This window comes from Streptomyces sp. JN8 (genome assembly GCF_055808075.1).
This window is the reverse complement of record NZ_CM147852.1, coordinates 7,776,082-7,832,540: the sequence shown is the minus strand read 5'-3', so window position 1 is coordinate 7,832,540 and position 56,459 is coordinate 7,776,082. Positions and strand designations below refer to the sequence as shown.

Here is a 56,459-nt window from a genome sequence, read left to right as displayed (position 1 = left end):
ACGGCCACGCCCCCGAGCAGCAGCAGCGTCGCCACCAGGGCGAAGGCCATGGTGATCCGCGTCCGCCGGACGGCCGACCGGTACGCGCTGTCGTCGTCCCACTCCCGCTGGTCCATACCCGCCCCCTCGACGAGCACCCTACAAGGCGCAGCGGCGCGCGCCCGGTGCGCCGTGGCATCGTGGTCCCATGACGATCTCGGTTCGCCCGGCCTCCGACTTCGAGGACGTCCGCGCCCTCGTCGGCCCGAAGTCGCCCGGGGCCACGGTCTGCTGGTGTCTCAGCTACCGGATCCCGTCCAAGCTCAACAACGAGCTGCGTGGGCCGGCCCGCGGGGAGTACGTCGCCGACCTCTGCCGCAAGGAGCCCCCGCCGGGTGTGCTCGCCTACGACGGTGACGAGCCGGTCGGCTGGGCCGCCGTGGCACCCCGGTCCGATACGTCCTTCGCCCGCAGCCGGAAGATCCCGTACGTGGACGACCTGCCGGTCTGGTCCCTGTGGTGCGTCCGCGTGCGCCCCGGCCATCGCAAGCAGGGGATCTCGCACGTCCTGATCGACGGCGCGGTCGAGTTCGCCCGCGCCCACGGTGCGCCGGCCGTCGAGGCGTACCCGCTCGACAGCGGCGACGCCAAGGTCGATCTGACGATGGCGTACCCGGGGCTCCGCAAGAACTTCGAACGGGCCGGATTCGTCCACGCGGCCGACACGACCTCGGTGCTGGCCGGACACCCCCGGGTGCTGATGCGGCTCGACCTGCGCTGACCCGCCGCCCGGAGACGCCCGCGGCCGTGCGGGGCCGCCGGCCGACCCGCTCCGCGCGGCGCGCCCCGGATCGGGGGGCGGCCCGCCCGGCGTAACGTGGCGGCCCGCGGGCGGTCCCGGGCCGCCGGCGGCAAGTCCGGTACGAGGGACGAGGAGTGACGGTCTGCATGGGGACGACGGACGACGAGCGGTACGACGTGACGGTGGTCGGGGCCGGGGCCGCCGGGCTCGCCTGCGCGGCGGACCTCGGGGCCGGCGGGCTGCGGGTGCGGCTGCTGGAGGCCGACGAGACCGTGGGCGGGCGCATGCGCACGGACCGGGTCGCGGGTTTCACCGTCGACCGGGGGTTCCAGGTCTTCAACACGTCCTATCCGCAGGTGAAGAGGCGCCTCGACCTGCGGGCACTGCGGCTGCGGCCGTTCACGCCCGGAGTCCTGGTGCAGACCGAGGACGGGATGCGCCGGTTCACCGACCCCAGTCGCCGCTTCCGCGAGAGCGCCGACCTGCTGCCCGGGCGGCTGGCGTCCGGGCGCGACCTGCTCGCCCTGAGCGCGCTGACGGCGCGCGACGTGCTCGCCCCGGCCGGACGGCTGCGGGCCCGGCCCGACACCACGACCCTCACGGCGCTCGCCGCCGCGGGCGTCTCCCCCGAACTCGTGGAGACGTTCTTCCGGCCCTTCCTGTCCGGGGTGTTCCTGGAGGACGACCTGGAGACGTCGGCCCGGTTCTTCCACTTCGTGTGGCGGAGCATGCTGCGCGGCACGCTGTGCCTCCCCGCGGACGGCATCGGAGCCGTACCCGCCCAGCTGGCCTCCCGCCTGCGCCCCGGCGTGCTGCGCACCGGGACCCCGGTCGCGGCCCTCACTCCGCAGGGCGTCGCACTCGCCGACGGGGAGGAGGTCCGCTCCCCCACCGTCGTCGTGGCGACCGGCCAGCGGGCGGCCGGCGAGCTGCTGCCGGGGTTCGACGTCCCGCGCGGCCGGACCGTCACCACGCTCTACCACGCGGCGGCACAGCCGCCGCTGGCCGAACCCGTCCTCGTGGTCGACTCGCGGCGCCGGTTCCTGAACAGCTGCGTCCTCACCGCCGTCCACCCCGGGTACTCCACCGACGGCAGGGCGCTGGTCTCCACCTCGGTCCTCGGCGCGCCCGACACCGCGGCCGTGGACGCCGTGGTCCGCGCCCTGGGCGAGGTGTACGGGACGGACACGGGGGCGTGGGAGCTCGTCCACCGCGTCACCGTCCACGACGCCCTGCCCGCCATGCCCGCGCCCCACCCGCTGTCCCGGACCAGCCGGGTCGGGCCGGGCCGGTACGTGTGCGGTGACCACCGGGCCACCGGTTCGCTCCAGGGAGCCCTCGCCTCGGGCACCCGGGCGGCGCGGGAGGTGCTGGCCGACCTGAGGCGCGGAGGGGCGCGGTAGCGCCCGGCCGGGACCCCCGCGGGGTGCATCCGTACCGGGGCCGGACGGGGAAGCGGTTCGGGGCAGGCGTCGGGGGCAGGCGCCCGTCCGGGACGGTCACGGTCGCGAGAAGGCGGAGGTCATACGGTGATCACGGTGGAACGGAGCTTCGTGGTGGGGCTCCCGCTGGACGAGCTCGTCGCCTATCTGGAGGACTTCAGCCGCACGGAGGAGTGGGATCCCGGGACCGTACGGTGCGTGCGACTGGACGAGGGACCCGTACGGCCCGGTGCCCGCTGGCGCAACACCTCCCGGTTCCGCGGCCGCACCACGGAGCTGGAGTACCGGCTCGTGGAGCGGGAGCCGTCGCGCCTCATGTTCGTCGGCGAGAACAAGACGGTGACCGCCACCGACGACCTCTCCTTCGAGGCCGCGTCCCCGTCGGTCACCCGCCTGAACTACCGGGCGTCGCTGCGGTTCAAGGGCCTGGCCCGGCTCGCCGGCCCCTTCCTGAGGTCCGAGTTCGAACGCCTGGGCGACGAGGTCGCCGAACGCCTCCCGACGGCGGCCACACAGCACCGCGCGTGACGGCGGAGCCGGTCGCGTGAGCCGCGAGGCCGGTGAGGAGGTCCGTCGGCGATGAGCGGTGGGCACGTACGCCGGGGCGTTGTCAGTGGGTCTCTCTATCCTGACGGTGGAACAGCTTCAGGGGGAGGCACACATGACGCTCGACGGTGGCCGGGTCGCTGCTCGCGGGTTTCAGTACCAGTACTTGCGCACGGTGGAGGCGCTCCTCACCGGGCTCGCCACGGGGGACGTGGCGGCGTGCCGGGTGGAGGGCCCGGCCGGGGCGACGTCCGTGCGACAGGTCGACTGCGTCGACTTCGATCTGATCGACGCCGAGGGGCGTTCTCTGGTGGCGGTGCAGGTCAAGAGCGCCGGGCCGACGCGTGTGGTCCGGGCGCGGGACGCCCTGGCGGTGCTGCTGCATCTGATCACCGGGTTCGACTCCGTCGCCTACCGCCTGATCACGTCCGCCTCCCCCAACGAGAGCTGTCTGAGACTGGCCGAGCTGCTCCGGCTCCACCGCGGTGACGTACCGGCTCTGCGAGGGGAGCTGGAGGACCTCCTCCGGCGCGCCCCGGCCACCTGGGCCCTGTGCGAGGCGCTGACGCCCGGGCAGTGGGAGCGGTTGGGGCGCGCGATGGTCGAGTTCGACGCGCGCAGCGAGGCGCAGCTGCGCCAGGACCTCAACGACGCGCTGCGCGTCCGGCGCGAGCGGAGCGGGCGCGGGCTGTCCGCCCGGGTGGGCGGCTTCGTGCTGGGGTACCTGGTGGCCGAGGTCATGCGGCGCGCGACCGATCCGGGCCTGGCCGAGTGGGACGTCGAGGACTTCCGGAGTCTGGCGCTCGCCGAGGACGAGCAGCTGATCGCCGCAGTGGGCCGTCAGGACTTCGGTCTCGTGTACGGCCCGATGCCGCGGATCCCCGAGGTGTCGAGGGCGGATCTGGTCGCCGAGATCGACGCGGTCGTCTCCGGCGGTACGGACGGCTCCAGCGGCGTTCCGGTGTGTGTGGTCACCGGCTTGTCGGGCCTGGGCAAGTCGAGTCTGGCCGCGGCCTACGTGGCGGAGCACGCCTATCGTTACGACACGGTCTTCTGGGTCGAGGCGGAGACGGAGGAGGCGCTCACCGCGTCCTTCGCCCGGATCCTCGGTCATCTGACGGGGATCGCGGGGCCGGTCGAGGTGACCGATCCCCGGCTGGTCCGCGAGCGGGTGCACGCCCTGCTGCAGGCCCTGCCGGGGCCTTGGCTGATGGTGTTCGACGACGCGACGGCGAAGTCCACCCGCCCGTGGCTGCCGGGACTGGGCCGGGGCGCGGTCGTCGTCACCTCGCTCGGAGGCAACTGGCGTCATGCGCGGGGACGCGTCGAGATCGGTGCGCTGAGCGACGACCAGGCGGTCGAGTTGCTGCGGCTGCGTCTCGAGCTGACGGAGGACGACGCGGCCCGGCATGCGGAGGTGGTGTCCCGTCTGGCGGAGGCACTGGAGCGGTGGCCGCTGGCCATCGAGGTGGCGTGCGGTTACCTGCTGGGCTGCGGAATCGGCGTGCAGCGGCTCGACGCCTATGCGGACACGCTCCTGCAGCGGGCGGCGGACGACGAGGACTCCGTGCCGTACGGCTATCCCCGCACCCTTGCCGCCGCGGTGGCCCTGAGCGTCGAGCGTCTGGTCGCGAGCGCGCGGACCAAGGGGCTTGTGGAACCCACCCTGTCCACCCTCGCTGCCCTGTGCTGGCTGGCTCCGCGCCGGATCCCCGTGCATCTCGCCCTCGCCTCCGCGGTCGTCGGCGTCGAGCAGCTGCCGCCGTCTCCCGGCAGGCTGTTCCTGGACGAGGCCGAGCATCCCGTCCGCGAGGTCTTCCGCGAGCTCACGAACGTATCCCTGGTGCGCTACGACGATCCGCTGCCGGTGCGCACGGAGGCCTTCCCGGGGAGCGAGGACACCGTGTCGATGAACTCGGTGCTGCAGGTCGTCCTCGCGCGGCACCTGGACCTGTCGGGGATCGCCGCGACGGCGCTGCCGCAGGTCGCCGCCCACACCGACAAGTGGCTGCTGGGCGCGATCGAGACGGGCGAGGCCGAGCGCTCCTGGGAACTCGCCCAGCATGTGACCGCCCTGGTCGGGCACGTCGAGGACGCCGGGATCGCCGACCTGCACACGTGTCTGCTCATGGGTAACCTGGCGGCCTTCCACCTCTCCCACGGACGGTACGAGCCCGCGCAGCGGCTGCTGGAGGAGGAGCTGGTCCGGCTGGAGCAGGCGGGCCGTCCCGATGACGGCGTGGCCGCGCAGGTCGACGTCCTGCTGGCCCACATCGTGCAGCTGCGTGAGCCCGTCGACGCGGCCGATCTCATCGAGGAACGGCTCGACCGCGTGCTGTCCTACCTCCTCACCCTGCCGGTCCCGCTCGATCCGCACGCGGTCGACCTCGCCGCCAACGCGGTCCTGGTCCTCCAGACGCAGCTCCACGCGGCCCCGCACGACGGGCTCGCCCAGCTGCTCCAGGGCTTCGTCCCGGTGACCGACACCGCTCCGGGAACCGAGGTCACCCGGGCGCTGCGCGATCTCACCGACATCTCGGACCTTCTGAGCGCGGGCGAGGACGAGCTCGCCGAACAGGCCGCGTCCGCCGCCCTCGCCGCCGTGTCCGAGCCCTGGACCAAGTCGGCGGCAGAGTTGCGGCGCCTGCTCGTCGAGTCCCTCGTCCAGCAGGAGAAATGGCAGGCCGCCGATGCGGCGCTCACCGACTTCCTCCCCTACTGCGGTCCCCGGACCCTGCACGGCTTCTCCGTCCAGCACCTCGTGCACAACGCCGGCCTGGCCGCCGCGTGGAAGTGGGTCACGACCGGGAACGAGCGAGCGGTCGCATTCCTGGGGCGGCTGCTGGAAGAGACGGGGGTCGACGAGAACCCGGCGCCTGAGGTCCCCACGGATCAGGCACGCCTCGTCCTGCTGCGGGTGGTGCATGGAATGTGGCGGGCCTTCAGCACCGACTCCGTGTCCTCCGCGCCCATGGACCTGATGAGGCATCTGACCGACAAGACGTTCACCGAGCCCCATGATCCGGACAACGTGTGGGAGCGGCTCTACCAAGGACTTGCCCCGCGGCTCGCGGTGCTCGGCGGGGCAGTCGTGCACCGCAGGCACCAGGCGGAGAGCGAGGAGATCGTCTCCGCCGCCGGCGCCGACCTCCTCGCCGATCCGGCGGTGCGCGCCGTGTACGAGGCGGCCCCCTGCCACGGGCAGGCGGCGGTGTCCACCGATCCCGCCTACGCGCCGCTGGGCATCACCTCCAACCTCGACGTCCTGCTCCCCGAGCTCCGCCATGTCCTCCCTGGCCCCCGCGCGCTGCTCTTCCTCGAACCCACCACCATGCTCGGGGTGACCGCCCTCGCGTCCGGGCTGTCGACCGAGCTGCAGATCCATCGGGCCTGTGACAAGGGGTTCAGGCGTCTGATGGACCGGGCCGCCAGCGTTCCGTCGGCCGACGGCATCACGCTCACCCTCACGGGCCGGGACCTCGTGCTGGAGCACGAGGACGGGACGGTCGTCGCCCGCGCCCGTGTGGACGTCTCCGGTCAATGGCTCAAGGCGGCCCGTACCCGGCGGACCGTGGTGGTCTACTACGGCTACGGCCTCGATCTGGCCGAGACCGCGACGCACCGACGGCTGCTGGCATCCCCGACGACGCTTCACGAACGACTGACCGAGGTCAGCAGCCAGGGCCTGCTCGCCACCGCGCTCGTGTCCGTGAACCTGGGGCCTGCCCCCGTCACCGCGTCCCCGGAGAGCGCGGCCCCACCCCGGCGGACCCAGCCGAAGAGGGGGAGCAAGCGGTCGCGGGTCCGGCGCGGTAGGTGACACGGGGCCGCGGGCAAGCTGAGACGCGGTGGGGACCGGCCTGACCCGGCTGCCCCCTCCTGCCCGGGCCGCTCCGTCCGCGGACCGGGGTTCCGTCCGCGGACCAGGGGCCCGGCCCCGTGGTGTTGCGGGGGTGTGGCGGCCGGATGGCGGGCTCGTGGCAGTGGGGGCGTCGTCCCCTTTTGGAGGGGGCGGACGTCTAGTGTCCCGGACACGGACCCCGCCGTTCCCGGTGCGGGGTCGTCCCCGGTCACTGCCAGAGCAGGTTCGTCATGAGCGCATCCCCCTCCCTCACCGTCGGCGAAGCAGAGGCGCGGCTGCCCGAGTTGAGCGTCGTCGACGTCCGTACGCCGGGCGAGTTCGCGTCCGGGCGGCTGCCCGGCGCCGTCAACGTCCCCCTCGAGCGCATCGAGGAACGGCTGCCGGAGCTGCGGGACTCCACCGGGGGCCGGCCGCTGCTGCTGGTCTGTGCGTCCGGCGCCCGGTCCGAGAAGGCCGTCGCGGCCCTGGCCTCCCACGGACTCGTGGCGGCGAGCCTCTCCGGCGGCACGCGGGGATGGGCCTCGGCCGGTCACCCTCTGGAGTATCCGCCGGGGGCCGTGCGCCGGGTCTGGGGGATGGAGCGCCAAGTGCGCTTCGCCGCGGGCACCCTGGTCCTGGTGGGCCTGGTGCTCGGGCTGCTGGTCCATCCCGCGTTCCAGGTGCTGTCGGCGGGAGTCGCCGGGGGCCTGGTGTTCTCGGCGGTCACGGACACCTGCGGCATGGCGGTCGTGCTGGGCCGCCTTCCCTTCAACCGGCGCGGCACGGCCTCGAACGGCTGACGCGCTCCCCCGCGTCCGGGAGTTCACTCCCGTGCGTGGGGGTGCGGCGGCGCGGGCTCCCGGTTTCCGGGGGCGAAGCGGCCGAGCAGCAGGGTGAGGAGGACGGCGGTCAGGGTGCCCGCGACGACGCCGCTGCCCAGGATGGTGCGCGCCCAGCCCGGGAATCCCGCGTACAGGTCGGGGGTGAGCAGCGGGAGCAGTCCCACGGTGAGTGCGAGCGCGGCGGTCAGCGAGCCCGTGCCGCTGCCGGACAGGTCGGCGCGGCGGAGCATCTCGACGCCCATGACGGCGATCACGGCGTAGACGACGAGTGCGGAGCCCCCGACGACGGCCTCGGGTATGCCGGCCAGGGCCCGGGACACGGGGGTGGCCAGGCCGAGGACGACGAGGAGCGCTCCGGCTCCGGCGGTGACGAAGCGGCTGCGGACCCCGGTGAGCCGTCCGATGCCGATGTTCTCGGCGCTGGTGACCATGAGGGACGTGCCGAACAGTCCGCCGGCCAGGGAGACGACGGCGTCGGCCCGGGCGACGCGGGGGACGTCCCGTTCCGGGGCGGGGGCGCGGCCGACGGTCTCGCTGTTGAGCACGGTCTGTCCGGTGATCTCGGCCAGGGTGGTGAGGCTGAACACGAGGAGCGGGAGGGCGGCCAGCAGGTCGAACCGCGGTGTCCCGAAGGGCAGGAGGGCGGGGAGTGCGAAGCCGCTGCCGACGGCGGGGACGAAGGAGCCCAGACCGGTGGTCACGGCCACCACGGTGCCCGCGGCCATGCCGATGAGGACGGAGGTCTGGCGCCAGACGCCGCGCAGGAACACGTACGCGGCGACGGTGGCCGCGACCGTGAGCGCGGCGAGGAGTACGGCGCGGGGCTCGCCGGTGCCGTCGGGGCCCGTGACGAGCCGGGCCGCGACCCGGATCATCGCGATCCCGATGAGGAGCACGGTGACGCCCATGACCAGGGGCGGGAAGAGCCGTACGACACGGGCGTACAGGGGCAGGACGGCCAGCAGCAGTGCGGCGGCCAGGAGGACGGCTCCGGTGGCGGTCGCCGCCCCGTGCTCCTGGGCGATCTGGAGGAAGAGCGCGGTCGCCGCGCCGCCGGGCAGCATGACGAACGGGAGGCGTCCGCCGATCCGCCACACGCCGAGAGACTGGAGCAGGGCACCCGCGCCGCACAACAGCAGGACCGCGCTGAGCAGGGAGGCCGTCGCGGCGGGCGGCATCTTCAGGGTGCCGGCGACGAGGAAGACGGTGGAGACGGGGGCGGCGATCATCGCCAGCACGTGCTGGGCGGAGAGCGGCACCAGTCTCCGCCAGGGGACCGGCGCGTCGACGGCTTCGACCGCGGCCCCGGGGGCGGCGGCCGGCGCGGGCTTCCGGGTGGAGGCGGACGGGGGTTCCGGGGTGCTCGTCACGACGTCGCCTCCAGCCAGGGGATGTCCGCCGCCGTGTACCGGTAGGCGCGGAAGACGGCGTTGGGCTCGGACGGGAAGAGGCCCCGCACCTCCTGTTCGCCGTAGCCGGCGAAGTGCGGGACGACGTACTCCCAGCAGAGGTAGCCGTCCTTGGTCACTTCGAAGAGCCGTCCCGACGGCGAGTCGGTGACGAGGGTGTTGCCGTTCGGCAGGCGCTGCGCCGACCCCATGAAGGGCGCGAAGAAGAACTCGCGCGCGGGGTCGTGGTACTCCCACTCGATCTCGCCGCTGGTCCGGTCGATCTCGATCACGCGGGAGTAGGGGACGTCGTTTCCCGGTCGGAAGACGCCGTTGTCGAAGACGAGCAGCCGGCCGTCCTCCAGCTCGGTGGGGGCGTGCTGCTGGCTGACCGCGCCGGGACGGCTGCGCCAGAGGATCTCCCCTGTCTCGCGGCTGATGACGACGACCGCCGAGACGCTGCGGAGGCTGGCCAGGATGTTGCCGTCCCGCAGGGGTGTGACGCTGTTGATCAGGGGCCAGTGCTCGCGGGCGTAGGCCTCGTGCAGCGGGTAGGACGCGCGGTCGAGGTGCTCCGAGGCCCGCCAGGACCAGAGGAGTTCGCCGTCCGGTCCGACCTCCTTGATGGTGTCGGCCCAGACGGTGTCGCCCCCGGCCTCGGAGCCGGGCACACCGCCCCGCACGCCGGCGGCCTCGGCGCCGGTCAGGGGCTCCAGGGCGGTGTAGAGGACGCGTCCGTCGTCGAGGTGGTGGGCGTCGTGGTGCTGGAGCGGGTCGCGGTGCTCCCGCAGGACGGTGCCGTCGGGCGCGGCGCGGAGCATGACGCCGCCGCGGTACTTGTGCCACATGGGGAAGAGGGCGCGCTCGCCCGGAAGGACGCCGTTGTAGGCGAGGGTGCCGTCGGCGAGCAGGCGGGCGTGGCGGCCGGGACGGTACGGCAGGTCCCAGCGGTGGACGACATGGCCGTGGAGGTCGATCAGGTAGACCTCGCCGGTTCCGGTGAGCGGGGCGTAGAGGGTGTAGCCGTCGGACACGGCCGTCTCGTCGAGGGCGATGAGGCCGACGGGACGACGGCGGCGTGAGTTCTGGTCGATGGTGGGCACGTGCGCACTCCTCGCTTCAAACTTTCTTTGATGAGAACAACTGACTTTGACACTAGGAGCGTTTTGTGACGGGCGTGTGTCGGGAGTACGAAACCGTTCCCGAGTTCTCGCGGTGCGCCGCGTAGGGTGCCTTCAGGCGCCGTCGACCAGGGAGAACGGCGCCGCGGGGCGGGGGAAGGACGGGAGCACCATGGAGGCCCAGAGCACGGACGCCCCGCGGGTGGGGGCTGCGGTTCGCCGCCGGCGCAGGGCGCTCGACCTGACGCTCGCCGATGTGGCGGGGCTCAGCGGCCTCTCGTCGCCGTTCCTCAGTCAGATCGAGAACGACCGGGCGCGCCCGAGCATGCGGTCGCTGCAACGGATCGCGGACGCGCTCGGCACGACGGCGGTGCGGTTGCTGGCGGCGTCGGACGAGACCCGCGCGGTCGACGTGGTGCGCGCCGGCGACGAGAGCGGCCTCGACCGGGAGGCACGCGTCCGGCCGCTGGTGCGGGGACGCCATCAGATCCACGCGCTGGAGTTCGTCGGCGCGCACGAGGCGGACCGCGAGTTCCGGCACCGCAACGACGAGTTGATGTACGTGGCGGACGGCTCGGTGGAGGTGGAGGCCGACGGCCGGATCCACCGGCTGGGGCGCGGGGACACGCTCCTGGTGTCCGGGGGCGTGCGGCACCGCTGGCGTACGACCGAGCCGGGTTCGCGGGTCCTCGTGGTCGCGGTCGGCGACCACGTGGAGGTACTGGAGCCCTGACGGCGACAGGACCCCGACGGCGGCGCGTCGGGGCCCGTACTGAGCCCGGCTCCCGAAGTCCGCGTGGGCCGGGGCGTCAGGGCCCGGGCGTCAGGGCCGGTGCGGTCGGGAGTCAGGGCCCGAACGTCAGGGCCCCGGCGTCAGGGCCGGTGCGGTCGGGCGTCGTTCAGGACGCCGGGACGTCCGGCGGGGAGGATGCGCGGTCGCGGGACCGGCGGACGAGATGCCGGGCCAGCAGGCCCGCCCACGCGACCAGCAGGAGCGCCGCGGCGATGCGCACCGGGAACGGGGTGCCGTCGCTCGCGGCGGCCCAGCCGAAGACCAGGATGCTCAGACACATCCACGCCGGGCTGTCGACGAACCCGCGCTTCCCGCCGCCCGACGCCCCGCCCCTCTCGGCTCCGTGCGCCCTCATGCTTCCCGCCGCGAGGGGAGCGCGGCGCGGTGCCCGCTCAGGACGCGTCGCGCCTGGGCAGGCGCCAGTTCGCGCGCGGGAAGTGGCAGGTGTAGCCGTCCGGGTAGCGCAGGAGGTAGTCCTGGTGCTCCGGCTCGGCCTCCCAGAACGCACCGGCCGGCTCGACCTCGGTGACCACCGGTCCGGGCCACAGCCCGGAGGCGTCGACGTCGGCGATGGTGTCCTCGGCGATGGACCGCTGCCGGTCGTCGGCGTAGTAGATGGCGGAGCGGTAGCTGAGCCCCACGTCGTTGCCCTGCCGGTTCATGGTGCTGGGGTCGTGGATCTGGAAGAAGTACTCCAGGATCGTCCGGTAGTCGGTGACCGAGGGGTCGAAGAAGACCTCGATCGCCTCCGCGTGCCGGCCGTGGTCGCGGTAGGTCGCGTGGGGCTTGTCCTCGTCCCCGGTGTAACCCACCCGGGTGCGCAGCACTCCGGGCAGCGACCGGATCAGGTCCTGCATGCCCCAGAAGCACCCGCCGGCCAGCAGGGCCCTCTCCTCGGAGACGTCGCTCATGCCGCTCACCTTTCCGTCCGTGGGTCCGCCGACACCCGGCGCACCGCGCGTGTGCGGCCGGGTCCTCTCTCATCATAATCACCCCCTTGACCGTCACCGAAGGGCTCTCCTTGCCCGTTTCCGCAGGCCGCGGCCATGAAGGTCGGGGTGACGCCGGCGGCGTCGGGACCGCTTCGCCGCCGCCCGGCGAACGCCTGCGGACGGCGGTCACCGACGACGTCCCGAAGCAGGTGCGGCGGCACTCGGACGCGTCCTCACGAGGTGTGTCGCCGCCCGCGGGAGAAGACACGTGTGACGGCTGTCCCCGTCCCCGCACCGGGAGGGCCGCGCGCACGCGGAATCCCCGGGCGTCGCGGCGGCCGGCTGCTAGGCTTTCGCGTCACGTGGACCGTGTATCCGTGCATCGAGGAGTCACAGACGTGGTGGGTGAGGACGACATCTCCGGGTGAGACCCGGTTCTGACGGCCACCGGCCGGCGCTCGGGAGCGCTGCCGAGGTGGTCCGTCCCGTCGTACCCCCTTCCCCCCGTCTGCCCTGGGCAGAGCTCTGCCCTCCGTACCTCCGAGGTCTCCCCCATGTCCGACGCCGCAGTCGTCTGCTCGAACCTCTCCTTCTCGTGGCCCGACGACACCCCCGTCTTCCACGACCTGTCCTTCAGCCTCCCCCAGGGCCGTACCGGGCTGGTCGCCCCCAACGGCTCGGGGAAGTCCACCCTGCTCCGGCTCGTCGCGGGCGAGCTCACACCCGCGGCCGGCTCCGTGCGGGCCGACGGCATCGTCGGCTACCTGCCGCAGAGCCTTCCCCTCACCAGTGACCTCACCGTCGCCGAGGTGCTCGGCGTCGCCGAGGTGATCCGCGCTCTGGACGCCGTCGAGTCCGGCGACGTCGCGGACGAGCACTTCGCCACGATCGGCGACGACTGGGACATCGAGGAACGCACCCGCGCCCAGCTCGACCGCCTCGGCCTCGCCGATCTGGCACTGGACCGCACCCTGCGCACGCTCAGCGGCGGTCAGGTGGTCTCCCTCGGCCTCGCGGCCCAGCTGCTCAAGCGCCCCGACGTGCTCCTGCTCGACGAACCGACCAACAACCTCGACCTGGAGGCCCGGCACCAGCTGTACGACGAGCTCTCGGACTTCGCCGGCTGCCTGCTGCTGGTCAGCCACGACCGGGCGCTCCTCGACCGCATGGACCGCATCGCCGAACTCGGCGCCTCGGAACTGCGGCTGCACGGCGGCGACTTCTCCTCCTACGAGGACGCCGTGCGGGCCGAGCGGGAGGTTGCGGAGAAGAACGTCCGCAACGCCGAGCAGGACCTCAAGCGGGAGAAGCGGGAGATGCAGCAGGCCCGCGAGCGCGCCGACCGACGCATGAGCAACGCCTCGCGGAACCTCAAGAACGCCGGCCTGCCCCGTATCTTCGCGGGCACCATGAAGCGAGGCGCCCAGGAGTCCGCGGGCCGCTCCGGGCAGGTGCACTCCTCCCGGGTGAGCGAGGCCAGGTCCCGTCTCGACGAGGCCGGGCGCGCGCTCCGCGACGAACAGCTCCTCACCCTGGAACTGCCCGACACCCACGTGCCCGCGGGCCGCAACCTGTTCCTGGGCCAGGGCATGCAGGTGCGGCTCGGCGGCCGGGACGTCTTCGCCGCCGGCGGCGTCGACCTGACCGTCCGCGGCCCGGAGCGCATCGCCCTGACCGGCCCCAACGGCGCGGGAAAGACGACTCTGATGCGCCTCGTGACCGGCGACCTCGCCCCGGACGCCGGGGAGGTCAGGCGCAACGACGGCCGGGTCGCCTATCTGTCGCAGCGGCTGGACCTCCTCGACCCGGACCGGACGGTGGCCGAGAACTTCGCCGCGTCCGCACCCGAGCGCCCGGACGCGGAGCGGATGAACCTCCTCGCCCGCTTCCTCTTCCGGGGCAGGCGGGCACACCTGCCGGTCGGCGTGCTCTCCGGCGGGGAGCGACTGCGCGCCACTCTGGCCTGTGTCCTGTACGCGGAACCGGCGCCGCACCTCCTGCTGCTCGACGAGCCGACGAACAACCTGGACCTGCTCAGCGTCGGCCAGTTGGAGGGAGCCTTGAACTCGTACGAGGGGGCGTTCCTCGTGGTCAGCCACGACGAGCGGTTCCTCGCCGGGATCGGTGTCGACCGCCGGCTGCGGCTGGCGGACGGCACGCTCACGGAGACGGGAGGCCCCGTGGGGTGAGCGGACGACGCTCGCGTCGTCGACGGTGGACGTCGGCCCGGACGGACGAACACGTGAGCACAGGGGCACGTCGAGGCATGTGCTCACGTGGAGGGGATCCCGTGGAGGTGGTCACGCCGGGCCCGCCGTCCGGCGCCGAGGTACCCGCACCGGGCCCCGGGCGTGGGTACCATGCGCAGCACCACGCGTCCCGAGGGAGTGAGTGCACCGTGACCAACCAGTCGACCGCCACCCGTCTGGTGGAACAGGCCGGGTCGGATCTGGCGGAGAATCGCCGTCTGCAGCAGGAGCTCGCCGAGCGGCTCACGTCGTTGCGGCACGAGGAGGCCCTCCTCACCGACATCCTCAAGCTCGCCCAGCAGTACGAGGGGTCCGCCGTCCCGTCCCGGCTCCCCCAGCAGTCGCAGGCCGAGCCGGTCGTGGCCCGGGCCGAGCGACCGGCGGCCGGCTCCGGCGGGCGCCGCTCCACCGCGCCCAAGCGTGCCCGGGCGGCCGGCACCCCCGAGGCCGCCGCGAAGAAGCCGTCCCGTCAGCCCCTGCTCGGGGGGCTCCTGCTTGAGCTGCTCGGCAGGTACGAGGAGCCGCGGCTGGCCAAGGAGCTGCGGGACGAACTCCTGACGCGGCACCCGGACCGCACCCCGACTCCGCAGGTCGTACGGAACACCCTGGAGTCCCTCGTCGCCAAGGGACGCATCCAGCGTCACAAGCAGCAGCGGTCCGTCATGTACACCCTCGTCCAGCCGGAGCAGGCCGGCTGAGACGCCCGTCCGCCGTCCCTACCGGGATGCCAGGGCGTCCCGTACGCGTCGCCCGGCGGGCCCGTTCAGCCCTTCAGCGCGAAGAAGCGCATCGGCGAATTCGGCCGGAAACCGATGCGCGGGTACACCGGCGCCCCCGCGACGGTCGCGTGCAGGGTGGCACGCGTCAGACCCGTGGCTCGGGCACCCTCGTACAGCGCCTTCCTCGTCACGGCCTCGCCGTACCCTCGTCGTTCCCACTCCGGGTCCGTGGCGACGAGGACGACGAAGAGTCGGCCGTCCGCCTCCACCGTCGCCGCGCAGGTGACGGGCACGCCGTCCCTCAGGCCGAGGTAGGCGTGCACCTGCTGCTTCCACAGCGCGGAGCCGGCGATGCCGTCGCGGCCGTCCTCCAAGGAGAAGCCGTACGCCCGCGAGTTGATGTCGGCGTACGCCTCCAGGTGTTCGTCGGTCGACACGCGCACGAACGTCAGGTCCGGATGGGCGGGCTCCGGGAGGGGTGCCAGGTCCCCGGCCATGCCCGTGCCCGGGAAGGCGTGCACCAGGCCGGCCCGGTCGGCCGCCGCCTCCAGGCCCGCACGGGCCTCCTCCGCGATCAGGTCCTCGAACACCCACAGGAAGCCCTGCCGCCTCTTCGCCCGCATGACGTCGGCGGCCTCCCGCACGCGCCGCTCCAGAAGCGCCGCGTCGGCTCCCACGTCGGTCAGGGTGACGCAGTTCCAGAAGGCGAAGCGGCAGTCGGCCCAGCGCACGGCGATGCCCGGTAGGTCGCGGACGTCCGCGGCACCGTCCCGGTCGAGCACCATGGTCCGCCAGGCCACGGTCAGTTGTTCCATCGATTCGATCGAATCCCCGCGGACGGTCAACGTGGCCCTCATTTCGCCGAAGGTGTGCGGAACGTGTGACGAGTGAACCACGGACGCACGTGTGCCCGTGCCGGCGAGGCGGGTTGTCGCCGTCGGGTGCGACGAGCTCGCTCCGGTGGTTGGGTTGGGGGCGCTGCCGTCCTGAACGGTGGGCGGGTGGCCGGTGGACGTCGGGTCAGCGCAGGGTGACGCGGCCGGCCACCGGCAGGTGGTCGCTCCCGGTCGCCGGCAGCGTGCGCAGGTGGCGGACGGTCGCCGAGCGGGTCATGACCTGGTCGATCCGGGCCACCGGGAAGGCGGCGGGGAAGCTGAAGGCGAAGCCGCGCTCCGCCGTGTCCAGCCGTGAGGTCAGCGGTGCGAGCCCGCGGTCGTCGGCCGTGCCGTTGAGGTCGCCGAGCAGGACGAGCCGCTCCGTCCGCTCCCTCGCGACGGCCCTGCCCAGCAGCACGGCGCTCTCGTCGCGCGAGGCGGACGCCAGGCCCGTCGCCCGTACCCGTACCGAGGGCAGGTGTGCGACGTAGGCCGCGATCTCGCCCCGGGGAGTGCGGACCACGGCCCGCAGCCCGCGGCTCCAAGGGCCCGCGACTCCCTGCGGCTTGATGTCGAGCGACCCGGCGTCGGTGAGCGGATGCCGTGACCACAGCCCGACGGTGCCGCGCACCTCGTGGTACGGGTAGGCCGGGGCGAGGACCTCCTCGTAGACCGCCAGCGCCGGCGGTACCAGTTCCTGCAGGGCGATGAGGTCGGGGGCGGCGGCGGCCAGGGCGCGAGCCGTGCCCGCCGGGTCGGGATTCTCGTCGCTGACGTTGTGCTGCACCACGAGCAGGTCGTCCGGACCGGGCTCCCCGCCGGGCAGCAGCAGACCCCCGAAGAGATACGTCCAGACGGCGGTGGGCAGCATCAGGGCCGCCAGGGCGACGGCCGAGCGGCGGAGCAGCGCCGCGGCGAGCAGGGCGACGACCGGCAGGCCGAGCCAGGGCAGGAACGATTCGACCAGGCTGCCCACGCGGCCCGCGGAGTTCGGTACCGCGCCGTGGAACACCATCGCTCCGGCCGTCAGCACCGCGAGCACGGCCGTCAGCCGCCCCTGCGCCCGCCAGGTCGGCCGGGCCTTCGCCGTCGCCCTCGCGTCCCGGCCCGCGTCTCTCCCCGCGCCCGCCACCGTGTCCGGGGCTGCGCCCGTCCCCGCACCCGTGTCCGTGTCCGTGTCCGTGTCCACCGTGTCCTCCGGCCGCTCGTGCGGTCCGTTCCGTCCGCCCCGTTCCCAAGACGACGCGCCCGGTGATTCGGTTTCCGGTCTCGTCCCCCCACGCGACGTCACTGCTGCTCCGGGCGGTGGGAGCAGGAGTGACCCGTTCGGTCGCGCGGGGCGGGCGGTCCCGTGACAGCACCGGCTCGTGGTCGTTGTGCCGGTGCGTCCGTCCACGGCACGGGCGGACGGGCGCCTCACCGGGTGCCGTGGGGCGAGGGCCGCCGCGCCCGCCCGCCACCCGTCACCGCCGCACGTACCGCCGCACAGGGGGCCACATGTCCAAGGAGCGCCTCGATCCCGCCCTGCTGCGGCTCTGCGGCGTGCTCGCCGTCGGTGCCTTCGCGCCGCTGCTCGACACCACGATCGTCTCCGTGGCGGTCGACGTCCTCGGGCGGGACCTGGGCGTGTCCACGGCGACCGTGCAGTGGGTGAGCACCGCGTACCTGCTGGCCTTCGCCATGGTCATGCCGGTGAGTGGATGGGCGGGTGAGCGGTTCGGGACGCGGCGGGTCTGGCTGGGGGCGCTCGTCCTGTTCCTCGTCGGGTCGTGGCTCTGCGGGCTCGCCGGGAGCATCGAGTCGCTGGTCCTGTCCAGGGTCGTGCAGGGTGCGGGCGGCGGGCTGATGCTGCCCGTCCTGCAGACCGTCGTCATCCGGGCGTCCGGCGGACGGCAGGTGGGGCGGCTGACGGCCGTCGTGTCGTTGCCCGCCCTGCTGGGTCCGGTCCTGGGGCCGGTGCTGGGCGGGCTGATCCTCGGGCACGTCGGATGGCGGTGGATCTTCTACGTCAACCTGCCCGTCTGCCTGCTCGCGCTGGCCCTCGCATGGCGCGGGGTCCCCCGGGACCCCCGGCGTGTGCCCGGCACCACCCCGCGGCGGGGGTCCCGCCTCGACGTCGTGGGGCTGGCGTTGGTCTGCCCGGGCCTCACCGCCCTCGTGTACGGCCTCACACAGGTCGACGGGCGGGCGGGCGTCCTCGTGCCGGTGGACGGGCTCGTCCCGACGGACGTCCTGGTCCCGACGGCGGCCGGGGTCGTCCTCGTCGCGGCGTTCGTCGGGCGGAGCCTGCGGAGCACCGCGCCCCTCGTCGACGTCCGGCTGTTCCGGGTGCCCTCCTTCGCGGCGAGCTCGGTGCTGATGTTCGTCGGCGGTCTGACCACGTACGGCGGGATGTTCCTGCTGCCGCTGTACTGCCAGGTGGTGCTCGACGAAGGGGTGGTGGCCACCGGTCTGCTGCTCGTTCCGCAGGGGATGGGTGCGCTGGCGGCCCGGGGGGCAGGCATGCTCACCGACCGGGTCGGGGCGCGTCCGGTGGTGGTGGCCGGGCTGCTGCTGAGCTCGGCCGCGACCGTGCCCTTCGTGCTCTCCGCGGGCGACAGCCCGCTGGTCTGCGTCGCCCTGTTCCTGCGCGGGTTCGGCCTGAGTGCGGTGAACATCGCGGTCATGGTCGGCGCCTATCAGGGGCTGGAGGATTCCCGGGTGCCGGATGCCAGTACCGCGACGCGGATCGTCCAGCTGGTCGGCGGATGCGTCGGCACCGCCGCGTTCGCCGTCCTCCTGGGCCGAGGCGGGCAGTCCGCCGCCGCGTTCGCCCACGCCTTCGGCTGGACGGTCGGGCTGACGGTCTGCGCCGTCGCCGTGGCGGCCCTGCTGCCGGGGCGCCGCACCCTGACCGCCGCTCCGCCCGTGGCGGCCGGCAGCCGGACCTGACGGCGGGGCCGGTCGGTCCTCGGCCCGTCACCCGGTCGCCCGCCACGTGACCTTTGCGTGCACGCCCCAGTTGACCAGGCATGAACGCTGAGAGGGTCCGCCACTTCACCTTCGACGGATTCGGCTACCGGTGCCGGGTCGTGGAGAACGCCGCCGCCGTCACCGAGCCCGTCGTCGTGGTCGGTGGCGCGTTCCAGGACATGTACGCCTACCAACGCCTGGAGGCACGCTGGGCGGCCTCGGCCACGGTGATCAGTGTGGACCTTCCGGGATCCGGCGCCGCCGATCCGCTGCCGGCCTCGTACGGTTTCGACTTCCTCGTCGGTGCGCTGGCCGACCTGCTCGACCGGCTCGGGCTGGGCCGGGTCAACCTCTTCGGGGCCTCCTACGCGGTGCCGATCGCGTACGGACTGGCCCAGAAGCGCCCGGAGCGGGTGGCACGCCTGGCACTGGTGGGCGCGGCCCCCCTGTATCCGTCGGCGGAACGTGCCGCGTTGCGGACCATGGCCGACGCCCTGGAACGCGGTGACGTCGGCGCGTACGCGCGGATGAGCGTCGCCGCGCTGCTGTCCCACGGAGAGCGCGAGGTCCACAAGAGGGCGGTCGTCACGCGGGTCCTCGCCCGCACGATGGGGTCGGTCGCGGGCGCCGACATCCCCCGGCACCTCGCCTCCACCCGTCGTGTCATCGAGTGGGAGGGCCTGCGGCCGGGCGGCGTCCGGGACGTACCGGCGCTGGTCTTCACCGGCGAACACGACAGCCTCACCCGTCCCGCCCTCGGGCGCGAGGTGGCCGCCACGATCGCGGGCAGCGTCTTCACCCTGATCCGGGGCGCCGACCACCTCTCCCACCTGGAACGCCCGAGCGAGATGTCCGAGTTGCTCGACCGGTTCTTCACCGACCGGCCCCTCGCGGACCTGCCGTACCTCACTCCGCTCGAACACCCCGTCCTGCCGGCCGTTCTCGTCCCCTGACGACCCGGTGGCGACCGGTCCACCCGTCCGCGGCCGCCTCCCGCGGACCCCACCCCGAGGGGGAGCACCATGTCCGATCCGACGCCCACGCCACCCGACGACGCCTTCGTCCCGTACACGCGGGCCGTTCTCGACGCGGTGGCGCGCCGCCCCACCGCCCCCGTGCTCACCGCCCACGACGGCCGGCGGATCATCGGCGGCGAACTCGTCGACGGCGTCCACCGGCTCGCCCGCGAGCTGGCGGCCCGCGGCATCCGGCGCGGACGGACCGTGTCCCTGCTCACCGGCAACACCCCCGAGGCCCTGGTCGCGCGCTACGCGGCCAACCTGGCCGGTGCGCGGGTCACGCCGTTGTACGACGGGCCGCCCGCCGAGGTCCTCGCGCACCTCGTGGAGCACGTGGAGACCGAGCTGCTCCTCGTGGACCCCATCCGCTATGCCGACCTGGACCGGCTCGAACCCCTCCTGCACGGGCCGGCGGTGGCGACGCTGGGTCCGGGCCGGGACGCCGAGGACCTCTGCGCGGCCGCGGCCCGCCGGTCTTCGGAGCCCCTCGCCGTGTCCGTGCGCGCCGACGACGACTGGTGCATCCGGCACACCGGCGGCACCACCACGGGGCTGCCCAAGAGCCTCCAGATGAAGCACGGCGCGTACCGGCGCACCCTCGACAACCTGTGCGCCCCGACGGACGCGCCACCTCGCTACCTGGCCTGTACGCCCCTCACGCACGTCGCGGGGCTCTGCGCCGACCTGGCGCTGCTCCAGGGGGGCGAGGTCGTCCTGCAGACCGCGTTCGACCCCGGCGAGGTGCTCGCCGCGATCGAACGGGAGCGGATCACCCGGCTGTGGCTGCTCCCGCCGCTCCTCCACCGGCTTCTCGACCACCCCGCGCTGCCCGCCACCGACACGTCCAGCATCCGGCGGATCACCTACGGCGGCAGCACCGCGTCCCCGGCCGGGCTCCGGCGGACGGAGGAGGTCTTCGGGCCGGTCCTGCACAGCTGGTACGGGCAGACGGAGACGCTCGGGCTCACCGAAGTGCACCCCCACGAACACGGGGTGATCGGACGTCACGGGCAGATCACCGTCGGCCGGGCCCTGCCGGGGGTCGAGCTCGGCATCCGCGACCGCCGCGGCACCCCGGTGCCGGCCGGCGTCGAGGGAGAGATCCACGCCCGCGCCCACAGCATGATGGACGGCTACTGGAAGCGGCCCGAGCTGACCGCCCGGGTGCTGCGGGACGGCTGGGTGCACACCGGCGACGTCGGCTACCTGGACGAGGACGGGTACCTGTTCCTCGTCGACCGCGGCCAGGACACCATCACCGTCGACGGCGCCGCCGTGTACCCCAGCGAGATCGAGAACGTGCTGACGGAGCATCCCGCCGTCGCCCAGTGCGTCGTCTTCGGGGTCCGCCGGGAGGACGCGACCGAACAGGTCCATGCCGCGATCGTGCCCGCCGCCGACCGCACCGCCGACGCGGACGAACTCCGCGAGTTCGTCACCGCCCGCAGGACCGGCGCGCACGCTCCTCACACGTTCCACGTCGTGACCGCGATCCCGTTGACCAGCATCGGCAAACCCGACCGGCACGCGCTCCGGAGGGCGTTCGACTGAGGAAGGGCTCAAGCTCCCTCGTGCCCCCGCACGTTCACTCGTTCCCCCGCGCAGGGGTTGATCCTCGGGGACCGAGGCTGCGAGGCTCAGCGGCATGACCTTGGTTCTGGGAGACCGGTCCAGGTTCGCCGCGGAGGTCGGCGAGCCCGGACCGCTGTGCCGCGTCGACCTCTGGGCAGCGGACAGGTGGCTGACGTGCGACGACAACGCGGCGTACGTGCCGCAGTTCCGCCGCGACGTGGGAGACACCCTCACGCGGCTGGTGTCCGGCGGGGGTTCGCCCCTGCCGTTCCCGGGCCTCTCCGCCGAGGCCACCCACCGCCGTCTCGTGCGGACGACGGACGACGGGGCGGACGGGGAGCTGCGCGGCCGGTTCCACGCCCTGCGCTGGGGTCCCACCACCGACAACGTGACGGCACACCTGTTCCGCGAGAAGGAACGGCTGCTGATCACCCTGGAGTTCTGGCGCGAGGAGCACCTGTACCGGCACCCCGACGACGTCGGCGCGGTGTACGTGGTCGAGATCGCGGTGGACGAGTTCGCCGGGATCCTCGAAGGCATCCTGGCGGCACTCGGCCCCGCGCACGCCTGACACCTTCCTCAGGGCGGCGGCCGGATCGGACTCACGCCGGAGGCGGATCGGGCCACGGGCCGGGCTCACGCCGGTGGCGGGTCGGGCCGCGGGCCGGGCTCACGCCGGCGGCGGGTCCGGCAGCCAGTCCCGTTCCGGGTCGTACTCCAGCCACCGGCTGCGCCCCGCCTCCTCCGCGCACGCCGCGGCGAGTCCGTCCAGTCCCGCGTGGCCGCTCCCCGAGCGCCACACCAGCGACCACGCGTACAGCGGAGTCGGATCGACCAGGGGAACGGACCGCAGCCCCGGGACCTCCGGCAGCGGCACGTCGGCGGGCAGCAGGGAGAAGCCGCGGGGTGCGGCCGCCACCTCGGCGAGGAAGTGCGCGAGCCCGAGGTTGACGCCCTCGGTCGTCCTGCGGATCCCGAACCGTTCGACGAAGCGCCGGAGGAAGTCCAGCCGGTCCAGGGTGCCCGGCGCCCACAGCGTGCTGTCGCGCAACTGCTCCGGCCGCAGGGCCGGTTCCGCGGCCAGCGGATGGTCCGCGCTCAGGACGGCGTCCACCGGTTCGAGGCGGACGAGGCGGTGGGTCAGCCCCTCGGGCAGGGGAGGATGGACGCGGCCGAACGCCGCGTCGATGTCGCCCCGCAGGAGCGCCGTCGCCACGGAGGGCAGGTCGCGGCCGTGCCCCAGGGCCGGTCCGCCGGAGCGTCCCGCGATCCGCGCCAGGCTCCGCAGCGGGGCGTAGAGGTGGCCCCAGACGTCGACGCGCAGGGGTTGCTCCGTCCCGGACACCGCCGCGACCGCCGCGTCGGCGGCGGCCACGACCTGCCGCGCGGGCGCCAGGAAGCGCTGCCCGGCCGCGGTGAGATGCACGCCGCTGCCGCCCCGGTGGAGAAGCGTGGTGCCGAGCAGGGACTCCAGCCGCGCGATCCGCTTCGACAGCGCCTGCTGGGAGATCGCGAGCGTCCCCGCCGCCCGGCCGAAGTGGAGTTCCTCGGCGGTGCGCACGAAGGCGCGCACCTGGGCGACGTCGAGATCCATGGCCACCACCTTAGGTGACAACCTCTGGTTGTCGATCATGCCGGTTCGTTGTTGGATCGCCGGGCCGTGGGCGAGGTTCGATCGTGCCCATGCGAGAACCGACTCCCGTGGGACGTGGCAGGGCCGTACCGACGACCGGAGGAACCCGATGAGCGCCGCCGGGTTCGCCGCCGATCAGTGGACCCGTGTCCTCGGCGCGGGCGTGGACCCCCATGAGTACCAGCGCCTGGTGGCGGGGCTCGGCTCCCTCGCCGACTGGGGCCCCGCCTGCGCGGGCGCCGGAGACGGCCACCTCCGGCGCGCGGCGGACGCGTGCTCGGCACGCTCGGCGGGCGAGCACCTGCTGGCGGCGGCGCGATGGTTCCACGTGGCCACGCTGGCGCCCTACCCGGACGCCCACCGGGCCGCCCGTGCGGCGGACGAGGCGGCGGGCAGGGCTCTCGCACTGCTGGAGCCGGGCGCGCGGCGGGTGAGCGGGGACGGGTTCACCGGCTGGCTGCGCGGACCGGCCGACGCGCCGGGCACCGTGATCGTGGTGCCGGGTCTGAACTCGGCGAAGGAGGAGTTCCTCGATCTCGCGTCCGCGCTGCTGGCCCGAGGCCTGGCGGTGTTCGCCCTGGACGGTCCGGGCCAAGGGGTGCTGGCGGCCACCAGCACCTTCACGGCGGCCTACGAGCGGGTCGTGAGCCGGGTGGCCGACGCGCTGGGGGCCGCGCGCGTCGGGCTCGTGGGGATGAGCCTGGGGGGCTACTTCGCCGCCCGGGCCGCCGCGTTCGAGCCGCGCGTGGCGGCCGTCGCGACCGTGAGCGGCCCCTTCCGGCTCGACTGGGACCGGCTGTCCCCGGGGATTCGGGAGCTCCTGGCCGGGCGTACCGGCGGGACCGAGGGGGCCCGGGACTTCGCCCGGTGCGTGGACCTCACCGACCTGGCGCCCCGTATCGCGGCGCCGCTCCTCGTCGTGGACGGCGGCGAGGACGTCATGCCCGGTGTCGCGAACGGCGAGTCTCTGGCCCGGCTGGCACCGCGGGCCTCGTACCTGACCGTCCCGCACGGCGACCACCTCCTCGGGAACGCGCGCCCGGACTGGCTGCCCGTCCTCTGCGACCACCTCGCGCACGCCCTGCGGGAGGCTTCGGAGGGCGGGTCGGACCGGAGACCGGGCGGGTGTCCGGAGCAGGTCGGGGGCGCGTCCGGTTCCACTCGGGGATGATGGGGGGTGGACGACGGAACACGAGGTCAGGAGTGTCATGGCGAAGCGGATGCATCAGCCGCGTGAGGATGCGGAGTTCGACTTCATCCTCGGCGTGAGTGGTGTCCCGGTGCTCGCGTACTTCATCGGGACGTGGCCCAAGGCACTGGACGCCTGCCGGACGATGGACCTCGTCGTGGGCGGGATCGCCGACGCGTACGCGGGGCGCGTGACCGCCGTGCGCATCGACATGACGCGCTGCCCGGCGGCGACGAAGCGGTACGGGATCACCTCGGCGCCCTCCCTGGCCCTGGTCGAGGACGGGGAGGCGGTGGCGCACCGCGCGGGCCCCATGAGCACCGGCGAGGTCGGGGAGTTCCTCGACCAGCACCTCTGAGCGTGGAAGACCGGCGGTCGGACGCCGTCGGCCTGATGTCGCCGCACCGGCGGGGTCGAACCAGCCCCGTACCACCCGAAGCCCCAGGAGTTCGCCCATGCGCCCCTTCGACATCGAGACGCTGACGCCCGGTCGGTGGCGCAACGGCGGTGGCGTGACCCGGGAGATCGTCTCCCGGCCGGCGGGGGCCGAGGAGTTCCAGTGGCGGGCGAGCATCGCCGACATCGACCGGGACGGACCGTTCTCGGCGTTCGGCGGGGTCGACCGCACGCTCACCCTGCTGTCGGGCCGAGGAGTCCGGCTGAGCTGTCCGGGGGTGCTCGACCGTCTCCTGGAGCGCGCGGGCGAGCCGTTCGCCTTCTCCGGCGACCTCGAACTCTCCGCCGAACTCTCCGGCGGGAGCTGCCGGGTGCTGAACGTCATGGTGCGGCGCGGCCGGTGGGCGGCTCGGGTGGAACGCGTGACCGACCGGGTCGTCCCGCGGTCCGGACACGCCGGAGTCCTCCTCGCGCTCCGCGGCAGCTGGCAGGCCGGCCGCGACGCGGTGGGGCCGGGCGGAGGCGTGTGGTGGGACGCGGGCGACGACGCGGTGCGGGCGGGGCTCACGCCCCTCTCCCCCGACGCCTCGGCGCTCTGGGCGGATCTCGCGCCGACGGGATGACTCCGGGCGGGCCCTGGGCGGCCGGTCCCGCGACCCCGTGCGCGGCCGGGGCCGGCCGCCTCGTGGAGGTGGCAGGATGACGCGGTGTCCGACTCACTGCACGCGTCCTGGCTGCGCGGCGTCGCCTTCAACACGGCGGCGCCCTCCGACGTCCTGATACGCCTGGTGGACGAGGCCGCCGGCGAGACCGGGCTCCTCATGTGCGAGGGGCGTGATCTGCCGGACCCCGTCGTCGACGCGATCCTTCGCCACCCGGCCGCGAGGATCCGGCGTGCGCTCGCCCGCAACCGGTACGTCGACCCGGCGCGGCTCACCCCCCTGGCGACGGACCCTTCGGGAATCGTCCGCGGCTGGCTCGCCGGCGGCCCCCGGCCGCGTCCGCGCAAGGTCCGGCCGCTCCCCGACGACATCATCGTCAGCCTCCTGACCGCGGAGGACGGCGGCGAGGACCGCATGCTCACCGCGGGCGAGATCGCCGCCGAGCTCGACTCGTCCCGGCAGATCCCGGCGTCCTTCCACCGCTCCATGGCGGGCCGTGAGCACCCGGCCCTGCGGATACGGGCCACGCGGAGGTGGCAGTCGCTGACTCCGGCGGAGCGCGCGAGGCTGCTGGAGGACCCCGATCCCGAGGTGAGGAAGGAGGCGCAGGGCAGTACGTGGGTGCTGGATCCGGCCGGGGTGGAGGCGAGGCTGCCGTCGGTCGGCTCGCTCAGCAGGCCGTACGTGCTCGGAACGTGCGCGCTGTCCCCCGCCCTCGTCGAGCAGTGCTTCGCCGACGGCCCGGTGTACCCGCTCACCTGGAACCGGCACACGCCCGCCGACGCCGTGGCCCGGCTCGCCCGCCACCCCGACGCGAAGGTGCGGGCGTCGGTCGCCGCCCGCCCCGACCTGACGCCGGACCTGGCGGCGGAGTTGGGGGACGACCCGGACGAGGACGTGCGGACGGCCGCACGCCTGCATCCGTTCCCGCGCACCTGGGCCGAGTACTGGGCCGTCCGACGGGTCGACCAGCACGGCTCCGACTGCACCTGCCCGATCATCGAACCGGGCGTCGGAGCGAACCCCGTGCCGGATCCCGAGGCGGACACCGGGTGGGACACCGAGCCGTCGTCCGACTGGCTCGCCGCCTGCGCGGGGTCCGAGGAGCCGGTGCTCCGCCGCGTCGCCGCGAGCCGGCCCGGTCTGCCCGCGGAACTCGTCGCGGTACTCGCCCTGGACGACGACGAGGCGGTACGGATCCAACTGGCCTGCAACCACCCGCTGGCCCCGCCGCGCCTCCTCCTGGACGTCTTCGTCGCCCGCCCGGCGCACCGGCCTCACCTGCTGGCCCTGCCCGCGTTCCCCCGCACCGGCGTGTCCCACCTCGTCGACCACCCCGATCCCGAGGTCCGGGCCCTGGCGGCGGCCGACCCCGCGCTCGCCCACCCCCCGGTACGGGACCTCGACCCCGCGGTACGCCGAGCCGCCGCCGCGAACCCCGGCCTCGCGGCCGAGGCCCTTGAGGCCCTTCTCGCCGACCCCGGCACCGCGGAGGGCGCCGCAGCCAACCCGTCCCTCCCCGTCCCCCGCATGCACGCGCTCCTCGACCGCGGCCTCCGCGGTGCCGGCGCCGTCTGAGCGGCGAGGAACGCGCCGGGGCCGTGCCCGCGGGCCTTGGCGGTCGCGGGCGGTGGACGGCGGGCGGCGGGTGACGGCGGGCGGGCGGCGATGGCGGGCGGCGGGCCTCCGGCCTCGGACGGGTCAGTCCCGGTCGAGTCGCGGAAGCGACGCGCAGAGGCGGTCGGGCAGTTCCGGCAGGGTGCGGTGGACGCCCGCACAGCCCGCGTCGCGGTTCATGGTGACCGGTCGCCAGCCCGCGGGCTCGGCCCGGTAGAACCAGCGCTGGGAGATCGCCGAGGACGGGCAGCCGTCGCCGGGGTCACCGCAGGCCGGTCCCATCCGGGTCGACAGGTCCAGCACGAGCCATGTGTCGTCGCATCCGCGTTCGTCCCAGCTCGTGTGCGCGGGGATGTCGGTGTCGTCGACGGCCTGCCGGTAGGAGGACGAGGTGCAGCGCGGAGGTGTGGGGTCGCAGCCGTTCTCGCCGCAGGGGCGCAGCGCGGGCGGAGTGGCGCCGTCGGGGGTGTACACGTCCCGGCTGTTGACCATGACCGTGCGGGAGCCCAGCGGCTCGTCCATGGTCACCTTCGCCTGGACCCGCCGCGTGCCGGTGCAGCCGGAGTCCCGGTCCTGGGAAGGGGACTCGAACGTGACCGCGACGTAGACGGTGCCGTTCTCGACGGTGTCCACCCGCCCGCTCAGGTCGCGCACGCAGGGGCCTGCCCCGTCGGGCACGTCGGCGTCGACGACCAGCGACCGGCCGCCGTCGGCGGTGGACACGCCGTCGATGCGCATCGGAGCGGCGCGCGTCCAGGCCGTTCCGGCGGCGGTCGCCGTGCCGGCGGTCCCGGTCGCCCCGGCGGTCCCGGCTGTCCCGACCGTCCCGGCCGTTCCTGCGGTCTCGGAACCGCAACCGGCGAGGGCCGCCACCAGGACCGCGCCGAGCGCGACCGCCCGTATGCCTCGCTGCCACATGTCATGCCCCCGTTCACCGACTGGCGGCAGCCTAACGCGCCGTCGGCCGCTGCCAGCGGCGGCTCCGGTCGAGCGCTCTCAGGGCACGACGGGGACGGCGAGCGGGAACGTCGCCCGCACCCGCCACTCCACACCGTCGTGGGCGATGAAGTCGACCGCCGAGACGTGCGACGAGAAGGGGAGTCCTGGGGCGAAGTCGGCCTCGCTCGCCGCCAGGAGGGCGTCGTCCTCGCTCTGGGCGACGGTCAGATGCGGCACGACCTCGCCGAACCGACCGCCGTACGGCGGCGCCTCGGGCCAGCGGGTAACGATCGCCTCCGTGAGCCGCCGGAACGGCGCGTCGGGCTCGGGGACGAGGTGGAGGACGCCCGGGAACCGGCCGCACCGCTCGAACCGCACGTCGAACGCGGGGTGGCCGCCGAGCACGTCCGCCAGAGCGGCGTGGACGTCGGTGTCGACGCGGCTCGCCTCAAGGAACGGGAACAGCACGGTGACGTGAGCGGGTACCTCGACCCGGGCCGAGGTGCCGAAGCGGTCACGCCACGCCCGGACAGCCGGCTCCGCCTCGGGAATCCGCACGATGAGGGCGGTCTGCCCCGCCTGGAACCCACTGGGGGTGTCGTCTGCCATGACACCGCATGGTGTCAGCTCCGCCGGGGGCTCGCGGCCCGTTTCCTGGTCGCTGCGGCGGTACCGCGGCTCTTAGGATCCCGGGCATGGCAACACGACTCGTGCAGATCAACATGAAGGCCCAGGACGACGCCGCGCTCGGGCGGTTCTGGGCGGAGGCCCTCGGTTGGGGTGTCGACAGCGAGGGGCCCGGTGTCACCAACCTCGAACCCCCGGGGTTCGCCTACCCCGATCCCGCTGCCGTCTGCATCGACGTCATCGCCCGCCCCGAGGTCAAGACGGTGAAGAACCGGGTGCACATCGACCTCGCCACCACCTCGCCGGATCATCAGGCCGAGCTGGTCGCCCGGTTGAAGGACCTCGGCGCGACGCTCGCCGACGTGGGGCAGGGCGACGTCCCCTGGGTGGTGATGGCCGACCCCGAGGGCAACGAGTTCTGCGTCCTGGAGCCCCGGTCGGTCTACCGGGACACCGGGCCGATCGCCGCCGTGGTCGTCGACTGCGCCGACCCGCGCGCGCTGGCCCTGTTCTGGGACGGTGCGATGGACTGGACCCTGCACGAGGCGGCGGACGACCGCGCGTCCCTCCGGTCCGCCCGGGGCGTCGGACCGTACCTGGAACTCGTGCGCACTCCCGACAGCAAGTCCGTGTGGAACCGCGTCCACCTCGACGTCGCGCCCTACCCCGGTGAGGACCTGGCGGCGGAGGCGGCCCGGCTGCGCGCCCTGGGGGCCACCGACCCCGGCATCGACCAGTCCGAGATCCACTGGACGATCCTGGCGGACCCGGAGGGCAACGAGTTCTGCCTTCTCACGCCCCGCTGAGCGCGAGTGGGCCGGCGGGAGCGGGTACGGCCGAACCGGGCCGGGCGGGACGCGGGAGGGCTCGGCCCGTGTGCCGGCACCGGCCCACTCGTGGAACCTCCCACCGGCTTCGGCCTCGTCACCAGTCGCGTCCGGCGGTCAGCTGTTCCGCATCCGCGCCGGGGAACCCGTAGGCCGACGCCACGAAGGAGAACTCCTCACAGATCCACTCGCGGGCGACCGTCTCGATCTCGCTCCCGGCCGCGACGAACTCCTCCTCCAGCACGTTGAACTCCTCCGTCGCCGCCTGGGTGAGCGCGTACAGGCCCGGGAGGTCGGAAGGGCGCTCGGCCTCGACGCGTGCGCAGAGGCGCAGCAGGATCGCCTCGCCCAGGGCGACCACGCGGTCGGGGAAGTACGCGTCGTCGTACAACGGTCGCAGGAACGCGTGACCCGCCACCCGCTGGTTCATGATCGGCATGGTGCATCCCCACCCTCTGCGACGGCTGAATGCACCGATCATGCAGGGCCCCACTGACAACGACGCCCCCGAAAGCAGGCCGGTCAGTCGAGGCGCTCGCTGTTCGGGGGCATCGGGCCCATCGCGAACAGGCCGACCGTGTTCGTGCTCTCCATGAGACGCACCAACTGGTGGGAGGGCGCCCCGAGGCGGAGACGGCGTCCCGATCGCAGGGCCTGCCGGTGCGCTGTCAGGAGCGTGTTGAGGCCGGACGAGTCGCAGAAGGACGAGTACGTGAGGTCGATGACCACGTCCGCCTCTTGGGGGGCTTCCGAGAGGGCTTTCGCCAGCGCGGCGCCCACCTCCTCCGCGTGATGCATGTCCAGATCTCCGGATACGCGCACCACGCTTGACCTCGCAGGTGCTCCGACCGGGTCGGGGTCCGTCGCTTCGTCTTCCGTTCTCGTCGTCACGGCTGTTCACCTCTTCACAGCCGCCACTGCCCGTAGTCGGGCCCGTGTATGCGCCGCTGAGGTGATCGCTCGCGGGGGCGGGTGTGCCGAGGGAGGCACGGAGACGCCCAGATCTCGCCCTAGCGGGGGTGCTGCCCGCGTTCTCGCCGTTCCCGCTCAGCGGCTGCTGCGGCTTTGCCGTCCTCCTGCAGTCGGCGCCCCTCCGCGCGAAGGTCCGGATTCTGCAGCGCCTTCCCGTCGGACTCCTTCATGAGCCCGCTGATCCGCGTGAGTGCGGCCTTCACGATCCCCATGGCTTCCACCTCCCGTTTCCCGGAGTGCGCCCCCTCGTGGGGGCAGGGGCGGGTGTGATCGGCGGCGTGCCGCCGACACGCCCCATGCCTGGCGGCTTGCCGCCCGCGCGGTGTCCGAAACGGTGTTTCGCGGCTTTCCTCGGAAAGACGGCCCCCGTGCGGGCCCCGGCCGGGCCGCACCCGGATCCCGCACGCGACGGGGCCCCGCAGACCCGTCGCGTGGGCCCCCTACGCCGGCGTCGACCGCCGCGGCGAGCGGAGGACGAGGAGGGTGATCTCGCTCGGGGCGAAGACGCGGAAGGGCGGGCCCCAGAAGCCGGTACCGCGGCTGGTGTAGAGGAGGGTGCGGGTGCCGTGGCGGCTGAGGCCGGCGAGGGCGGGCTGGTCCAGGCCGACCAGGTAGTGGAAGGGCCAGATCTGGCCGCCGTGGGTGTGGCCGGAGAGCTGGAGGTCGACGCCGTGCGCCGCCGCGCGGTCGATGAACTTGGGCTGGTGCGCGAGGAGGAGGACGGGCAGGTCGGGGTCGGCTCCGTCGAGGGCCCCCGCGAGGTGGGCGCGGTGACCGGCCAGGCCGGAGGCCTCGGCGGTGACGTCGTCGACGCCGGCGACCACGAGGGTGTCCCCGCCCCGTTCCAGCAGCAGGTGTCGGTTGCGCAGCGGCTCCCAGCCCAGCTCGTCCATCAGGTCGACCCAGCCCTGGGCCTCGCTGTAGTACTCGTGGTTGCCGGTGACGTACACCCGCCCCCAGGTCGCCCGCACGGTGCCCAGCGGAGCGGCCTGGGCGCGACGGCGTGCGGCCGTTCCGTCGGCGATGTCGCCGGTGTGGCAGACGACGTCGGCTTCCAGGCCGTTGACCGTCTCGCAGACGCGTGCCGACCAGCGCGCCCGGTCGAGCGGGCCGTAGTGGGTATCGGTGATCAGGGCGACCCTGGTGCCGTCCAGTCCGGCTCCGAGCCGCGGGAGTTCCACGTCGAGCCGGCGCACGCGGGGCACGCGCCGGGCCTCGACGGATCCCCAGGCGAGCAGCACGGCCGTCACCCCGAGGACCGCCCAGGTGACGATGCGTGCCCGGTCCTGCCCGTCGCCGACGTCGGCCAGGGACAGCGCGCCCCGCAGGAGGACGCCGAACAGGGCGGACCAGGTGAACAGGACCCAGATGCCGCCGAGGAGCGAGTCACCGACGATCGCCGCCCCGTCCTGCTGGCGTCGGCCGTGGCCGCGCGCCATCGCGAGCGGCATCCCGACCAGGCCGAGGACGAACAGGGCGGTGGCGGCCAGGGTGACGGGGAGCGGCCAGTGCTGGCCCGTGTGGACGAGGACCCAGCAGGGCACGGCCCACAGCAGGACCGGCGCGACGAGGGGGAGGTAGCGCATCACGCGCTGCAACAGGCTCCGTGGCGGCGCCTCCTCGGTGGCGGATCGCGTGTCGCTGGTCTCGGTCACGGTGCCCCTCCTGGGGTTCTCCACGGCGGTCGCGCCCGTGGCGGAACAGGACGACGGCCGCGGCGGCGGTCACCGTGCCGGCCGGCCGCCGCCGGGCCTCGACAGGATCCGCCACCCGTGGCCTGATCCTGCTCCGGCCACAGCGGTCTGCATGTCTTGGACGACCCATTGTCCGCCGTCGGGCGGGGAGCGGGCCAGCGGGCTCCCCCCGAGCCGTTCGGCGGGAGCAGGTGGGCCCGGATCAGTCGAGCGGAAGCCCCTGCATCTGGGCCTGGGTGCGGGCTCCCGAGCCGTGGAGCAGGGCTCCGTCGCAGACGGGCACGTCGGCCCGCACCTTGGCCAGGCGCCGGGCGTCCACGTACCCCACGGGGATGTCGCCCTTGTCGGTGAAGTCGGAGGTGTACGTGCGGTCGTGGTCCGTCCCCATGGCCAGGAGGCGCTTGCTGTCGAGGAGGACGCCGTAGTACAGCCGGTCGGAGTTCAGCTTGTCCACGGCCGAGCAGAGGACGGGCACCTCCTCGCCGCGCCGTGGATGGCAGTCGGGCTTCGCCTGGTTGCACAGTGCGGTGTCGGCCACCTTGATCACCCGGCAGCTCTCCTCGGACTCGTCCGTGCAGGAGACCGGCATGATGTTGAGGGGCGGGCTGACGGAGGGGCGGCTGTAGACGGCGGCCCAGTCCGCGCTGACGGCCGTCCGGTGCACTGCGGGGCGCGCGCAGAGGTCGATCTCCGCGGTTCCTCCGTACTTGTCGTCGGGCACGTCGGCGGTGTGCTTGTCGGGACAGTCCGAGGGAGCGCCCGCACCGGAGCCGGACGGCCCACCGGCGTCAGCGGTACGTCCCGCGGACGGCGAGCTCCGTGCGCCCGGGTCCTGGTCCGCCGCGGATCCGCAGGCGGTGAGGGACAACGCCAGGAGCACTCCGAGGACGGAGGAGACGAGAGCACGCTGGGACACGGAAGCACCTCTTGTTCGACGGGGGGGTGCCGACTGCCGGATGCGGCGGGCACAGGGCTGCGCCGCAGCTCACGGGGCGATGCTCGCAGGGCGCGCGGCCCCGGGCGTCGGGGGAACCACGTACATCGCCACGTAACGGCGGGCGAGGGGGCGTGCGGGAGGGCTCGCCGGTGAGGGCGCGGGTGAGGCGCGGCGCGGGTCGCGCGGATCGCGCGCGTCGAACTGCGTAGTGCCGTCAGGGAAACCACGGACGTGCGGAGCCTCGGTGGGCGGCAGAGTCGTCACCGGCGGGTGACGTGAGGTGCGGTGCCCGGAGGGGGGCGGGGTGGGGCGCGAAGCGGGGACGTGGGCGCGGAGAGTCGGGTGGACCGGAGCGGTGGCGAGTCTGGCCGTCGCCGGGTGGCTGATCTGGCTGCTGCCCGCACCCCATCTGGCCGCCGTCCTGGGCGTCGGGCCCGTGGACGGGGTCATCACCGTCCACACCTGCTACGACGCCACCGACGCACTGGGCTACCAGGACGGCACGGACTGCACGGGGACGTACACACCCCGTGCGGCGGGCGAGCCCCGACGGGAGGTGACGCTCGACAAGGCCGCCTCGCGGCACCGGCCGGGCAGCACCGTGGAGGTACGGATGGCACGCGGGCGGGCCCACGAGATGTCGGGGTACGCGCTCGGTCGCTGGACCACCGCGACCGGGCTGATCCTCGGACCGTTCCTCGCCCTGTCGCTGTCGTTCCGCGCCTGCGCGCGGGACGCGAGGTGGAGTCACAGCAGCGACTACGTCCTGGTCCTCATCGTCGCGGAGATCGCCGCCCTGGTGTTCGGCGTCCTGGTGGACCTCGTCGCCTCCATCGCGCTCGCCCTGGTCCGCTGAGGGGGGCGGAACCCCTCCCGTGCAGGAGTCCGCGACACCGCGCGCCCACCGAACCCGTAGGCCCCGTGGGGACGTTCCGTCGTCGCGTGTCCCCGAGCCTCGAACGTGCCTTCGTCCGACGTGATAGACATTGCCGTGCCGTTCGGTAGAGAGATCACGCGCGTGGGAGCCGTGGACGACGTGCCCCCGCATCGCGACAGCGGGAGTCCCCTCGTCGGGCGTGCCGCCGAGTCGGGGCTGCTCGACACGGTGATCGAGCGGCTGGGGCGCGGGGCGCCTGCCGTCGTCGACATCACCGGTGCGGCCGGGATCGGCAAGAGCCGGCTCATGACGGAGTTCGCCCTCCGGGCCCGGCGGCGGGGCGTCACGGTGCTGCGCGGTCGCGCGGCGGAGTACGAACGGCACCTGCCGTTCCATCCGTTCGCCGACGCGTTCGCCGATCTGCACCCCCGTCGCCCGCCCGTCCCCGACCTCCTCGACGCGCTGTCCGGTTTCCTCCGGGGCGCGGGCGGCGAACCGTCCGCCCCGGGACGCGGTCCCGCAACCGCCGACCGCTTCGGGCTGCACCGCTCGGTGGCGGCGCTGCTGGCACGACTCGGCCGCGCCGACGGGCTGGTGGTGGCCCTGGACGACGTGCACTGGGCCGATCCGGCCTCCCTGGAGCTTCTCGACCATCTCGTCCGGCATCCCGTCCCCGGGCCGGTCGTCCTCGTCGTCGCCCGGCGCGACCGGCAGACGCCGACGGCGCTCGGCGCGGCGCTCGCCCGTGGGGCCGACACCGAGGCGGTCCTGCGGATCGGGCTGGCGCCGCTCGGCGAGCGGGAGTGCGTCGAGGGGCTCGCCCCGGACCTGCCGCCCGCGCGGGCGGCGCAGTTGTACGCCGCCGGGGAGGGCAATCCGCTCTACTTCCTCTCCCTGGTGCAGGCGCACCGTGAGGACACCGCCCGCGAGCACGCCTCGGCCGCGCCCTCCCCCGCTCCCGCGTCCTCCGCCGAGGCCGGCGCGACGGGTGGGACCGGCGGGATCGGCGGACTTCCCGCCGGGTTGGCCGCGTTGCTGTGGGACGAGCTGGCCCCGCTCACCCCCGACCAGCACCGGACCCTGGAGGTGATCGCCGTGCTCGGCGATCACGCGGTGCCGTCCGTGGTCCGCGGCGTGACCGGGCGGACCGGTGCCGAGTTCGACGACGACCTGGCCGCGCTGACGGGACGCGACCTCGTGCGGCCGGGCCCGGGGGGCCGTACGGTGCTGCGCCATCCCGTGCTGCGGACGCTGGTCCACGAGTCGACCGCGGTGCGGCGGCGCGTCGAGATCCACCGTGCCGCCGCCGTCGAGCTGGCCCGCAGGGGCGCCCCGCCCGTCGAGCGGGCCCGGCACGTCGAGCGGTCCGTGACCACCTGGGACCCACGGGCGTACGCGGTGCTGAGGGAGGCGGCCGCGCAGACCGAGGGCTCGGCTCCGACGAGCTGTGCGCACTGGCTCGGTGCCGCGCTCCGTCTGCTGCCCGACACCGAGGAGCGGGGGCCCGAGCGGCGGGATCTGATGCTGCGGCGCGCGCGGGCCCTCGGTGTCGCCGGCGGACTGCGGGAGAGCCGCGACCTCCTGCACCAGGTCATCAGCACGGCAGGCCCCGGCGAGAGCGGCGTCAGGACGGCGGCCGTCCTGCTGTGCGCCTCGACGGAACGGCACCTCGGCCGGTACCCCGAGGCGATCGCCCTGCTGCGCCGCGAGCTGCGCGGGCGGCCGTCGCCGTCCGACCGGGTGGCGATCGGCCTCGAACTGAGTTCGTCCGCACCGCACAACGCCTCCTATCCGCAGATGCGGGACGAGGTCGCGCGTACCCTCGCGGACGCCCGCGCGCTCGGTGACGAGCGGGGCGAGGCGGGGGCCCTGGCGGTGGCCGCGTTCGGCGAGGCGTACGAGGGGGACGTGGCCGCGGCGAGCGCGTACGCGGCGCAGGCCGCCGGACTGCTGGACGGGCTGCCCGACGACGACCTCACCGCGTTGTGCGAGCCGCTGGGGCGGCTGGGGTGGGCGGAGGCCTTCCTGGGCCGGTTCGTCGACGCGGAACGCCATGCGGACCGGGGTCTCGGCATCGCCCGGCGCAGCGGGCAGATCTACCTCCTGCCGCTCCTGCTGCTCTGCAAGGCGCACGTACGGATCCAGACGTGCCGGCTGGATTCGGCGCGGGAACTCGCGGACGAGGCCGAGGACATCGCCCGCGGCATCGGCAGCGGTGAACTGCTGGCCTTCGTCCTGGCCAACAAGGCCCAGGTGCGCGTCGCGTCGTCGGCTCCCGGTGACGCGGAGGCCCTGGCGGCCGCGGAGGAGGCCGTCGCCGCCATGGGGCCCAGCGACAACTGGCGGGCCTCGATGGCCTGGTGCATGCTCGGCTACGCGGCGCTCACGGGCGGTGATCCGCACCGGGCCCTGGACGCGCTCCTGCGGGCCGGGGGCGCCGACCTGCGGGGCCTGCAGCCCTCGATGCGCCCGCTCCTGTCGGAACTCCTCGTCACCGCGGCCCTGTTCACCGGAGACGTCGAGTCGGCGTCCGGGTGGGCCGAGCGGGCCCGGCGGGAGGCCGACGAGCTGGGTCTGCCGGTGCAGCGGGCCTCGGCGCTGCGCAGCGCGGCGCAGCTCGCCCTGCACCGCGGCGAGGCCGGCCGGGCGGCGGAGCTGTTCGCGGAGGCGGTGGCGGAGTGCGCGCGGGCCGGTGCGGTGTTCTGGGAGGCGCGCTCGTTACTCCTCGCGGCTCCGGCGACGGCGGCGGCCGGGTCCGGGGCGCGGGGTGCGGCGATGTGGCGGCAGGGGCATCGGCTCGCCACCGCCGGCGGCGCGGGTCTGCTGGTCGGGCTCGCGGAGATGACGCGACCGCCGGCCCTCCGTGAGGACTCCGCCCCGCCTCGCCTGGCCTCGCTGACGGCGCGGGAGCGCGAGGTCGCCGGGCTGGCGGCGGAGGGGCTCACGAACCAGGAGATCGCCACGCGGCTCTATCTGAGTCCGCGTACCGTCGAGACCCATCTCTCCCGGGTGTTCCGGAAGGCGGAGGTGTCGACGCGGGCGGCCCTGGCCGCTCTGATGGCCCGTTCCTGAGTCCGGCCGGCGGGCTCACCTCGCGTCGACGGCTCCGACCGGGGCGAAGGGCAGCAGCTCGTCGGCGCCGGGCTGGATGACGAGGCAGCTGCCCTCCGGCACCTCGTTCCAGGCGCCCGGCAGGTCGTCGAGGGGTTCGGACACGATGAGGCGCGACTCCGGGGAGATGTCCCGCAGGAACGCGACGTCGGGATGGAGCTTGCGCAGGTCCTCGACCCGGTTGCTCTCGAACAGCGAACGCGAGGCGCGTTCGGTGGAGTAGCGGAAGGCCCAGAGGCGTTCCCCGTCGGTGATCGCGAGGGTCATCTGGAGCGGGAACTCGACGCCGTGTCGTCGGCCGACGCTCTCGACCGCGCCCGCCATCCGTGCGACGGCGGCGGGCGGGTCCCGGTCCAGGCCGAAGGTGAGCGCCAGGTAGAACATCACCTCGGAGTCGGTGGTGCCTTCGAGGTCGGCGTAGAGCTCGGGGTCGATCAGGAGGGACAGGTCCCGGCGGAGGCGGTGGAAGCCGTCGACGGCTCCGTTGTGCATGAACATCCAGCGGCCGTGCCGGAAGGGGTGGCAGTTGGACTGCTGGACGGCCGTCCCGGTCGACGCCCGGATGTGCGCGAAGAACAGCGGGGAGCGGATGTGGTCCGCGAGTTCCCTGAGGTTGCGGTTGTTCCACGCCGGTCCGACGTCCCGGAGGAGGGCCGGGGTGCTGCTCTCGCCGGTGTACCAGCCGACTCCGAAGCCGTCACCGTTCGTGGTCTCCACGCCGAGTCTCGCGTGCCGGCTCTGGTCGATCAGCGAGTGGGCCGGTTTGTAGAGGATGGTGTCGAGCAGGACGGGCGTTCCCGCGTACGCGAGCCATCGGCACATCGCTGATCACCTGGGTCTCCGGGCGCCTCGGGGGTTGCGTCTGTCGACTCGTCGAACTCCCATTCTCGGCGCCGCCCGCGGGCCGCGCCAGGCGGACCGGGCGGGTCGGCCGGTCCCCGGCGGGGGCGTGCGCCGGCGCGGCGAGGCGTCCGGAACGGATCGGGCCGGGTTCGAGGGCCCCCTGAACGCCCCTCGGGACAGGGGGAGGCGTACCCCGGGCGGGTACCGAAGCACCCACACCTCGGCTCGATCTAACGAGCGCATAATTCGGCAGATGAGCGGACAATGCTTGGGGTGGCCCGTCCGGGGCAGTCGCACAACAGGCCCGAACCGGGCGCCGGCCTGAAGCGCATCCGCCCGAAGGACGTCGAACGCACAGGAGACGCAGTGACCGTCCGCATAGGTGTCGAAGAAGAGTTCCATGTGATCGATGTCGAGACCGGCTCCCTGGCACCGCGGGCGGACGCCGTGCTCGGGCGGCTCTCCCCGCACGGGGACGACTTCACCCAGGAGCTCCCCCAGTCCGTCGTCGAGTCGAACAGCGGCGTGCACACGCGCCTCGACGACCTCTACGCGGACCTGTCCGCGGCCCGGCGCCGTCTGAACGCCGCCGCCTCCTCCCAGGGCCTGGCGATCATGGCGGCGGGCGCGGCCCCCATCGCCCGGCTCGGAGCCGTACCGGCGACCGACGAGCCCCGGTACCACGCCATGACCGAGGAGTACCGGCGCGTCGCCGACGAACAGCTGATCTGCGGCGCCCAGGTGCACGTCGACGTCCCCGACAAGGACACCGCCGTACGGGCGCTCTGCGCGATCAACCCGTGGCTCCCGCCGCTCCTCGCACTGTCCGCGAGCTCCCCCTACTGGCTCGGCGCCGACACCGGGTACGCGAGCTGGCGCACCATGATCTGGCAGCGCTGGCCCACCTCCGGCCCGCCCGGCTGCTTCGCCGACGCCGCGGAGTACGACGAGGCGGTGGACGAACTGATCGACTCCGGCGTCATCAGCGACCCCGGAATGATCTACTACGACGTCCGTCCCTCGGACCATCTGCCGACGCTCGAACTGCGCGTCTGCGACGCCTGCCCCCGCGTGGAGACGGTGGTCCTGGTCGCGGCCCTGTTCCGGGCCCTCGTCGTCGACGCCTGCGCGGACGCCGCGGCGGAGGGATGCGACGACCGGCACGCATGGCTGCGCTCCGCCACCTGGCGCGCGGCACGGTCCGGCCTGGAGGGCGATCTGATCGACCCCGTGACCCGCCGGCCCGCGGCGGCCCCCGAGGTCGTACGCGGCCTGCTCCGCACGCTGCGCCCGACGCTGGAGGCGCACGGGGACTGGGAGCTCGCGCGGAGCCTGACCGAGGAGTCCCTGGCCCGCGGGAGCGCCGCCGACCGGATCCGCCGCGCGGCGGCCGACGAGGACCTGCTCGCGGCCGTGGACCTGCTGCTGGCGGAGACCCGCGGCGAGTACGGAACGGGTGGCTGCCGGCCCGACGCGCGCCGCGGAGACCTCCCGTCCCGCGCACGGACCCTGCCGGCGAAGGCCGACCGGAGATGACCTGCCGGCGCCCCTGCCCCGCGGAACCGCCACCGACCCGAGCGGTCCCGCCCGTACGGACCGCACGCCCGCGGAACCGCGGCGCGAGCGGACGACCCTCTGCCCTCCCCCGACGGCAGAGCGAGGAGTGAACAGCATGCCGACGTCGCAGCCCCTGGGGAGGACGACCGGCCTCGTGCGGACACGCGGCCTTCCCACCGCCCCGCCGCCCCGGACGCCTCCACGGCCCGCCCGGGTGCCCGCCCGTCCGGGAGGTGCCCCGTGTGCGGCCTGAGCGGCGAGATCCGCTTCGACGGAGGGAGACCCGACCTGGCGGCGGTCGAGCGGATGACGGACCGCATGGCGGCGCGCGGCCCGGACGGCCGCGGCATGTGGGCGCAGGGGCCCGTCGCGCTCGGCCATCGCCGCCTGAAGATCATCGACCTGTCCGCGCGCGGAGCCCAGCCCATGACGGACAGCGACGCGCAGCTGACCTGCGTGTTCAACGGCTGCATCTACAACTACCGGCAGCTCCGCGAGGAACTGCGGGGCCTGGGCCACCCCTTCGTCACCGGCTCCGACACCGAGGTGGTCATCAAGGCGTACCGCCAGTGGGGCGTCCGCTTCGTGGAGCACTTCGTCGGCATGTTCGCGGTGGCGCTGGTCGAGCAGGAGACGGGCCGGCTCGTGCTCGCCCGCGACCGGCTGGGCATCAAGCCGCTCTACCTCGACGAGCGCCCGGACCGGCTCCGCTTCGCCTCCACCCTCCCCGCCCTGCTCGCGGGCGGCGGGGTCGACACCTCGCTGGACCCGGTGGCGCTGCACCAGTACATGAGCTGGCACGCGACCGTCGCGGCGCCGCGCACCGTCCTCACCGGCGTCCGCAAACTCCCGCCGGCCACCGTACGGGTCGTGGAACCCGACGGGACCCGCCGCGACCGCTGCTACTGGCAGCCCTCGTACACGCGGAACAGCACCTATGCCGGGATGGGCCCCGACGACTGGCGGGACGCGGTCCTCGCCGCGCTCCGCACCGCCGTCCACCGCAGGACGGTCGCCGACGTACCGGTCGGCGTGCTCCTGTCGGGCGGCCTCGACTCCAGCCTCATCGTGGCCCTCCTGGCCGAGGAGGGCCAGCGCGGCCTGGCGACGTTCAGCGTGGGCTTCGAGGCGGAGGCCGGCGAGGAGGGCGACGAGTTCGTCTACTCCGACCAGGTCGCGCGCCGCTTCGACACCGAGCACCACCAGCTGATGGTGCCCTCGGACCGCGTCTCCACCGCCCTGGACGGCGCGATCGCCGCCATGAGCGAACCGATGGTGAGCCACGACGTCGTCGCCTTCCACCTGCTGTCGGAGCTGGTGTCCAAGGAGATCAGCGTCGTGCAGAGCGGCCAGGGCGCCGACGAGGTGTTCGCCGGATACCACTGGTACCCCGCGCTGGCGGAGGTCGAACGGGAGCAGGAGGCCCGGCGCTACGGCGAGGTCTACTTCGACCGCCCGCACGACGCCCTCGCGAGGATCCTGCAGCCCCCCGTGCTGGCCGACCACGACGTGTCCGCGGAGTTCGTCCGTGCGCACATGGCCGTGCCCGGCGCCGAGACCGCGCTGGACGCCGCGCTCCGGCTCGACACACACGTCATGCTCGTGGACGACCCGGTCAAGCGCGTCGACAACATGACCATGGACTGGGGCCTGGAGGCGCGGGTGCCGTTCCTCGACCACGAACTGGTCGAGCTGGCGGCGGCCTGCCCGCCGGAGCTCAAGCTCGCCGACGGCGGGAAGGGCGTCCTGAAACAGGTCGGCCGCACGCTGCTGCCCCGCGCCGTCGTCGACCGTCCCAAGGGGTACTTCCCGGTGCCGGCCATCCGCCACATGGCGGGGCCCGTCCTCGAACGGGTGCGGGAGGCCCTGTCCGCGCCGGAGGCCCGGGCGCGCGGCGTCTTCCGCCCGGAGTACGTGGACTCCCTCCTCGCGGCGCCCGAGGAGCACCGGACGAACCGAGGGGCGAACGCCCTGTGGCACGTGGCGTTGTTGGAGACATGGCTGCAGACCCACGCGATCAGCTGACGGACGAGCCCGCCGCGACCGCCCCGGTGGTGGAGCGGCTCGCCGACGCGGCAGGGCCGCGGGACACGCCCAGGCCGCGGGTGGCCCACGGCTGCTGGTACCCCTCCCTCGATCCGCGGGGCGAGCACGTCGCGTTCGTCTGCGACCGCGAGGGCGCGCCGCAGCTCTGGACCGCGCCCGTGGGACGCGACGACGCGCATCTGCTCGACGCCGGTCCGGACCCCGTCACGGAGGTCTCCTGGTCCCCGGGCGGCGAGTGGATCGCGTACACCGTGGCGCCGGGCGGCAGCGGCCACACGCGCGTGCTCTGCGTCCGCCCCGACGGCTCGGGCCGCCGGGTCCTGGCGGGCGCGGAGCCGGGAAGCTCGGCCTACCTGGGGTGCTGGGCCCCCGACGGCTCGGCCCTCGCGGTGACCGTCGCGGAACCGACGGGCGGCGGCGAGCCGGCGGAGCGGCCCGCCCCCTGGACGCAGCGGGACGGGCCCGCCACCCTCCTCGGCTCCGCGCCCGCGGGCGGTGCGGGCCCCTCGTTGGCGGAGCCGGTGCGACGCGACCGCCTCACGGCGTACCTCGTCGACCCCACCGGGACGGACGCGCCGCGGCTCGTCGCCGACGAGACCGGCGCGGCGACGCTCCGGGTGTGCGACGTCAGCCGGGACGGGCGCCTGGCGCTGCTGCGCCGCGGGCCCCGGGGACGGCGCGAGGCCGTGGTCGTCCGCACGGCGGACCAGACCCCGGCGTGCGCGCTGCCGGTCGCCGACGGCGATCCGTGGATCGGCCGCTTCTCGGCCGACGGGCGCACGGTGTGGCTGCGCAGCGACCACGACCGCGAGTTCGCGGCCCTGATTGCGCTCCACCTTGACGGCGCCGGCGAGCGGAAGGAGCTCGTCGTGGTGGCCGACCGCGACACGTGCGACCTCGAACTGCTCGCCCTCGTCGAGGACGGCCGGCGAGCGGCCCTGGCCTGGAACGACGGCGGCACGAGCGTGCTCGAAACGCTTCCCCTGACCGGCGACGGGGCGCACCCGCCGGCCCCGCGCGCGGTGAAGCTGCCGCACGAGGTGGTCACCCGGGTGTGCCAGGCGGGTCCCGACGGTCTCGTCGTGGCGCTGTCCGGATCCCGGCGACGCCCCGGGGTGTGGTCCGTGCCCGGCGCGGCTCCCCTGGCGCGGGCGCCGTGGTCGGCGAGCGACGCCGCGTCCGTTCCGGGACGGCGACCGCCGGTCCGGCCGGCGCCGCTGCGTGCCACGGCTCGTGACGGGCTGCTCCTCGGCGGCTGGTACCACCGGGCCCCCGGCAGGGCCGCGGGTGAGCCCGCCCCGTGCGTCCTGCATCTGCACGGCGGCCCCGAGGAACAGGAACGCCCGGTCTTCGACCCGCTCTACCAGGAGCTGCTCGGCCGCGGCCTGGACGTCTACGCGCCCGACGTGCGCGGCTCCTCCGGCTGGGGCCGCTCCTTCGTCGACGCCGACCTGGGCGAGGGCCGCTTCGCGGCGATCGCCGACGTCGCCGACTGCGCGACCCACGCGGTCGCGTCCGGCCTCGCCGACCCGCGCCGGCTCGCCGTGATGGGGCACTCGTACGGCGGCTACCTGACGCTCGCCTCCCTCGTATGGCACCCGCACCTCTTCCGTACCGGCGTCACGGTCTGCGGGATGTCGGACTTCGCCACGTTCTACGCCGGGACGGAGCCGTGGCTCGCGGAGTCCGCCGTCCACAAGTACGGCCACCCCGAACGGGACGCCGCGCTGCTGCGGGCCCTGTCCCCCATGAGCCGCGTCGACGCCCTGCGGGTCCCGCTGCTGGCGGTGCACGGCGAGCACGACACGAACGTGCCGCCCGGCGAGTCCGAGCAGATCGTCCGGGCGGCCCGTGCGCGCGGACTCGTCGCGGAACTGCTGCTGCTCCGTGACGAGGGCCACGACTTCCGGCGCGCCGACAACCGGCGTCTGTTCCGCCGTGCCGCGGCGGAGTGGATGCAGCGGTGGCTCGTCGGCTGAACCGCACCCGCCGGGCGGCCCCCCGACCCGTCGGCCGCCGTCCGTGCGGGGTGACGGACGGTCACCCTCCGGGCGTACCCGGCCGGTGGAGTCGCCCGCGCGGGTCAGCGGAGCGCTTCCCCCACCATCCAGACCGTCACCGGGGCCAGCGAGAGCGCGAGCAGGGCGCAGAGCCAGGCGATCGCCACGTCGAGGAACCGGGCGAACGGGTTCCGGACGACGACGAGGTCCGAGGCGTCCCGCGGGTGGTAGGCGACCTGTTCGTACGGGGCCGCGCTCAGGTGGGAGAGGTAGCGGGTCGTGCCCGTGCCGTCCTCGAACCGGTACACCCTCGGCCGGTCCGTGCGCTCGGCGACGACGGTCACCCCGTGGCGGCGCAGACGGCGCTCGTACACCGACGGGCCCGTGAACAGGACGGCGAGTCCCAGCGCCAGGACGGTGATCCCGCCGAGGATGCCGCTGACGACGGCGCTCCCCTGCCCGTCGGGGCCGTCGGCCGCGTCGACGAGCGGCACCGTCAGGCCGATGACGACCGCAAGGGCCCCGAGCGTGCCCCAGACGGCCCTGCGACGGAACGTTCGCAGCCTGGTCCTGCCGATGGAGCGGACGACGACCAGCGCCGCGCCGTCGACCTCGTCCGACCGCGCGGGCAGGAGGGAGTTCACGGCGTCGGCGAAGACGACGGCCGCCGCCTCGCTCACGTCCTCGATCCGGTGCACGGCCGGGGTGGTCCCCGGGCGGGCCCGCAACTCGACGGTCACGCACCGCGCCTCGGCCCGCACGCGGGCGACCGCCCTCGCCGGGATCGCCAGCGTCTCGCTCCGCCGTTCCAGGACGAGTTCGTCCCCCCGCCACGTGAGGAGGACGCCGGCGCGCCCCTGGAGGAGGGGTATCGGGGAAGAGGTGAGGGACATGGGAAGGATCGTAGGCCGGAACGATCACCCGCGGCAGGGGCTTCGGGAGGGCGGCCCCGGCGAGGGCCCTCGGCCCTCGTCGCTCCCTCCGCACCGGGCGGCCCCGGCGGGTCCGCGGCCGCCCCGTTCGGCTCCCTCCGTACCCGCCTCGGGGGTGATCCCTCGTCCGCCCGGGCGTACCCGCGCATGGGCCGGGGACCGTCCGGGCAGGCGCTCGTTCCGACGGCCCCTGCGGGACGGCGACGGGACGAGGTGGGGCGTGGCGCGCGGCGAGGGACGGAAGGGCCGGCTCGGCGGGCTGCTCGGGCGCCTGCGGCGCGACCCCTTCGCCGTCCAGACCGTGCGGTCCACGGCGGCGGCCACCCTGAGCTACGTCGTCGCCCTCCGGCTCAGCAGCGAACCGGTGCCCCTCACCGCTCCCCTGACGGCCCTGCTGGTCGTCCAGGTCACGCTCTACTCCACCGTGACGACGAGCCTCCGCCGGGTGACCTCCGTCGTCGTCGGCGTCCTCATCGCGATCGCGTTCAGCGTCGTGGTCGGCCTCTCCTGGTGGAGCCTGGCCCTCGTCATCCTCGCGTCGCTGCTCATCGGCCGGATGGTGAAGGTCGAGGAGTTCGTGCCCGAGGTGGCGATCAGCGCCATGCTCGTCCTCGGCGTCACACAGGTCTCCGTCACCGCCTGGGACCGCGTCCTGGAGACCCTCATCGGCGCCGTGGTGGGCATGCTGTTCAACCTGTTCCTCGCCCCGCCCGTGTGGGTCGACACGGCGGGCGGGTCGATCGAGGACCTCGCCCGGCGGATGCGGCTGCTGCTCCTCGACGTGGCGGACGAGTTCACCGGCGCGCCCCGGGTCGAGGAGGCCGCCGACCGGCTCCACGCGGCCCGCCGGCTGGACAACGACGTCGCGGACGTCGACGGTGCCCTGCGGACGGCCGAGGACAGCCTGCGCTTCAACCCCCGCGTCAAGGAGGGCCTGATGCACCGGGTGGTGCTGCGGACCGGGCTGGACACGCTGGAGATCTGCGCCGTCGTGCTGCGGGTCCTCGCCCGTACCCTCACCGACCTGGCGAAGCACCGCGACGGGCACCGGCTGCTGCCCGCGCCGACCGCCCTCGCCCTGCGGGAGACCGCCCAGTACACGGCCGACGCCCTCGTCAGCTTCGCCGTCCTGGTCACCGCGCGCGGCAGCGAGGACGCCGAGGCCGCGGAGACCCGGCTCGCGGGCGAACTGCGGGCCGCGCGGGTCTGCCGGGACCACGCGGCCGAACGGCTCCTCGCGCTCGCCCTCGCCGACGCCGGCCGGTGGCAGCTGTACGGGGCGCTGCTCAGCGAGGTCGACCGGATCCTCGACGAACTCGACCCCGAGCACCGGGGCCGCCGCCTGATGGAGGAACTGGACCGCCGGGTGCGCGAGCGCAGCGAGCGGCGGCGGCGCCTCGCCCTCCGCGACCGCCGGGGCCCGCGCCGGCCCGCCCGCGCGGACGGATGATCGGTCCGGACGGGGGTACCCGCACCGGCGACGAGAGGAGAACCCATGCCTGCCACTCCGTCCTCCCCGGGTTCGGGGACGGGAACGGGAACGGTCACCACGGCCGTACCGGCCCGGCTCGACCGGCTTCCGTGGTCCCGCTGGCACTGGATGATCGTCATCGGCCTCGGCACCGTCTGGATCCTCGACGGCCTCGAGGTCACCATCGTCGGCAACGTCGCCGGCCGGCTGGCCGAGGAGGGCAGCGGCCTCGACATCACCGCGGCGCAGGTGACGGGCGTGGCCGCGGCCCTCTACGTCGCGGGAGCGTGTTCGGGCGCGCTGTTCTTCGGGTGGCTGACCGACCGGTACGGCCGCAAGAAGCTGTTCATGGTCACGCTGGTGGTCTATCTGGGCGCCACGGCGATGACGGCCCTCTCCTTCGAGTCGTGGTGGTTCTTCCTCTTCCGCTTCCTCACCGGCTTCGGCATCGGCGGCGAGTACGCGGCGATCAACTCCGCGATCGACGAGCTGATCCCGTCCCTGTACCGGGGGCGCGTCGACCTCATCATCAACGGCAGCTACTGGCTGGGCGCGATCGGCGGTTCGCTGCTGTCGATCGTCATGCTCGACACCGACATCTTCCCGAAGGACCTGGGCTGGCGCCTCAGCTTCGCCCTCGGCGTCGTCCTGGGGCTCGTCATCCTGCTGGTGCGCCGGCACGTGCCGGAGAGTCCACGCTGGCAGTTCATCCACGGCCACGGTGATGAGGCGGACACGCTGGTCACCGCCGTGGAGAAGGAGATCGAGGAGGAGAAGGGCGAGAAGCTGCCCCCGCCGGCCGGCGAGATCACCATCCACCAGCGCAAGAGCATCGGCTTCGGCACGATCGCGAAGACGGTCTTCGGCCGGTATCCGCGCCGCGCCGCCCTCGGCCTCGCCCTCTTCGTCGGGCAGGCCTTCCTCTACAACGCGATCACCTTCGGCTTCGGCACCATCCTCATCACCTTCTTCGACGTGCCCACGGGCAGCACCGGCTACTACTTCGCGGTCATCGCGGCGGGCAACTTCCTGGGACCGCTGCTGCTGGGCAAGCTCTTCGACACCGTCGGCCGCCGCATCATGATCGCGGGCACGTACCTCCTGTCGGGTCTGCTGCTCTTCGGGACCGCCTGGCTCTTCGACCGCGGCTCGCTGTCGGCGACGACCCTGACAGCCTGCTGGTGCGTCGTGCTGTTCTTCGCGTCGGCGGGCGCCTCCAGCGCCTATCTGACCGTCTCCGAGATCTTCCCGATGGAGACCCGCGCCATGGCCATCGCGTTCTTCTACGCGCTGGGGACGGCGGCCGGCGGCATCAGCGGACCGCTGGTGTTCGCCGAGCTGACCGAGTCGGGGGTCGTCGGGGACACCGCGCTGGCCTTCCAGATCGGCGCCGCGCTGATGTGCGCGGCGGGGATCGTGGCGGCGTTCCTCGCGGTCAACGCGGAGCGCCGGTCGCTGGAGGACATCGCGGAACCCCTCTCGGCGGTACGGCCCGAGGAGAAGTCCGCCGGGAACTGAGCCCGGCCCTTTCCCAACGGTCGCCCCGGAGCAGCGCAGACACCGTCTCCGGGGCGACGCCCGTTCCGCGGGGACCGCGGCGGTGCGGTGCGGGGTGGTGCCGGACGGCCGCCCGCCGCCCCCGCGCCGGGCCGCGCACGCGTCCGGGGGACTGTCAGATCATCCGTCCGGGGTGACCGCTTCCCGCGCGTCTCGTTTGCACAGTCATGCACCCCCACGACACCTTCGACGGCACGGCCATACCTCCCACCGCGACTCCCCGGCCCGCCCGCGGCGACGCCGAGGCGGCGCTCGTCGAGCACTATCCCCGGCTCGTCCGGCTCGCCCATCTGATCCTCCCGCCCTCCCTCGGCCGCCACCGCCGGGTGCTCACCGCGCACGCGCTGGTGCAGAAGTCGCTCGCGGCGGCGGCGCCGTCCGGCCACGGTGCGCGTCCGGCCCCGACGGTGCCCGCGCAGCGCGGCGAAGCGGGACCCGTCCTCGCCTGGCTGCGGGAGACCGTCGTGTCCGCCGCGCTGCGGGCGGCCGCCCGGCCCCGGTGGGCACTCTGGAGGACCCCGCTCCCCGCCGTCCTCGGGCTGAGGCTCTTCCCCCGGGCCGGCGGCGTCGACGAGCTCGCGCTGGACACCGCTCTGGCCACGGTGACCCCGCAGGTACGGGCCGCCTTCGCCCTGCGTGTCCTCGAAGGACTCGGCGCCCGGTCCGCGGCCCCGGTCCTCGCCGCCGCGGGCGTCGCCGCCCCGGAGGAGGCCCTGCACGCCGCCGAGCACCTCCGCTCGATCGTCGGCGCGGATGCCGAATCACTCCTGAACGGCGCCGAGTTCGACCCCTGCGTCGTGCAGGCACGGCCGACGGACCTGCTGCGCCGCCGGCAGCGGACGCGCCTCACCGCCCTCGTGGCCGCCGCCCTGGTCCTCTCCGCCTCCGCGGGCGTCCTGGTCGCCCTGCGGCCCGAACCGCCCGCGCCCGCGCCGCCGGTCACCGCGCTGGCCGCCGCGTCCGCCCGGGCGACCGACCCCCGGTTCCTCGTCCGTACGCCCCCCGAGCGCTGGTCCGACACCGCCCGCGTCGACCTCACGCAGTGGCCCGCCCGCGGGGCGCGTACCGGGGACACGGCCCTCCTGTCGCGCGCCCTGGACGCCTGGACACGGGGCACCGGCGACGGCAGGGGCGTCCGGGTGTCGTTCACGCCGAGCACCCCGACGACCCCGCCCGCCGCGCCGCCCCGACTGCTCTTCGCCGACTCGGTCGACGGCTCCGCCGTGGTCCTCCTGCACGACGGCGAACGGCTCATCCGGTACGCCGAACCCCTCGCCGGCCGGGGCGGCCAGGTCCTCGAACTGGCCCGGGCCGACGACGCGGACGTGACCACCGGTGCCGCCGTCGCGGTCGCCAGGACGCGCCTCGGGACCCGCTTTCTGCTCGCCCCCTGGATCGACGAGAGCGCGGTGCGCGACCTCCTGCGGCCGGACGTGCCGGCCGCGGCGCTGCCCGTGTCCGGGGACGGCCTCACCGGTCCCGTCCCGCAGCCGGCGGCCGACTGCGGGCGGGTGCCCGCCCTCCAGGTGAGGTCCTCCACCCGGATCGTCGAGGACCACTCGTTCCTGCTGACGGACCTCGGCGAGCTGAGCCCCGCCCATCTGACGTGGACCCCGGCCCCCGGCACCGGAGCACCTGCCCGACAGCCGCGCGAGGCCACCTCGGCCGCGGGCCTCGCCGCCTGGGCCCGCTCCGCCTGCACACTGCCCGGACTGCGCGGCACCGGCGTACGCGCCGTGAACCGCTGGGAGTTCGCCCGGCAGGCCCTGCCGGAGCGGGCCGGACCCGCGACCTGGACGTGCACCCGCGCCGACCTCTGGAACGGGCGCGGACGCGTCACGGTGGCCTGGGAGGGACCCGACCCGCGCGGTCGTCCGGTGCCGGTCCCGGGACCGGCACCCGAGGACACGGCGGCGTGCAGCCGCTTCGGCCAGCACCTGCTGGCGGGGACGTACTGGACGGCGCCGTCGGGGGCGCGCTACTACCTCGCCGCCGGGAGTCGCGCCCTGACCGGGGTCACCGCGGACGGTCCCGTCACCGCCTCCGTACGAGGACAGTTCCTGGCCGTCCGCACCGACGCGACCGGCCGGGTGCGGCTGACCGGCACGACGTCAGGTCCGGGAAGTCTGCCGGGGTGGGGCGAACCGGAGACGGGACCCGGCGGTTCGTGACGCGCGACCCGGCCGCCGGGGACCGGCCCCGCGTGCGCCGGGGGTCTCGGGGGCCCGCCGGCCGCTCCGAGGGTGCGGCGGCGGTCGGTGGGCCCGGCCTCGTCGCCGGCCTCCACCTCCCGCCGGTCCGTCAGGGCGCGCTCGTCGAGAACTGGGGGGACGCGCGGCGATGAGCGGCCTCCAGGACGGCGAGCAGCACCTCCTTGCTGGACTCGCGCGTGCGGACGTCGCACATCACGACGGGTACGGCCGGGTCGAGGTCGAGGGCGGCCCGCACCTGGTCGGTGGTCCAGGCCCGCTCGCCGTTGAAGCAGTTCACCCCGACCGCGAAGGGGATGCCGCGTTCCTCGAAGAAGTCGATGGAGCCGAAGGACGCGTCGAGCCGGCGGGTGTCCGCGAGGACGAGCGCGCCCAGCGTGCCGTAGGCGATCTCGTCCCACATGAACCAGAACCGCTCCTGCCCCGGCGTGCCGAAGAGGTACAGCACGAGCTCGGGGCTGATGGTGATGCGGCCGAAGTCCATGGCGACGGTGGTCGACGTCTTGCCCTCGACTCCGGCGAGGCTGTCGACGTTCTGCCCGGCCTGGGTGAGCCGTTCCTCCGTCTCCAGCGGGGCGATCTCGCTCACCGACCCCACCATCGTCGTCTTGCCGACGCCGAAGCCGCCCGCGACGAGGATCTTCACGGCGGTGGGGAGAGCGATTGGTTCAGAGCTGGCGGATGCCATCGATAACCCTTTCGATGAGTTCCACGCTCGGCCTGTCGGACTGTGAGGGTGGCGCCTGCACGATGACGTCCTCGTCGGCGAGCAGATCGCCGCAGAGGACCTTGACAACGCTTACGGGCAGATCCAGGTGCGCGGCGATCTCGGCGATGGCCACGGCCCGGTGGCGGCACAGATCGAGGATCTGCGCCGCTTCCGGCGTCCGGTTCGGACGCTCGGGGTCCGCCGCCCGCGTGAGCACCTGAGTGATCAGCGTGAAGTGGTAGTGCGTGTGGCGGGTGCGCCCACCGGTGATGGTGTACGGCCGGAGATGACGTCCAGTGGGCGACCCGTCGAGCCCGTGTGTCTCAGGCATCCTGGACGTGTGCGACGGCGTGCTGGGCGGAGAGACGCGGGGCGGCACTGAGGTAGGTTCCAACCTGCTTCACCATGGTTCCCATCTCGTAGGCCATCATCCCGGCGTCGACCTCCTGCGAGGCGAGCGCGGCGAGTCGCGCCCCCTGTCCGGCCGCGGTGATGAAGAGGAAGGCGTTCTCCATCTGGATGACGGTCTGCTGGACCGCTCCGCCGTGGAAGTACTGCGCGGTGCCCCGGGCGAGGCTGTGCAGGCCGGACGCGAGGGCGGAGAGCCGCTCCGCGTCGTCCCTGCGCAGGTCCCTCGACTTTCCGATCAAGAGACCGTCGCCTGACAGAACGATGGCGCAGCGGATCTCCGGGATGCGTCCCACCAGATCGTCCAGGACCCAGTCCAGCTGCCTGCTGGTGGCCACTTCAGTCATTTCCATCCTTCACGGTTCGTCAAGTCCAACGTGCTGTCAGTCTGCCTGTCGATCGCCCGCGCCAGGAAAGTGGTGGGTTCCGGTGGCCTGATCCATCCCTCGTCGGATCGCGGCGAATATGCGGGCCGAGGCTTCGGGGTTGGGCGGCCGTCCGCCGTCGTCGTCCATCCGGGTGCCCGCGTCCGCGGCCTCGCGGCGCAGCTGCACGGCCAGGCTGGAGCCGCGGGTGCGCTTGGGGAGGGCGCTGGGCTGCTGGAGGTCGGACCCACCGGCGCCCTGGGGGGCGTACGGGCGGGGGGCGGCCGGCGGAGCCGGCGGGACGGCCGCGGGAGGTGCGGGCGGCGCGGGACGGCCGGCGGCCGGCGGCCGGGGCGCGTAGGCGGGCGGCGGGGGTACGGCGGCGTCCGGCCGGTGCGGCGTCGGGACGGGCTCGGGCTGGTCCGTGGAGTGGGGCGAGACCAGTCCGGCGCCGCCGTACGTCGGGAACCCGGTGTAGTCGGGGAACCCGCCGGGCGAGTCCCAGACGTGGCCGGCGGCGCTGTCGTCGAGGTCCCCGCTGTCGGCGACCCGGCTGTGGATCTCGTTGCTCACGGGCAGCCCGACCGTGTCGGACGCGGCGGCCATCGGCTGCGGCTGCGGTACCGGGGCGGCCACCACGGCGGGCGCCGGCCCCATGGACGACGTGACCTGCGGGGGTGGAACCGAGCCGGTGGTGACGACGTTCCCGGAGACCTGGGCGGCGGCGCGGAGCTGGTCCATGACCGGGGAGTCGAGCTCCTCCAGCATGTGGGCCGGCAGGAAGACGATGGCGAGGGTGCCGCCGTACACCGAGGCGCGGAGTTCGACCCGGATCCGGTGGCGCTGGGCGAGGCGGGCGACGACGAAGTGCCCGAGCCGCGGGTCCGCGCCGAGCGCCGCCATGTCGGGCTTCTGGGGGTGGGCGAGGATGTGGTTGGCCTGGGCCAACTGGTCGGCGGGGATGCCGAGTCCGTGGTCCTCGACGTGCAGGGCCACTCCCTCGGCCACGTGCAGCGCGCTGACGACGACCTGGGTGTACGGCGGGGAGAAGTTGGTGGCGTTCTCGACGAGTTCGGCGAGCAGGTGGGTGACGTCGGCGACCGCGCGGCCGGCCAGCGCCACGCGCTTGGTGGCGGGCAGGTTCTCGACCTTGACGCGGGTGTAGTGCTCGGTCTCGGCCACGGCGCTGCGCATCACGTCGGTGATGGTCACCGGCTCGGTCATCCGGCGGCTCGGGGGCGTGTCGCCGAGGATGACCAGGTTCTCCGCGTGCCGTCGCACACGGGTGGCGAGGTGGTCGACCTTGAAGATGTCCTTGAGGAGGTCGGAGTCCCCGTGCTTGCGCTCCAGGTCGTCCAGGAGCGCGATGAGGCGGTGGATCAGGGTCTGGGTGCGGCGGGTGAGCTGGCCCAGCACCTTCTCGGCGCCCGCGTGTCCGCGGGATTGGCTGAGAACGGTGTCGACGGCGGCGTGCTGGAGCCGGTCGATCGCGGCTCCGAGGTGCTGGAGTTCCCCGGGGACGAGGGCGTGCGGCTCGTCGGGGAGGGGGGCGAGCGGTTCCCCTCGTTCGGACTGGGCCAGCGTCTGCGGCCAGTTCCGGGCCATCTCCTCGGTGCGGCGCTGGAGTTCCGTCACGGCGTCGAGGGTCGAGCGGCGCGCCCGGAGGCCGAGGACCGCGCCGGCCGTGAGGAGTCCCACGGTGAGGGTCGTACCGGCGAGCAGGCCGATGAGCAAGCCGGTGGCGCGGCCGGACGCCGAGTCGGCGAGTTCGTCCAGGGAGCCGGCGGCGAGGCCCTGGAGGTCGGTGACGAGGGCGTCGGCGTCGCTCCGCCAGGCGTTCGCGGAGTCCGGCAGGCCGGTGGCCGTTCCGGTGGCGACCGCGTCCTCGATCGACACGACGGTGGACGAGGACTCGGACGCGGCGATCCGCGTGTAGCGGGCGCGGGTCGCTTCGGGCAGGTCGCCGACGGCCAGGGAGGCCTGGATCTCGCGCTGGGCGTCGCGGTAGTGGCCGAACTGCTGCCGGGCCGCGGCGGACATGCTGCGCTGGGGAAGCGCCGCGGTCAGCAGGGCGTCCTCGCGCGACAGCATCTCGACCATGCGGACCAGGGCGGCCGTGGCGTTGCCGCCCTGGGACAGCGGGCCGTCCTCGCTGCGCACCGCGAAGCCGATCAGGTCGGTGCCGCTGCGGATGACGTCGGTGAGCTGCCGGAAGGCGTCCTCGGAGGACAGGGTGCGCGCGTCGATCGCCTCGCGCTGTCCGGCCAGGGTGTCCAGGGACGCGCCGAGGCTCCGGGCCGGCGCGCCGAGCGAACCGTCCACGCCGGCCAGGCCGGCCCGGAAGTCCACGACCGCGGCGTCCGTCCGGGTGCGCGCCTGGTCCAGGGCGGTCCGCGCCGCCTCGGAACGGCCCGCCTGCCACAGGGCCGTGAGGCGCCGCTCCTGCTGGAGGGCCGAGACGACGCTCAGCGCGCTGCCACCGGTGGTGCCGGTCCGTTCGGCGTCGTCCTGCAGCTGGATCTGTTCACTGGCCAGACCGACGCCCGTGTAGCCCCACAGACCGGTGAGGGCGATGGCGGGTGCGACGATCGGCATGATCAGCTGCTTGCGGAGAGACCTGCGCGGGGCAAGCCGGTGGCGCGCCTTCGGGTCGCTAGTGCCTGACATCTGAATTGAATCCTCGCAGCGAGCTGACGACAGTGAAGTTGATGCTCAGCGGTCCTGATTCCTGCGGCGTGGCGCCTGGACACGGAGCAGCGCGGCAGTGATCATGCCGCACCGTATCAGGAGTCCATGACGGGAGTCCGCCGCGTCCGTTGCCATCCGGTGCCCTCAACAGATCCATTCGCAAGGCGAGTTGATGAGCGATTGCACCGAATGGGCGGAGTCACAGCAGGGCGAGCAGCTTCGGGGTGTAGAGGTCGCCGATGGTGGCGCTGCCGGCGACCATGTCGAAGTAGATCGAGGTCAGTTCGGCATCCTGGCGGATCGCGCGCAGCATGGCCAGGCGGCTGGGGTGCTGCTCGTCGAGGCGGGCCACGGCGAGGGTCGCCTCGTAGCCGGGCCGCAGCGCGGCGTCCCGGTCCTGTCCGTACGCGTCGAGCGCCTGGTCGAGGAGGGCGGGATCGTCGTCGAGCCGTCCTCCGACGTGCCGGGCGAGCAGTTCGGCCTGGAGGAAGGCGTCGCTGATGCCGCGTGCGGTGATGGAGTCCTTGTGGTGGCCCGCGTCGCCGACCAGGGCCCAACCCGGCCCGGACGCCTGACGGAAGAAGTTCCGCTGATCGCCGGTGCCGCGCAGGCGCTCGATCCGGGTGGCACCCCGCAGACGGTCGTACAGGGCGGGGGCCGTGGCGTGGATCTGCCGGATGTGGTGGCGCTCGGCGTCGGCCCGGACCTCCTCGAAGCGCGCCTGGGGGAAGTAGGTCAGCACCAGGGTGGCTTCGTGGGTGGCGACGGCGGCGACCCAGCGGTCGGGTGCCTCGTACAGTTCGAGGTCGGCCGGTACGCCCTGCCAGTACGAGTAGTAGGCGCAGGTGAGTCGCGGGTGCTCGGAGGTGATCGGGGCTCCGGCGAGGTCGGCGACGGTGGACCGCATGCCGTCCGCGCCGACGACGAGTCGGGCCCGCTCCCGGAAGGGTGCTCCGGCGTGGGTGCCCTCCACACCGACGACGCGACCGGTCTCGTCGCGCAGGAGTCCGGTGACGCGGGAGCTCAGCCGCATCTCGACGCCGGCCCTGGCCGCGGCCTCGGCGAGGAGGGGGTCCAGGATGTGGCGGCGGGGTGCGTAGGCGGCCCGCTGGCCGTCGATGCCGCGTCCGCATCCTTCGAGGCGGACGCCGCCGACCTCGTACACGACGTTCCCGAGGGGCGGACAGCCGGTGGCCCGCAGCTCGTCCAGCAGGCCCCACCGGGCCAGGGCGGCGATCCCCGGCTGGTGGATCAGGTGCGTCGAGAGGGTGTCGGAGGGGAAGGTGGCGCGGTCGAGGACCAGGACGCGGTGCCCCGCCCGTGCGAGCTGGAGGGCGGTGGCGGAGCCGGCGACGCGGGCGCCGACCACGATGACGTCGAACATGGGTGCTGCCTCATAGGAATGGTGGGTTGAACCGCCTCGCGCTGGGCCCGTCTCCCCCCGGTCGGGCCCAGCGCGGCGGCGGTCAGCGTGCGGGGGACAGCTCGGTCAGCAGGGCGCGGTGGTCGATCTTTCCGTTGGCGTTCAGGGGCAGGCTGTCCAGGACCGAGATGCGGCGCGGCCGCAGGTAGGGCGGGAGCCGGTCGGCGAGTTCGGCGAACAGCCTCTGCGGGTCGCAGTCGCCGCCGCTCACCGCCGCGTGGAGCTCGGGCGTCCCGTGGACGTCCGGGACCGCGAGGACGTACGCCTCGCGCACGCCGGTCAGCTCCCGCAGCACGGCCGCGACCTCGCCGGGTTCGATGCGGTGGCCGCGCACCTTGATCTGGTGGTCGGTGCGCCCGAGGTGCACGAGCACCCCGTCCCGCAGGGCGACCCGGTCCCCGGTCCGGTACCAGTGGTCGGCGCCCGCCTGCTTGTCCTCGCCGTCTCCCTCTCCCGGTACGGGCGGGTGGAAGCGGCCGGCGTCGTCCGCCGGGTCGAGGTAGCCGGGGAAGCGCTGCGGTCCGCGGACGAGCAGTTCGCCGGTGTCGGCGGGGAGGTCGTCCTCGTCCAGGATCAGGTGCTCCGTGCCCGGGTGGCACCGTCCGATCGGCGTGGTGCCGTTGGGGGTGGCGGGCCAGTCCGCGGGATCGTCCGGGAGCCGGTACGCCGTGCAGGAGACGGTCAGTTCGGTCGGTCCGTACAGCACCTCGATCGTGCTGCCGGGCGCCGCGGCGTGCCAGGCGCGCGCGGAGCGGAGCGGGAGTGCCTCTCCTCCGAAGACGCTCCACCGCAGGGTGGGCATGCTGTCCGGCTTGAGCGTGCCGAGCCGCTCCGCGAAGGAGATCAGGGAGGGCACCGAGAACCAGTGGGTCAGCCGCAGGTTGTTGACGGTGGCGACCGGCGAGAGCAGTTGCGCGGCGGACGGGACGACCAGGGTGGCGCCCGCCGCCCAGGCGACGAAGAGGTCGTGCACGGAGCCGTCGAACGTCAGGTCGAAGGCCGCCGACATCCTGCTGTCCGGCCCGACGTCGTAGCGCTCGGCCATCGAGGTGAGGTAGGCGGACAGGTTCCGGTGGAGGACGGGCACGCCCTTGGGTGCGCCGGTCGATCCGGAGGTGAAGATGATGTAGGCGACGGCCTCGGGGCCCGGGTCGGGGACGGCCGACGCGTCGACGGGAGGCACGTCGGGCGCGGACGCGGGGTCGAGCGGCAGTTCCGTCACACCCAGGCCGGCCGCCGCGCCCGGGGTGTCGGTGAGGACCAGGTCGAGGCCGGCCGCGTCGACGATGGACGCGGTGCGGGACGCGGGGTGCTCGGGGTTGAGGGGCACCACGGTCGCGCCGGCCCGGAGGATCGCGAGGTACCCCGCGTAGGCGGAGGGCGTGCGCCCGGCGAGGAGTCCGATGCGCCGGGGGGCGGGGCCGGTGCGCGCGAGGATCTGCGCGGCGTAGCCCTCGGCCAGGGCGCCGAGCCCGCGGTACGTGAGGGAGTGACCGGCGACCTCGAGGGCGACGCGGGTGTCGCCGTACCGTTCGACGGACCGGGTGAACCAGCCGTAGGCGTGACGCGGTTCGGTCATCGGACACCGGCCTCGAGCGAGCCGGTCCAGACCCGGAGCTCGCCCACGGTGCCGAGGCGGCCGACCTCCTCGGGGTCTATCTCCTGGCCGGTCTGCTGGGTCAGTTCCACGATGAGCT

General features: G+C 74.1%; 49 protein-coding genes (2 of these 49 only partly in view). 25 read left to right on the top strand and 24 right to left on the bottom strand.

Going from position 1 to position 56,459, the window contains the following annotated elements:
- Positions 1–116: the 5' portion of a hypothetical protein gene (locus ACY0MR_RS34410; RefSeq protein ID WP_403311160.1), read on the bottom strand. The gene continues 55 nt to the left of window position 1, outside the view; 116 of the gene's 171 nt are visible here — the first part of the coding sequence; the start codon lies at positions 114–116; the stop codon falls past the left edge of the window.
- 71 nt (positions 117–187) lie between these two features.
- Here ACY0MR_RS34410 and ACY0MR_RS34405 point away from each other — a divergent pair, with 71 nt between their 5' ends.
- The 5 genes from ACY0MR_RS34405 to ACY0MR_RS34385 all read left to right on the top strand — a co-directional run bounded on the left by ACY0MR_RS34405 (position 188) and on the right by ACY0MR_RS34385 (position 7,410).
- On the top strand, positions 188–760 hold the full coding sequence (locus ACY0MR_RS34405) for a GNAT family N-acetyltransferase (RefSeq protein ID WP_361848167.1): 573 nt from the start codon (positions 188–190) through the stop codon (positions 758–760).
- A gap of 167 nt (positions 761–927) precedes the next feature.
- Positions 928–2,184, top strand: a complete 1,257-nt coding sequence (locus ACY0MR_RS34400; RefSeq protein ID WP_388797766.1) for an NAD(P)/FAD-dependent oxidoreductase — start codon at positions 928–930, stop codon at positions 2,182–2,184.
- A 126-nt stretch (positions 2,185–2,310) separates the two neighbouring features.
- Complete coding sequence (locus ACY0MR_RS34395) at positions 2,311–2,751, top strand: SRPBCC family protein (protein WP_388797763.1); 441 nt, start codon at positions 2,311–2,313, stop codon at positions 2,749–2,751.
- A 133-nt stretch (positions 2,752–2,884) separates the two neighbouring features.
- Positions 2,885–6,589, top strand: coding sequence for a hypothetical protein (locus tag ACY0MR_RS34390; RefSeq protein WP_473557450.1), 3,705 nt, complete (start codon positions 2,885–2,887; stop codon positions 6,587–6,589).
- Positions 6,590–6,861: 272 nt separating this feature from the next.
- Entirely contained in the window at positions 6,862–7,410 is a 549-nt protein-coding gene (locus ACY0MR_RS34385) for a rhodanese-like domain-containing protein (protein ID WP_473557447.1), read from the top strand.
- 23 nt (positions 7,411–7,433) lie between these two features.
- On the opposite strand, the gene ACY0MR_RS34380 is transcribed toward ACY0MR_RS34385, so the two are convergent.
- Together ACY0MR_RS34380 and ACY0MR_RS34375 are read right to left on the bottom strand one after the other, a co-directional pair.
- Entirely contained in the window at positions 7,434–8,822 is a 1,389-nt protein-coding gene (locus tag ACY0MR_RS34380) for a uracil-xanthine permease family protein (RefSeq protein WP_473557445.1), read from the bottom strand.
- On the bottom strand, positions 8,819–9,943 hold the full coding sequence (locus tag ACY0MR_RS34375) for an aryl-sulfate sulfotransferase (protein ID WP_473557443.1): 1,125 nt from the start codon (positions 9,941–9,943) through the stop codon (positions 8,819–8,821). Before ACY0MR_RS34375 ends, ACY0MR_RS34380 begins: the two co-directional genes overlap by 4 nt.
- Positions 9,944–10,133: 190 nt before the next feature.
- On the opposite strand from ACY0MR_RS34375, the gene ACY0MR_RS34370 reads away from it, so the two are divergent.
- Complete coding sequence (locus ACY0MR_RS34370; RefSeq protein ID WP_388797748.1) at positions 10,134–10,694, top strand: helix-turn-helix domain-containing protein; 561 nt, start codon at positions 10,134–10,136, stop codon at positions 10,692–10,694.
- Positions 10,695–10,860: 166 nt separating this feature from the next.
- Here ACY0MR_RS34370 and ACY0MR_RS34365 read toward each other — a convergent pair whose 3' ends face one another.
- On the bottom strand, positions 10,861–11,034 hold the full coding sequence (locus ACY0MR_RS34365; RefSeq protein ID WP_473557440.1) for a hypothetical protein: 174 nt from the start codon (positions 11,032–11,034) through the stop codon (positions 10,861–10,863).
- Positions 11,035–11,146: 112 nt separating this feature from the next.
- Positions 11,147–11,665 carry a peptide-methionine (S)-S-oxide reductase MsrA gene (gene msrA / locus ACY0MR_RS34360; protein WP_473557438.1) on the bottom strand — a complete coding sequence of 173 codons (519 nt, stop codon included), beginning with the start codon at positions 11,663–11,665 and terminating at the stop codon, positions 11,147–11,149.
- 575 nt (positions 11,666–12,240) lie between these two features.
- Here msrA and ACY0MR_RS34355 point away from each other — a divergent pair.
- Both ACY0MR_RS34355 and ACY0MR_RS34350 read left to right on the top strand, forming a co-directional pair.
- Positions 12,241–13,875 carry an ABC-F family ATP-binding cassette domain-containing protein gene (locus ACY0MR_RS34355; protein WP_473557435.1) on the top strand — a complete coding sequence of 545 codons (1,635 nt, stop codon included), beginning with the start codon at positions 12,241–12,243 and terminating at the stop codon, positions 13,873–13,875.
- Positions 13,876–14,084: 209 nt separating this feature from the next.
- Positions 14,085–14,633, top strand: coding sequence for a hypothetical protein (locus ACY0MR_RS34350; RefSeq protein ID WP_473557433.1), 549 nt, complete (start codon positions 14,085–14,087; stop codon positions 14,631–14,633).
- 65 nt (positions 14,634–14,698) lie between these two features.
- On the opposite strand, the gene ACY0MR_RS34345 is transcribed toward ACY0MR_RS34350, so the two are convergent.
- Both ACY0MR_RS34345 and ACY0MR_RS34340 read right to left on the bottom strand, forming a co-directional pair.
- Complete coding sequence (locus tag ACY0MR_RS34345) at positions 14,699–15,469, bottom strand: GNAT family N-acetyltransferase (protein WP_361848137.1); 771 nt, start codon at positions 15,467–15,469, stop codon at positions 14,699–14,701.
- 205 nt (positions 15,470–15,674) lie between these two features.
- Complete coding sequence (locus tag ACY0MR_RS34340; protein WP_473561972.1) at positions 15,675–16,580, bottom strand: endonuclease/exonuclease/phosphatase family protein; 906 nt, start codon at positions 16,578–16,580, stop codon at positions 15,675–15,677.
- A 446-nt stretch (positions 16,581–17,026) separates the two neighbouring features.
- Between ACY0MR_RS34340 and ACY0MR_RS34335 the strand changes: the two genes are divergently transcribed.
- The 4 genes from ACY0MR_RS34335 to ACY0MR_RS34320 all read left to right on the top strand — a co-directional run bounded on the left by ACY0MR_RS34335 (position 17,027) and on the right by ACY0MR_RS34320 (position 21,643).
- On the top strand, positions 17,027–18,460 hold the full coding sequence (locus tag ACY0MR_RS34335) for a DHA2 family efflux MFS transporter permease subunit (RefSeq protein WP_473557430.1): 1,434 nt from the start codon (positions 17,027–17,029) through the stop codon (positions 18,458–18,460).
- Between the two features lie 80 nt (positions 18,461–18,540).
- Positions 18,541–19,434, top strand: a complete 894-nt coding sequence (locus ACY0MR_RS34330; protein WP_473557428.1) for an alpha/beta fold hydrolase — start codon at positions 18,541–18,543, stop codon at positions 19,432–19,434.
- A gap of 69 nt (positions 19,435–19,503) precedes the next feature.
- Complete coding sequence (locus ACY0MR_RS34325) at positions 19,504–21,051, top strand: AMP-binding protein (protein WP_473557425.1); 1,548 nt, start codon at positions 19,504–19,506, stop codon at positions 21,049–21,051.
- Positions 21,052–21,145: 94 nt separating this feature from the next.
- On the top strand, positions 21,146–21,643 hold the full coding sequence (locus tag ACY0MR_RS34320; RefSeq protein ID WP_473557423.1) for a hypothetical protein: 498 nt from the start codon (positions 21,146–21,148) through the stop codon (positions 21,641–21,643).
- A 99-nt stretch (positions 21,644–21,742) separates the two neighbouring features.
- Here the strand turns inward: ACY0MR_RS34320 and ACY0MR_RS34315 are convergent, their stop codons facing one another.
- Positions 21,743–22,666 (bottom strand): LysR family transcriptional regulator, encoded by a 924-nt coding sequence (locus ACY0MR_RS34315; RefSeq protein WP_473557421.1) that lies wholly within the window; start codon positions 22,664–22,666, stop codon positions 21,743–21,745.
- 148 nt (positions 22,667–22,814) lie between these two features.
- Between ACY0MR_RS34315 and ACY0MR_RS34310 the strand changes: the two genes are divergently transcribed.
- The 4 genes from ACY0MR_RS34310 (at position 22,815) to ACY0MR_RS34295 (ending at position 26,530) form a co-directional block, all read left to right on the top strand.
- Entirely contained in the window at positions 22,815–23,876 is a 1,062-nt protein-coding gene (locus ACY0MR_RS34310) for an alpha/beta hydrolase family protein (protein ID WP_473557418.1), read from the top strand.
- 37 nt (positions 23,877–23,913) lie between these two features.
- Complete coding sequence (locus ACY0MR_RS34305) at positions 23,914–24,252, top strand: thioredoxin family protein (RefSeq protein WP_388797714.1); 339 nt, start codon at positions 23,914–23,916, stop codon at positions 24,250–24,252.
- 97 nt (positions 24,253–24,349) lie between these two features.
- Entirely contained in the window at positions 24,350–24,913 is a 564-nt protein-coding gene (locus ACY0MR_RS34300) for a HutD/Ves family protein (RefSeq protein ID WP_404084788.1), read from the top strand.
- Between the two features lie 84 nt (positions 24,914–24,997).
- Positions 24,998–26,530 carry a hypothetical protein gene (locus ACY0MR_RS34295; RefSeq protein ID WP_473557415.1) on the top strand — a complete coding sequence of 511 codons (1,533 nt, stop codon included), beginning with the start codon at positions 24,998–25,000 and terminating at the stop codon, positions 26,528–26,530.
- A gap of 123 nt (positions 26,531–26,653) precedes the next feature.
- Here the strand turns inward: ACY0MR_RS34295 and ACY0MR_RS34290 are convergent, their stop codons facing one another.
- Positions 26,654–27,487, bottom strand: coding sequence for a hypothetical protein (locus tag ACY0MR_RS34290; protein WP_473557413.1), 834 nt, complete (start codon positions 27,485–27,487; stop codon positions 26,654–26,656).
- Positions 27,488–27,565: 78 nt separating this feature from the next.
- Positions 27,566–28,117 carry a 2'-5' RNA ligase family protein gene (locus tag ACY0MR_RS34285; RefSeq protein ID WP_473557410.1) on the bottom strand — a complete coding sequence of 184 codons (552 nt, stop codon included), beginning with the start codon at positions 28,115–28,117 and terminating at the stop codon, positions 27,566–27,568.
- Positions 28,118–28,203: 86 nt separating this feature from the next.
- Here ACY0MR_RS34285 and ACY0MR_RS34280 point away from each other — a divergent pair, with 86 nt between their 5' ends.
- Positions 28,204–28,941: a VOC family protein gene (locus tag ACY0MR_RS34280; RefSeq protein WP_392044650.1), complete on the top strand. Its 738-nt coding sequence runs from the start codon at positions 28,204–28,206 to the stop codon at positions 28,939–28,941.
- 118 nt (positions 28,942–29,059) lie between these two features.
- On the opposite strand, the gene ACY0MR_RS34275 is transcribed toward ACY0MR_RS34280, so the two are convergent.
- The 5 genes from ACY0MR_RS34275 to ACY0MR_RS34255 form a co-directional block, all read right to left on the bottom strand.
- Positions 29,060–29,401, bottom strand: coding sequence for a DUF5713 family protein (locus ACY0MR_RS34275; RefSeq protein WP_473557408.1), 342 nt, complete (start codon positions 29,399–29,401; stop codon positions 29,060–29,062).
- 83 nt (positions 29,402–29,484) lie between these two features.
- Positions 29,485–29,784: an STAS domain-containing protein gene (locus tag ACY0MR_RS34270; RefSeq protein ID WP_473557406.1), complete on the bottom strand. Its 300-nt coding sequence runs from the start codon at positions 29,782–29,784 to the stop codon at positions 29,485–29,487.
- 188 nt (positions 29,785–29,972) lie between these two features.
- On the bottom strand, positions 29,973–30,146 hold the full coding sequence (locus ACY0MR_RS34265) for a hypothetical protein (RefSeq protein ID WP_473557403.1): 174 nt from the start codon (positions 30,144–30,146) through the stop codon (positions 29,973–29,975).
- Between the two features lie 228 nt (positions 30,147–30,374).
- Positions 30,375–31,589 carry a metallophosphoesterase gene (locus tag ACY0MR_RS34260; RefSeq protein WP_473557401.1) on the bottom strand — a complete coding sequence of 405 codons (1,215 nt, stop codon included), beginning with the start codon at positions 31,587–31,589 and terminating at the stop codon, positions 30,375–30,377.
- Between the two features lie 241 nt (positions 31,590–31,830).
- Positions 31,831–32,544, bottom strand: coding sequence for a hypothetical protein (locus ACY0MR_RS34255; RefSeq protein ID WP_392865732.1), 714 nt, complete (start codon positions 32,542–32,544; stop codon positions 31,831–31,833).
- Positions 32,545–32,920: 376 nt separating this feature from the next.
- Here ACY0MR_RS34255 and ACY0MR_RS34250 point away from each other — a divergent pair, with 376 nt between their 5' ends.
- Entirely contained in the window at positions 32,921–33,421 is a 501-nt protein-coding gene (locus ACY0MR_RS34250; RefSeq protein WP_392865734.1) for a hypothetical protein, read from the top strand.
- Between the two features lie 171 nt (positions 33,422–33,592).
- Positions 33,593–36,514, top strand: a complete 2,922-nt coding sequence (locus ACY0MR_RS34245; RefSeq protein WP_473557398.1) for an ATP-binding protein — start codon at positions 33,593–33,595, stop codon at positions 36,512–36,514.
- A 15-nt stretch (positions 36,515–36,529) separates the two neighbouring features.
- Here ACY0MR_RS34245 and ACY0MR_RS34240 read toward each other — a convergent pair whose 3' ends face one another.
- Positions 36,530–37,375, bottom strand: a complete 846-nt coding sequence (locus ACY0MR_RS34240) for a class II glutamine amidotransferase (protein ID WP_388797676.1) — start codon at positions 37,373–37,375, stop codon at positions 36,530–36,532.
- Positions 37,376–37,762: 387 nt separating this feature from the next.
- On the opposite strand from ACY0MR_RS34240, the gene ACY0MR_RS34235 reads away from it, so the two are divergent.
- The 3 genes from ACY0MR_RS34235 to ACY0MR_RS34225 all read left to right on the top strand — a co-directional run bounded on the left by ACY0MR_RS34235 (position 37,763) and on the right by ACY0MR_RS34225 (position 42,978).
- Complete coding sequence (locus tag ACY0MR_RS34235) at positions 37,763–38,932, top strand: carboxylate-amine ligase (protein ID WP_473557396.1); 1,170 nt, start codon at positions 37,763–37,765, stop codon at positions 38,930–38,932.
- Positions 38,933–39,193: 261 nt separating this feature from the next.
- On the top strand, positions 39,194–40,978 hold the full coding sequence (locus ACY0MR_RS34230; protein ID WP_388797670.1) for an N-acetylglutaminylglutamine amidotransferase: 1,785 nt from the start codon (positions 39,194–39,196) through the stop codon (positions 40,976–40,978).
- Entirely contained in the window at positions 40,951–42,978 is a 2,028-nt protein-coding gene (locus ACY0MR_RS34225; protein ID WP_473557393.1) for a S9 family peptidase, read from the top strand. The genes ACY0MR_RS34230 and ACY0MR_RS34225 overlap by 28 nt, the downstream gene beginning before the upstream one ends.
- A gap of 104 nt (positions 42,979–43,082) precedes the next feature.
- Here ACY0MR_RS34225 and ACY0MR_RS34220 read toward each other — a convergent pair whose 3' ends face one another.
- Positions 43,083–43,892: a hypothetical protein gene (locus ACY0MR_RS34220; protein WP_473557391.1), complete on the bottom strand. Its 810-nt coding sequence runs from the start codon at positions 43,890–43,892 to the stop codon at positions 43,083–43,085.
- 259 nt (positions 43,893–44,151) lie between these two features.
- Here ACY0MR_RS34220 and ACY0MR_RS34215 point away from each other — a divergent pair, with 259 nt between their 5' ends.
- The 3 genes from ACY0MR_RS34215 to ACY0MR_RS34205 all read left to right on the top strand — a co-directional run bounded on the left by ACY0MR_RS34215 (position 44,152) and on the right by ACY0MR_RS34205 (position 49,130).
- Positions 44,152–45,381, top strand: a complete 1,230-nt coding sequence (locus tag ACY0MR_RS34215; protein ID WP_388797663.1) for an FUSC family protein — start codon at positions 44,152–44,154, stop codon at positions 45,379–45,381.
- A gap of 45 nt (positions 45,382–45,426) precedes the next feature.
- Positions 45,427–46,920, top strand: coding sequence for an MFS transporter (locus tag ACY0MR_RS34210; protein WP_404084820.1), 1,494 nt, complete (start codon positions 45,427–45,429; stop codon positions 46,918–46,920).
- A gap of 206 nt (positions 46,921–47,126) precedes the next feature.
- The gene (locus tag ACY0MR_RS34205; protein WP_473557388.1) at positions 47,127–49,130 is read left to right on the top strand and encodes a hypothetical protein; all 2,004 of its coding nucleotides are present in this window, start codon (positions 47,127–47,129) and stop codon (positions 49,128–49,130) included.
- A 130-nt stretch (positions 49,131–49,260) separates the two neighbouring features.
- Here the strand turns inward: ACY0MR_RS34205 and ACY0MR_RS34200 are convergent, their stop codons facing one another.
- From ACY0MR_RS34200 to ACY0MR_RS34170, 7 genes are all read right to left on the bottom strand, one after another.
- A complete protein-coding gene (locus ACY0MR_RS34200) occupies positions 49,261–49,857 on the bottom strand; it encodes a GTP-binding protein (RefSeq protein WP_361863575.1) in 597 nt (198 codons plus the stop codon).
- Positions 49,838–50,209 carry a DUF742 domain-containing protein gene (locus ACY0MR_RS34195; RefSeq protein WP_361863573.1) on the bottom strand — a complete coding sequence of 124 codons (372 nt, stop codon included), beginning with the start codon at positions 50,207–50,209 and terminating at the stop codon, positions 49,838–49,840. The genes ACY0MR_RS34200 and ACY0MR_RS34195 overlap by 20 nt, the downstream gene beginning before the upstream one ends.
- Positions 50,202–50,633: a roadblock/LC7 domain-containing protein gene (locus ACY0MR_RS34190; protein WP_148006897.1), complete on the bottom strand. Its 432-nt coding sequence runs from the start codon at positions 50,631–50,633 to the stop codon at positions 50,202–50,204. Before ACY0MR_RS34190 ends, ACY0MR_RS34195 begins: the two co-directional genes overlap by 8 nt.
- Positions 50,634–50,669: 36 nt before the next feature.
- Positions 50,670–53,318 (bottom strand): sensor histidine kinase, encoded by a 2,649-nt coding sequence (locus ACY0MR_RS34185; RefSeq protein WP_404084825.1) that lies wholly within the window; start codon positions 53,316–53,318, stop codon positions 50,670–50,672.
- A gap of 220 nt (positions 53,319–53,538) precedes the next feature.
- Positions 53,539–54,723: an NAD(P)/FAD-dependent oxidoreductase gene (locus ACY0MR_RS34180; protein WP_392865750.1), complete on the bottom strand. Its 1,185-nt coding sequence runs from the start codon at positions 54,721–54,723 to the stop codon at positions 53,539–53,541.
- A gap of 82 nt (positions 54,724–54,805) precedes the next feature.
- A complete protein-coding gene (locus ACY0MR_RS34175; protein WP_404084829.1) occupies positions 54,806–56,341 on the bottom strand; it encodes an amino acid adenylation domain-containing protein in 1,536 nt (511 codons plus the stop codon).
- Positions 56,338–56,459: the 3' end of a beta-ketoacyl synthase N-terminal-like domain-containing protein gene (locus ACY0MR_RS34170; RefSeq protein ID WP_473557383.1), read on the bottom strand. The gene runs 1,813 nt beyond the window's last position; the window shows 122 of its 1,935 coding nt (coding positions 1,814–1,935); its start codon lies off the right edge, out of view — the gene reads right to left on this strand; the stop codon is at positions 56,338–56,340. The genes ACY0MR_RS34175 and ACY0MR_RS34170 overlap by 4 nt, the downstream gene beginning before the upstream one ends.

Coding starts and splice junctions, on each gene's coding strand:
- ACY0MR_RS34405 (WP_361848167.1), top strand. CDS start 188: ATGACGATCTCGGTTCGCCCGGCCTCCGACTTCGAGGACGTCCGCGCC.
- ACY0MR_RS34400 (WP_388797766.1), top strand. CDS start 928: ATGGGGACGACGGACGACGAGCGGTACGACGTGACGGTGGTCGGGGCC.
- ACY0MR_RS34390 (WP_473557450.1), top strand. CDS start 2,885: ATGACGCTCGACGGTGGCCGGGTCGCTGCTCGCGGGTTTCAGTACCAG.
- ACY0MR_RS34385 (WP_473557447.1), top strand. CDS start 6,862: ATGAGCGCATCCCCCTCCCTCACCGTCGGCGAAGCAGAGGCGCGGCTG.
- ACY0MR_RS34370 (WP_388797748.1), top strand. CDS start 10,134: ATGGAGGCCCAGAGCACGGACGCCCCGCGGGTGGGGGCTGCGGTTCGC.
- ACY0MR_RS34365 (WP_473557440.1), bottom strand. CDS start 11,034: ATGTGTCTGAGCATCCTGGTCTTCGGCTGGGCCGCCGCGAGCGACGGC.
- msrA (WP_473557438.1), bottom strand. CDS start 11,665: ATGAGCGACGTCTCCGAGGAGAGGGCCCTGCTGGCCGGCGGGTGCTTC.
- ACY0MR_RS34355 (WP_473557435.1), top strand. CDS start 12,241: ATGTCCGACGCCGCAGTCGTCTGCTCGAACCTCTCCTTCTCGTGGCCC.
- ACY0MR_RS34345 (WP_361848137.1), bottom strand. CDS start 15,469: ATGGAACAACTGACCGTGGCCTGGCGGACCATGGTGCTCGACCGGGAC.
- ACY0MR_RS34335 (WP_473557430.1), top strand. CDS start 17,027: ATGTCCAAGGAGCGCCTCGATCCCGCCCTGCTGCGGCTCTGCGGCGTG.
- ACY0MR_RS34330 (WP_473557428.1), top strand. CDS start 18,541: ATGAACGCTGAGAGGGTCCGCCACTTCACCTTCGACGGATTCGGCTAC.
- ACY0MR_RS34325 (WP_473557425.1), top strand. CDS start 19,504: ATGTCCGATCCGACGCCCACGCCACCCGACGACGCCTTCGTCCCGTAC.
- ACY0MR_RS34320 (WP_473557423.1), top strand. CDS start 21,146: ATGACCTTGGTTCTGGGAGACCGGTCCAGGTTCGCCGCGGAGGTCGGC.
- ACY0MR_RS34315 (WP_473557421.1), bottom strand. CDS start 22,666: ATGGATCTCGACGTCGCCCAGGTGCGCGCCTTCGTGCGCACCGCCGAG.
- ACY0MR_RS34310 (WP_473557418.1), top strand. CDS start 22,815: ATGAGCGCCGCCGGGTTCGCCGCCGATCAGTGGACCCGTGTCCTCGGC.
- ACY0MR_RS34305 (WP_388797714.1), top strand. CDS start 23,914: ATGGCGAAGCGGATGCATCAGCCGCGTGAGGATGCGGAGTTCGACTTC.
- ACY0MR_RS34300 (WP_404084788.1), top strand. CDS start 24,350: ATGCGCCCCTTCGACATCGAGACGCTGACGCCCGGTCGGTGGCGCAAC.
- ACY0MR_RS34290 (WP_473557413.1), bottom strand. CDS start 27,487: ATGTGGCAGCGAGGCATACGGGCGGTCGCGCTCGGCGCGGTCCTGGTG.
- ACY0MR_RS34285 (WP_473557410.1), bottom strand. CDS start 28,117: ATGGCAGACGACACCCCCAGTGGGTTCCAGGCGGGGCAGACCGCCCTC.
- ACY0MR_RS34280 (WP_392044650.1), top strand. CDS start 28,204: ATGGCAACACGACTCGTGCAGATCAACATGAAGGCCCAGGACGACGCC.
- ACY0MR_RS34275 (WP_473557408.1), bottom strand. CDS start 29,401: ATGCCGATCATGAACCAGCGGGTGGCGGGTCACGCGTTCCTGCGACCG.
- ACY0MR_RS34265 (WP_473557403.1), bottom strand. CDS start 30,146: ATGGGGATCGTGAAGGCCGCACTCACGCGGATCAGCGGGCTCATGAAG.
- ACY0MR_RS34240 (WP_388797676.1), bottom strand. CDS start 37,375: ATGTGCCGATGGCTCGCGTACGCGGGAACGCCCGTCCTGCTCGACACC.
- ACY0MR_RS34225 (WP_473557393.1), top strand. CDS start 40,951: ATGGCTGCAGACCCACGCGATCAGCTGACGGACGAGCCCGCCGCGACC.
- ACY0MR_RS34220 (WP_473557391.1), bottom strand. CDS start 43,892: ATGTCCCTCACCTCTTCCCCGATACCCCTCCTCCAGGGGCGCGCCGGC.
- ACY0MR_RS34210 (WP_404084820.1), top strand. CDS start 45,427: ATGCCTGCCACTCCGTCCTCCCCGGGTTCGGGGACGGGAACGGGAACG.
- ACY0MR_RS34205 (WP_473557388.1), top strand. CDS start 47,127: ATGCACCCCCACGACACCTTCGACGGCACGGCCATACCTCCCACCGCG.
- ACY0MR_RS34200 (WP_361863575.1), bottom strand. CDS start 49,857: ATGGCATCCGCCAGCTCTGAACCAATCGCTCTCCCCACCGCCGTGAAG.
- ACY0MR_RS34195 (WP_361863573.1), bottom strand. CDS start 50,209: ATGCCTGAGACACACGGGCTCGACGGGTCGCCCACTGGACGTCATCTC.
- ACY0MR_RS34190 (WP_148006897.1), bottom strand. CDS start 50,633: ATGACTGAAGTGGCCACCAGCAGGCAGCTGGACTGGGTCCTGGACGAT.
- ACY0MR_RS34185 (WP_404084825.1), bottom strand. CDS start 53,318: ATGTCAGGCACTAGCGACCCGAAGGCGCGCCACCGGCTTGCCCCGCGC.
- ACY0MR_RS34180 (WP_392865750.1), bottom strand. CDS start 54,723: ATGTTCGACGTCATCGTGGTCGGCGCCCGCGTCGCCGGCTCCGCCACC.
- ACY0MR_RS34175 (WP_404084829.1), bottom strand. CDS start 56,341: ATGACCGAACCGCGTCACGCCTACGGCTGGTTCACCCGGTCCGTCGAA.